The 56,629-nt window shown below is 62.2% G+C and carries 53 protein-coding genes and 6 pseudogenes (1 of these 59 cut by a window edge); 28 read left to right on the forward strand and 31 right to left on the reverse strand.

What is annotated here, in order from left to right:
• Window positions 1–132 precede the first annotated feature (132 nt).
• Window positions 133–1,038 carry a DUF3991 and toprim domain-containing protein gene (locus AC1Q67_RS24250; protein WP_492237696.1) on the reverse strand — a complete coding sequence of 302 codons (906 nt, stop codon included), beginning with the start codon at window positions 1,036–1,038 and terminating at the stop codon, window positions 133–135.
• A 215-nt stretch (window positions 1,039–1,253) separates the two neighbouring features.
• Window positions 1,254–1,430, reverse strand: a complete 177-nt coding sequence (locus AC1Q67_RS24255) for a hypothetical protein (protein ID WP_492237698.1) — start codon at window positions 1,428–1,430, stop codon at window positions 1,254–1,256.
• A 429-nt stretch (window positions 1,431–1,859) separates the two neighbouring features.
• Here AC1Q67_RS24255 and AC1Q67_RS24260 point away from each other — a divergent pair, with 429 nt between their 5' ends.
• Together AC1Q67_RS24260 and AC1Q67_RS24265 are read left to right on the forward strand one after the other, a co-directional pair.
• Window positions 1,860–2,186, forward strand: coding sequence for a DUF736 domain-containing protein (locus tag AC1Q67_RS24260; RefSeq protein WP_492237699.1), 327 nt, complete (start codon window positions 1,860–1,862; stop codon window positions 2,184–2,186).
• A 168-nt stretch (window positions 2,187–2,354) separates the two neighbouring features.
• The gene (locus tag AC1Q67_RS24265; RefSeq protein WP_492237701.1) at window positions 2,355–2,945 is read left to right on the forward strand and encodes an SOS response-associated peptidase; all 591 of its coding nucleotides are present in this window, start codon (window positions 2,355–2,357) and stop codon (window positions 2,943–2,945) included.
• Between the two features lie 97 nt (window positions 2,946–3,042).
• Here AC1Q67_RS24265 and AC1Q67_RS24270 read toward each other — a convergent pair whose 3' ends face one another.
• From AC1Q67_RS24270 to AC1Q67_RS24280, 3 genes are all read right to left on the reverse strand, one after another.
• Window positions 3,043–3,453, reverse strand: coding sequence for a VanZ family protein (locus tag AC1Q67_RS24270; protein ID WP_492237703.1), 411 nt, complete (start codon window positions 3,451–3,453; stop codon window positions 3,043–3,045).
• Between the two features lie 162 nt (window positions 3,454–3,615).
• The gene (locus AC1Q67_RS24275; RefSeq protein ID WP_492237705.1) at window positions 3,616–3,990 is read right to left on the reverse strand and encodes a DUF5131 family protein; all 375 of its coding nucleotides are present in this window, start codon (window positions 3,988–3,990) and stop codon (window positions 3,616–3,618) included.
• Window positions 3,991–4,075: 85 nt separating this feature from the next.
• Complete coding sequence (locus AC1Q67_RS24280; protein ID WP_492237707.1) at window positions 4,076–4,651, reverse strand: hypothetical protein; 576 nt, start codon at window positions 4,649–4,651, stop codon at window positions 4,076–4,078.
• A gap of 304 nt (window positions 4,652–4,955) precedes the next feature.
• Here AC1Q67_RS24280 and AC1Q67_RS24285 point away from each other — a divergent pair.
• Both AC1Q67_RS24285 and AC1Q67_RS24290 read left to right on the forward strand, forming a co-directional pair.
• Window positions 4,956–6,274, forward strand: a pseudogene (locus AC1Q67_RS24285) (ATP-dependent helicase); the annotation flags it as partial.
• Window positions 6,275–6,445: 171 nt separating this feature from the next.
• A pseudogene (locus AC1Q67_RS24290) lies at window positions 6,446–6,935 on the forward strand (3'-5' exonuclease); the annotation flags it as partial.
• Window positions 6,936–7,072: 137 nt separating this feature from the next.
• On the opposite strand, the gene AC1Q67_RS24295 reads toward AC1Q67_RS24290, so the two are convergent.
• The 5 genes from AC1Q67_RS24295 to AC1Q67_RS24315 all read right to left on the reverse strand — a co-directional run bounded on the left by AC1Q67_RS24295 (window position 7,073) and on the right by AC1Q67_RS24315 (window position 14,057).
• On the reverse strand, window positions 7,073–7,660 hold the full coding sequence (locus AC1Q67_RS24295) for a cupin domain-containing protein (protein ID WP_492237708.1): 588 nt from the start codon (window positions 7,658–7,660) through the stop codon (window positions 7,073–7,075).
• 120 nt (window positions 7,661–7,780) lie between these two features.
• Window positions 7,781–8,527, reverse strand: a complete 747-nt coding sequence (locus AC1Q67_RS24300; protein ID WP_492237710.1) for a sulfite exporter TauE/SafE family protein — start codon at window positions 8,525–8,527, stop codon at window positions 7,781–7,783.
• A 64-nt stretch (window positions 8,528–8,591) separates the two neighbouring features.
• Window positions 8,592–11,861, reverse strand: coding sequence for an error-prone DNA polymerase (locus AC1Q67_RS24305; RefSeq protein WP_492237712.1), 3,270 nt, complete (start codon window positions 11,859–11,861; stop codon window positions 8,592–8,594).
• A complete protein-coding gene (locus AC1Q67_RS24310; protein WP_492237714.1) occupies window positions 11,858–13,381 on the reverse strand; it encodes a Y-family DNA polymerase in 1,524 nt (507 codons plus the stop codon). The genes AC1Q67_RS24305 and AC1Q67_RS24310 overlap by 4 nt, the downstream gene beginning before the upstream one ends.
• Window positions 13,296–14,057: an ImuA family protein gene (locus tag AC1Q67_RS24315; protein WP_492237716.1), complete on the reverse strand. Its 762-nt coding sequence runs from the start codon at window positions 14,055–14,057 to the stop codon at window positions 13,296–13,298. Before AC1Q67_RS24315 ends, AC1Q67_RS24310 begins: the two co-directional genes overlap by 86 nt.
• A 285-nt stretch (window positions 14,058–14,342) precedes the next feature.
• Between AC1Q67_RS24315 and ku (AC1Q67_RS24320) the strand changes: the two genes are divergently transcribed.
• The 3 genes and pseudogenes from ku (AC1Q67_RS24320) (at window position 14,343) to AC1Q67_RS24330 (ending at window position 18,158) form a co-directional block, all read left to right on the forward strand.
• The gene (gene ku, locus AC1Q67_RS24320) at window positions 14,343–15,203 is read left to right on the forward strand and encodes a non-homologous end joining protein Ku (RefSeq protein WP_492237718.1); all 861 of its coding nucleotides are present in this window, start codon (window positions 14,343–14,345) and stop codon (window positions 15,201–15,203) included.
• A 2-nt stretch (window positions 15,204–15,205) separates the two neighbouring features.
• On the forward strand, window positions 15,206–17,758 hold the full coding sequence (gene ligD, locus AC1Q67_RS24325) for a DNA ligase D (RefSeq protein ID WP_492237720.1): 2,553 nt from the start codon (window positions 15,206–15,208) through the stop codon (window positions 17,756–17,758).
• A pseudogene (locus tag AC1Q67_RS24330) lies at window positions 17,759–18,158 on the forward strand (anthrone oxygenase family protein).
• Window positions 18,159–18,189: 31 nt separating this feature from the next.
• On the opposite strand, the gene ku (AC1Q67_RS24335) reads toward AC1Q67_RS24330, so the two are convergent.
• Window positions 18,190–18,996: a non-homologous end joining protein Ku gene (ku, locus tag AC1Q67_RS24335; RefSeq protein ID WP_492237722.1), complete on the reverse strand. Its 807-nt coding sequence runs from the start codon at window positions 18,994–18,996 to the stop codon at window positions 18,190–18,192.
• Between the two features lie 143 nt (window positions 18,997–19,139).
• Between ku (AC1Q67_RS24335) and AC1Q67_RS24340 the strand changes: the two genes are divergently transcribed.
• From AC1Q67_RS24340 to AC1Q67_RS24405, 14 genes and pseudogenes are all read left to right on the forward strand, one after another.
• Window positions 19,140–20,267, forward strand: coding sequence for a sensor histidine kinase (locus tag AC1Q67_RS24340; protein ID WP_492237724.1), 1,128 nt, complete (start codon window positions 19,140–19,142; stop codon window positions 20,265–20,267).
• A gap of 171 nt (window positions 20,268–20,438) precedes the next feature.
• A pseudogene (locus AC1Q67_RS24345) lies at window positions 20,439–20,615 on the forward strand (isochorismatase family protein); the annotation flags it as partial.
• Between the two features lie 210 nt (window positions 20,616–20,825).
• Window positions 20,826–21,389 (forward strand): diguanylate cyclase, encoded by a 564-nt coding sequence (locus AC1Q67_RS24350; protein ID WP_492237726.1) that lies wholly within the window; start codon window positions 20,826–20,828, stop codon window positions 21,387–21,389.
• Between the two features lie 5 nt (window positions 21,390–21,394).
• The gene (locus AC1Q67_RS24355; RefSeq protein ID WP_492237728.1) at window positions 21,395–22,672 is read left to right on the forward strand and encodes an SDR family oxidoreductase; all 1,278 of its coding nucleotides are present in this window, start codon (window positions 21,395–21,397) and stop codon (window positions 22,670–22,672) included.
• The gene (locus AC1Q67_RS24360; protein ID WP_492237729.1) at window positions 22,672–23,151 is read left to right on the forward strand and encodes a DUF2269 family protein; all 480 of its coding nucleotides are present in this window, start codon (window positions 22,672–22,674) and stop codon (window positions 23,149–23,151) included. Before AC1Q67_RS24355 ends, AC1Q67_RS24360 begins: the two co-directional genes overlap by 1 nt.
• A gap of 139 nt (window positions 23,152–23,290) precedes the next feature.
• Window positions 23,291–23,797 carry a YciE/YciF ferroxidase family protein gene (locus tag AC1Q67_RS24365; protein WP_492237731.1) on the forward strand — a complete coding sequence of 169 codons (507 nt, stop codon included), beginning with the start codon at window positions 23,291–23,293 and terminating at the stop codon, window positions 23,795–23,797.
• Window positions 23,798–23,799: 2 nt separating this feature from the next.
• Window positions 23,800–25,356: an FAD-dependent oxidoreductase gene (locus tag AC1Q67_RS24370; protein WP_492237733.1), complete on the forward strand. Its 1,557-nt coding sequence runs from the start codon at window positions 23,800–23,802 to the stop codon at window positions 25,354–25,356.
• Between the two features lie 623 nt (window positions 25,357–25,979).
• Window positions 25,980–26,906 (forward strand): NAD(P)/FAD-dependent oxidoreductase, encoded by a 927-nt coding sequence (locus AC1Q67_RS24375; RefSeq protein ID WP_492237735.1) that lies wholly within the window; start codon window positions 25,980–25,982, stop codon window positions 26,904–26,906.
• A gap of 236 nt (window positions 26,907–27,142) precedes the next feature.
• The gene (locus AC1Q67_RS24380) at window positions 27,143–27,640 is read left to right on the forward strand and encodes a YciE/YciF ferroxidase family protein (RefSeq protein WP_492237737.1); all 498 of its coding nucleotides are present in this window, start codon (window positions 27,143–27,145) and stop codon (window positions 27,638–27,640) included.
• Window positions 27,618–27,788, forward strand: a complete 171-nt coding sequence (locus tag AC1Q67_RS24385) for a hypothetical protein (RefSeq protein WP_492237739.1) — start codon at window positions 27,618–27,620, stop codon at window positions 27,786–27,788. The genes AC1Q67_RS24380 and AC1Q67_RS24385 overlap by 23 nt, the downstream gene beginning before the upstream one ends.
• 9 nt (window positions 27,789–27,797) lie before the next feature.
• Window positions 27,798–28,718, forward strand: a complete 921-nt coding sequence (locus AC1Q67_RS24390) for a hypothetical protein (RefSeq protein ID WP_492237741.1) — start codon at window positions 27,798–27,800, stop codon at window positions 28,716–28,718.
• Window positions 28,719–28,857: 139 nt separating this feature from the next.
• Window positions 28,858–30,027 (forward strand): extracellular catalytic domain type 1 short-chain-length polyhydroxyalkanoate depolymerase, encoded by a 1,170-nt coding sequence (locus tag AC1Q67_RS24395; protein WP_492237743.1) that lies wholly within the window; start codon window positions 28,858–28,860, stop codon window positions 30,025–30,027.
• A gap of 66 nt (window positions 30,028–30,093) precedes the next feature.
• Window positions 30,094–30,399: a hypothetical protein gene (locus AC1Q67_RS24400; RefSeq protein WP_492237745.1), complete on the forward strand. Its 306-nt coding sequence runs from the start codon at window positions 30,094–30,096 to the stop codon at window positions 30,397–30,399.
• 11 nt (window positions 30,400–30,410) lie between these two features.
• The gene (locus tag AC1Q67_RS24405) at window positions 30,411–30,638 is read left to right on the forward strand and encodes a KTSC domain-containing protein (RefSeq protein WP_492237747.1); all 228 of its coding nucleotides are present in this window, start codon (window positions 30,411–30,413) and stop codon (window positions 30,636–30,638) included.
• A gap of 14 nt (window positions 30,639–30,652) precedes the next feature.
• Here AC1Q67_RS24405 and AC1Q67_RS24410 read toward each other — a convergent pair whose 3' ends face one another.
• The 6 genes and pseudogenes from AC1Q67_RS24410 to AC1Q67_RS24435 all read right to left on the reverse strand — a co-directional run bounded on the left by AC1Q67_RS24410 (window position 30,653) and on the right by AC1Q67_RS24435 (window position 37,716).
• Window positions 30,653–31,291: a DUF6766 family protein gene (locus AC1Q67_RS24410; RefSeq protein ID WP_492237748.1), complete on the reverse strand. Its 639-nt coding sequence runs from the start codon at window positions 31,289–31,291 to the stop codon at window positions 30,653–30,655.
• A gap of 26 nt (window positions 31,292–31,317) precedes the next feature.
• On the reverse strand, window positions 31,318–31,926 hold the full coding sequence (locus tag AC1Q67_RS24415; protein ID WP_492237750.1) for a cysteine hydrolase family protein: 609 nt from the start codon (window positions 31,924–31,926) through the stop codon (window positions 31,318–31,320).
• A gap of 48 nt (window positions 31,927–31,974) precedes the next feature.
• On the reverse strand, window positions 31,975–34,086 hold the full coding sequence (katE, locus tag AC1Q67_RS24420; protein WP_492237752.1) for a catalase: 2,112 nt from the start codon (window positions 34,084–34,086) through the stop codon (window positions 31,975–31,977).
• A 333-nt stretch (window positions 34,087–34,419) separates the two neighbouring features.
• Window positions 34,420–35,394: pseudogene (locus AC1Q67_RS24425) on the reverse strand (ATP-dependent DNA ligase).
• A gap of 148 nt (window positions 35,395–35,542) precedes the next feature.
• A complete protein-coding gene (locus AC1Q67_RS24430; RefSeq protein ID WP_492237754.1) occupies window positions 35,543–36,862 on the reverse strand; it encodes an Nramp family divalent metal transporter in 1,320 nt (439 codons plus the stop codon).
• Entirely contained in the window at window positions 36,859–37,716 is an 858-nt protein-coding gene (locus AC1Q67_RS24435; protein ID WP_492237756.1) for an SDR family oxidoreductase, read from the reverse strand. The genes AC1Q67_RS24430 and AC1Q67_RS24435 overlap by 4 nt, the downstream gene beginning before the upstream one ends.
• Window positions 37,717–38,294: 578 nt before the next feature.
• On the opposite strand from AC1Q67_RS24435, the gene AC1Q67_RS24440 reads away from it, so the two are divergent.
• Both AC1Q67_RS24440 and AC1Q67_RS24445 read left to right on the forward strand, forming a co-directional pair.
• Window positions 38,295–39,464: a zinc-dependent alcohol dehydrogenase gene (locus tag AC1Q67_RS24440; RefSeq protein ID WP_492237758.1), complete on the forward strand. Its 1,170-nt coding sequence runs from the start codon at window positions 38,295–38,297 to the stop codon at window positions 39,462–39,464.
• Between the two features lie 17 nt (window positions 39,465–39,481).
• On the forward strand, window positions 39,482–40,273 hold the full coding sequence (locus AC1Q67_RS24445) for an SDR family NAD(P)-dependent oxidoreductase (protein WP_492237760.1): 792 nt from the start codon (window positions 39,482–39,484) through the stop codon (window positions 40,271–40,273).
• 227 nt (window positions 40,274–40,500) lie between these two features.
• Here AC1Q67_RS24445 and AC1Q67_RS24450 read toward each other — a convergent pair.
• The 4 genes and pseudogenes from AC1Q67_RS24450 to AC1Q67_RS24465 form a co-directional block, all read right to left on the reverse strand.
• Window positions 40,501–40,611: pseudogene (locus AC1Q67_RS24450) on the reverse strand (non-homologous end joining protein Ku); the annotation flags it as partial.
• Between the two features lie 65 nt (window positions 40,612–40,676).
• The gene (locus AC1Q67_RS24455) at window positions 40,677–41,114 is read right to left on the reverse strand and encodes a DUF1810 domain-containing protein (protein WP_492237762.1); all 438 of its coding nucleotides are present in this window, start codon (window positions 41,112–41,114) and stop codon (window positions 40,677–40,679) included.
• Window positions 41,111–41,926 carry an exodeoxyribonuclease III gene (gene xth, locus AC1Q67_RS24460; RefSeq protein WP_492237764.1) on the reverse strand — a complete coding sequence of 272 codons (816 nt, stop codon included), beginning with the start codon at window positions 41,924–41,926 and terminating at the stop codon, window positions 41,111–41,113. Before xth ends, AC1Q67_RS24455 begins: the two co-directional genes overlap by 4 nt.
• Window positions 41,927–41,929: 3 nt before the next feature.
• Window positions 41,930–42,106: a hypothetical protein gene (locus AC1Q67_RS24465; protein ID WP_492237766.1), complete on the reverse strand. Its 177-nt coding sequence runs from the start codon at window positions 42,104–42,106 to the stop codon at window positions 41,930–41,932.
• Between the two features lie 244 nt (window positions 42,107–42,350).
• Here AC1Q67_RS24465 and AC1Q67_RS24470 point away from each other — a divergent pair, with 244 nt between their 5' ends.
• From AC1Q67_RS24470 to AC1Q67_RS24490, 5 genes are read left to right on the forward strand one after another with little or no spacing between them, the layout of a single operon-like run.
• Complete coding sequence (locus AC1Q67_RS24470; RefSeq protein ID WP_492237768.1) at window positions 42,351–43,091, forward strand: DUF6088 family protein; 741 nt, start codon at window positions 42,351–42,353, stop codon at window positions 43,089–43,091.
• On the forward strand, window positions 43,072–44,184 hold the full coding sequence (locus AC1Q67_RS24475) for a nucleotidyl transferase AbiEii/AbiGii toxin family protein (RefSeq protein ID WP_492237770.1): 1,113 nt from the start codon (window positions 43,072–43,074) through the stop codon (window positions 44,182–44,184). Before AC1Q67_RS24470 ends, AC1Q67_RS24475 begins: the two co-directional genes overlap by 20 nt.
• Window positions 44,181–45,500 carry an NAD(P)/FAD-dependent oxidoreductase gene (locus tag AC1Q67_RS24480; RefSeq protein ID WP_492237772.1) on the forward strand — a complete coding sequence of 440 codons (1,320 nt, stop codon included), beginning with the start codon at window positions 44,181–44,183 and terminating at the stop codon, window positions 45,498–45,500. Before AC1Q67_RS24475 ends, AC1Q67_RS24480 begins: the two co-directional genes overlap by 4 nt.
• Window positions 45,501–45,512: 12 nt before the next feature.
• Window positions 45,513–46,598 (forward strand): hypothetical protein, encoded by a 1,086-nt coding sequence (locus AC1Q67_RS24485; RefSeq protein WP_492237774.1) that lies wholly within the window; start codon window positions 45,513–45,515, stop codon window positions 46,596–46,598.
• 18 nt (window positions 46,599–46,616) lie between these two features.
• A complete protein-coding gene (locus AC1Q67_RS24490) occupies window positions 46,617–46,904 on the forward strand; it encodes a TehB family protein (RefSeq protein ID WP_492237775.1) in 288 nt (95 codons plus the stop codon).
• A 21-nt stretch (window positions 46,905–46,925) separates the two neighbouring features.
• On the opposite strand, the gene AC1Q67_RS24495 is transcribed toward AC1Q67_RS24490, so the two are convergent.
• From AC1Q67_RS24495 to AC1Q67_RS24540, 10 genes are all read right to left on the reverse strand, one after another.
• Window positions 46,926–47,186: a hypothetical protein gene (locus tag AC1Q67_RS24495; RefSeq protein WP_492238174.1), complete on the reverse strand. Its 261-nt coding sequence runs from the start codon at window positions 47,184–47,186 to the stop codon at window positions 46,926–46,928.
• Window positions 47,149–47,922: a PNPOx family protein gene (locus AC1Q67_RS24500; protein ID WP_492238175.1), complete on the reverse strand. Its 774-nt coding sequence runs from the start codon at window positions 47,920–47,922 to the stop codon at window positions 47,149–47,151. The genes AC1Q67_RS24495 and AC1Q67_RS24500 overlap by 38 nt, the downstream gene beginning before the upstream one ends.
• Before the next feature lie 113 nt (window positions 47,923–48,035).
• Window positions 48,036–48,413, reverse strand: coding sequence for a DUF3016 domain-containing protein (locus AC1Q67_RS24505; RefSeq protein WP_492237781.1), 378 nt, complete (start codon window positions 48,411–48,413; stop codon window positions 48,036–48,038).
• 76 nt (window positions 48,414–48,489) lie between these two features.
• Complete coding sequence (locus AC1Q67_RS24510; protein WP_492237783.1) at window positions 48,490–49,293, reverse strand: energy transducer TonB family protein; 804 nt, start codon at window positions 49,291–49,293, stop codon at window positions 48,490–48,492.
• Window positions 49,293–49,598, reverse strand: a complete 306-nt coding sequence (locus AC1Q67_RS24515) for a hypothetical protein (protein WP_492237785.1) — start codon at window positions 49,596–49,598, stop codon at window positions 49,293–49,295. The genes AC1Q67_RS24510 and AC1Q67_RS24515 overlap by 1 nt, the downstream gene beginning before the upstream one ends.
• A gap of 213 nt (window positions 49,599–49,811) precedes the next feature.
• Window positions 49,812–50,267 (reverse strand): DUF4149 domain-containing protein, encoded by a 456-nt coding sequence (locus AC1Q67_RS24520; RefSeq protein WP_492237786.1) that lies wholly within the window; start codon window positions 50,265–50,267, stop codon window positions 49,812–49,814.
• Window position 50,268: 1 nt separating this feature from the next.
• The gene (locus AC1Q67_RS24525; protein ID WP_492237788.1) at window positions 50,269–50,595 is read right to left on the reverse strand and encodes a DUF6522 family protein; all 327 of its coding nucleotides are present in this window, start codon (window positions 50,593–50,595) and stop codon (window positions 50,269–50,271) included.
• Between the two features lie 155 nt (window positions 50,596–50,750).
• Window positions 50,751–52,490, reverse strand: coding sequence for a hypothetical protein (locus AC1Q67_RS24530; RefSeq protein ID WP_492237790.1), 1,740 nt, complete (start codon window positions 52,488–52,490; stop codon window positions 50,751–50,753).
• Window positions 52,487–55,777, reverse strand: coding sequence for a DEAD/DEAH box helicase (locus tag AC1Q67_RS24535; RefSeq protein WP_492237872.1), 3,291 nt, complete (start codon window positions 55,775–55,777; stop codon window positions 52,487–52,489). The genes AC1Q67_RS24530 and AC1Q67_RS24535 overlap by 4 nt, the downstream gene beginning before the upstream one ends.
• A gap of 219 nt (window positions 55,778–55,996) precedes the next feature.
• Window positions 55,997–56,629: the 3' portion of a hypothetical protein gene (locus tag AC1Q67_RS24540; RefSeq protein ID WP_492237792.1), read on the reverse strand. Its footprint extends 288 nt past the window's final position; only the last 633 of its 921 coding nucleotides appear in the window; its start codon lies off the right edge, out of view; its stop codon occupies window positions 55,997–55,999.

Consider the following 56,629-nt stretch of genomic DNA (forward strand, 5'->3'; position numbering starts at 1 on the left):
GCCTCTCCGGTCCGGCGGGTCAAGGGCCGCGGCACGCGGGCGAAGCCTCCCTTGACGCGCCGGCCGGGCATGCGGCAGCGAGCACTCTTTCCCTCTCCATCCTTCTTGGGATTTCGCTCGCCGCCCGGGCGGTCAGCGACGCGGGCGCAAGGCCGCCTGCAGGTCCTCGTTCCAGTCGTCGCGCGACGGCCGCAGCCGGTCGTAGCCGCAGCCGGCTTCCCCGGCGATGGCGCGGATGCGATCGCCGAACACATCGCCCTGCAGGTTGCTGTCGGTCGCGGCGACGAGCAGCATGTCCGGCCGTGCGGCGAGCGCGCGGATGGCTGTCTCCGTCGCCGGCGACCAGCCGCCGCCGGTGCTGACATAGAGCGAGCCGTGGCGCAGGCCCTCGATCGCGGCGAGGCTGGTGGCGTCGATCGCCGCCTCGGTGATGCAGACGCGCTTCGGAGCGGCGGCGCCGAGCCGGAACAGCACCTTCGACCCGTCCGTCGCGAAGCCGCGCCATTCCGGGCCGCGCTCCTCCCAGCCGGCGACGGCGCCGGACTCGTCGGTATGCGCCGCCCACATGCTGCCGTGCGGTCCCTCGCGCAGCACGTCCTGATCGACCGCCTCCTGGATGAGGTGATCGGGAATGGCCCGCGTCTCGGCGAGATAGCGCCAGGCCGGCGAGCCGGGCCGCGGCTTCAGCCGCCCGGCCCAGCGGCGGGCCAGCGGCGCGGTCGGCTTCTGGCGGACCGGACGCTTCCAGGCCGGCTCGGTCGGCGTGAAGCCGACGAGATCGGCGACCTGCTTCAGCGCATCCGGAAAACCGTCCGCGCCGAGATGCTCGGCGAGCGAGAAGATGTCGCCCTTGGCCTCCGACATGGGGTCGAACCAGCCGCGGCCGTCATGGATGACGATGACGATCTCGCCGTCGCCGCGGCGGTACTTCACCGCCTTGCGGGTGCTCTCCTTCAGATCGACCTTGAATCCGGCCTTCTCCAGAATGGCCGCGCAGGGCACCTTCCCGCGCAGCTCGTCGATGTTCTTCTTCTCCATGACCCTATGCCGAACCCGCCATGCCGGCGATGTCCAGCCCTTTCCTCGGTTGGCTTCGCTTTTCCCGCCATGCGCGGGACCCCGCCGACCGGCCGCGAAGCCTGCCGGGTGCAAGGGCGCGATGACAAGCCGTCGGAATTGCCGGGGCATCGGCGCGGCGCAGCCTCCCTTGCGCCCGTCAAGGCGCAAGCGGCAGCAGGGCGCGGACGCCCGGCTCAATGAGCCGGGCCCCACGGATCGTATTCGTGGACGATGCTGTCCTCGTCGCCGTCATATTCGCTGGCGACCATGACGCCGAAGGCGTCGTCGGACTGGAAGAGGATAACCGGCACCATCAGGGTGCGGGCGAGATCCCAGGCGTGGTTCTGGGCGAGATCGAGATTGTGCGACATGCGAGGCTCCTGTCTTCGGGAGCGGGACCGTCCCGCTCGACAGGCGTCCGAAGTGTCCGTGAGCGGCCGCGATCACCTCGAAGGCGCAGCCGGAGACGGTCGCACGCTTGCGTAGCGAACCCCTCGTGGGTTGATCGTGGAAGGCCGGTCCCGGACCAAGGGAAAGCCCATTTGAGAGCGGGCATGTCCCCTCGCCGGATGACATTTCAGCCACGCACAGACGATCCCCTCGGCTGCCACGGCCTGCCCCACCCGGCCGGCCGCCTCTCCCGGTCGACCAGCTCCGAGACCATCGCCAGCGGGGTGGCGTCATGACCATCCCGGACCCGGCAAATCCGCCGGGGTGCGATCCGCGCGCTCCGACCTCATGCTGGCCGACGCTCGGCGCAAACGACCGGCGATGCTTTCGCCGCAGAGAGGAGAACGCCCATGCCCGCAATCGGCTACGTCAACAAGCTCGACGACGGCTCCTATCGCGGCACGCTGCGGACGCTCTCGATCTCGGCGGCGCTGAAGATCATGCCGAACAAGGAGAAGAAGCCGGACAGCGACCAGCCGGATTTTCGGGTCTATGCCAATGGCGCGGAAATCGGCGGCGCGTGGATTCGCCAGGGCAAGGAAACCGGGGCCGACTATGTGTCGATCTCGATCTCGGCGCCCGAGTTCGGCCCGCGCAAGCTGTTCGCCAATCTCGGCCGCGCTGCTGGATCGGAGAGCGATGACGAGTTCGCGGTGATCTGGAATCCGACCGAATAGCGCATACGTCCCGATCGTCTCACGCTCGTTGCCCTTATAGCCGCGTCAGCGACGAAAGCCCGAAGGGTGAAGACCCGCGCGAGAGGGGCTTCAGCGCAAGCCGCCGGCGCGGTCCTGCAGGGAGACGCCATCTCGTCTGAGCGCCGATAAGCCCCTACATTGGGGCCTATGTGCAACAATTACGAACAGCACGTCCGCTGGCAGGAATACTGCAAGATGATGCAGGACCAGGAGCTGGGCGTCCCGACGCAACAGACCGAGCTCGATCTGCCGGACGCCAACGACATCAAGATCAACGATCGCGGCCCGGTGATGCGCGCCGCGGGCAATCACGTCGAGCTCGCCTCGATGAATTTCAGCTTCCCGCCGTCAGGCCGCGGCGGTCCCGTGTTCAATTTCCGATCGGAGGGCCGGCGCTTCGACAACAGCAACCGCTGCATCATCCCCAGCAGCGCCTTCTTCGAGTTCGTCGGCAAGAAATATCCGAAGGCGAAATATCGCTTCGCCCTGAAGGGCTCGCCGATCACGGCGATCGCCGGGCTCTGGCGCGAAGGCCAGGGCAACCATCCGCCGAGTTTCACCATGCTCACGACGTCGCCCGGCGAGGACATCGCGCCCTATCACAATCGGCAGGTCGTCATCCTGAAGCCGGAGGACTGGTCCGCCTGGCTGCATCTGAGCAAGCCCGAGGCGGAGCTGCTTCAGCCATTGCCGGCGGGATCGCTCGACGTGGCGATGGTGCGTGCTGGATCGGACTAGGCGATGCGGGATGCCGTCTTCGACTTGGCCGAGACTATGAGACCCAACCGCAGGGCGGCAGCTTGCCGATTTCTCAGAGCAGGTTTTGTTGCAACAGTCAGGAGTTCTGCGCCAAGCGCGAACGGCCTGAGCTCCAGAGGAAAACCGACACGGATACGATGATCCAACCGACGGCAATGCCAACGAGGTTGGGGAAGATGTCAACAACACGGGGATTGTGGCCGATTACCGTGGTCTGAACGAGCTCCCAGCTTACGCCGACAAGAAAAGTCAGCACGACAGCAAGCCAAATGCGCGAGTAGCCGGTTGCGAGTACGGCGAGAACGAACAGCATGGCCATAGAGGCTATATGCGGCACCTTGGTCAGGGCATTGGCGATTGCCTCAAGCGTAACCGTGAAGTCCATCTGTGGGGGACGGCGACCATCGGGAGCCCGATTGGCAGCCCAAATGCTGGCCAGAGCGAGGGCCGTAAAAGGCAGGACGCGAAGAACGCTTAGAACTTTCATTGGGAATGCCGCTCCGATAGGAAATATTGACGCCGCCTTTGAGAAACGACAGGCGCGACTGTGATATGGAAATGGTACGAAAATCAGGAGTTGCGCGACGCTTTTAATGCGCGGCGGACCTTCTGCTGACGGTCGCTTGCCTCGGCCTCGGCGCGACCGTCGTCAATTGAGAGATCGCCTGAAATCCGCCAGCGCGACGTTCTTCAGCGGCCAGACCGGCCCGTGCCCCGTCGCCTCATGTTCGCGACCGAGATCGCGCAGCACGAAGGACGCCTCGACCCGCCAGGTCAGCCACTCGCTGCGATCGTTGGTGATGGTGTCGACATAGGCATGGAATTTCTCGGGGAAGTCGGTGACGAGGCGGAACCGATGCTGGGGACACAGCGCCATGACGGCGAAGAGTTTGTCCTGGAATCCCTGATAGACGTCTGGAGCAAAGATGTCGGTCGGCACCAGGACGTCACGACTCGCCCGCCATGCGAATGGCGCGAGAAGCGGGTCGCCCGACCACTCAATCGTTGCTGCGGACTCCGTCATCACGGCTTCTCCCTGCGTGACGATTGCCGCGCAATCTGGCCCGATTCGCTGTTCGTGGACACTATTGGGGAGCAGGCCGAAGCGGTCAGCCTCCGTCTAGTTCCAGAAAACGCACCTTCTGGTCGGCGATGTAGCTTCCGATCTCATAGTCCCGGAACGTCTCGGCGTCGGGAAAGACCAGGACCAGGCCGCGCTTTGCGGCGGTCTCGTAGCTGATGACGTGCAGCACGTCGCCGCGATCATGTGCAGCGGTCTCGTCTATGATGAGCGGGCCGAGCGCGAGATCGGCGCGTGTGACAGGCGCATTCTTCACGGCGCCCACGCGAGAGTGATCGACGATCCTGAGCGGGAATTGCTGAAGCAGCCGAGCTCTCCCGAAGCTCCGACGTCCGACGACGACGAGAATGCCGCCGGCATTCAGAAAGCGGCATAGAAAATAGACGCGCCACATCCATCTGAACTGGCCGAGCTTCGTTCCGGGAGCCGGTATCGAGCGCCACGACCAACGGCCGAACGGCGCGGGTCTGCCTCCCAATTCCGCATGCACCGATTTCGCGACGTGAGCTCCGCTCGCAGTCACATATGAATCGAGCGGCGTCGGTTTGCTCGGCGGGCGCGCGTCCGGTTGTGAGTCAGCCTGTGCCTGCGATGTAGTCATCATGCTCGGCATATCCGGGTAGACGTGGGCATAGCGGAAAATGCGCGCCGCCGAAATGGGGCATCCTCTGATCGACTGCTAATCCGCGAACCGGCTCGCAGAGTAGACCGCCGAATCGCGGATTTCCGAACATCTTCATCGGCCAGCGCGCAGCGCCCTTACCGGGCCGCAGCAGAGTCATCGAGATCGCGAAGAATTCGCAGACCGACCGATGGCGGTGAGGTTGATCGGACGGGCCGCAAATTCGGTCGACTTAAACGGCTGTTCATGATTTGTACTATAGGCTCAAGATTCGGGGCAAGCGGGAATGCTGCAGCAGGTCAGGACGGCACGCCAATCAGACGCAGATAGCACCGGCTATCTCGCCGGGCTGAACGCGGCGCAGCGGCGCGCGGTCGAGCACGGCTGCGACGTACTGGCTGACGCCCCGCCTCTGCTGATCATCGCCGGCGCCGGCTCCGGCAAGACCAACACGCTGGCGCATCGTGTCGCGCACCTTGTCGTCTCCGGCGCTGACCCGCGCCGGATCATGCTGCTGACCTTCTCGCGGCGCGCCGCGGTCGAGATGCAGCGTCGTGTCGATCGGATCATGGCGAAGGCGCTCGGACCGAATGCGGGCGCGATGGCCGATGCGCTGACCTGGTCGGGAACATTCCATGCGATCGGCGCGCGGCTCTTGCGCGAATACGCGGCGGACATTGGCCTCGACGTGGCCTTCACGATCCATGATCGCGAAGACTCGGCCGACCTGATGAATCTCGTGCGGCACGATCTCGGCTTCTCGAAAATGGAGAAGCGCTTCCCGATGAAGGATACCTGCCTGGCGATTTATTCGCGCGCGGTGAACGCAGAAACGCCGCTCGGGGACGTGCTCGGCGGCGTCTTCCCGTGGAGCGCCGAATGGGAAGTCGAATTGCAGCGGCTTTTCGGCGCCTATGTCGAGGCCAAGCAGCAGCAGAACGTGCTCGATTACGACGATCTCCTGCTCTACTGGGCGCAGATGATGATGGCGCCGGCGCTCGCCGACGATCTCGCCGACCGCTTCGACATGTCCTGATCGACGAGTATCAGGACACAAACAGGCTTCAGGCCTCGATCCTGCTCAACTTCAAGCCGACCGGCCGCGGCCTCACCGTCGTCGGCGACGACGCTCAGTCGATCTATTCGTTTCGGGCGGCGACCGTGCGCAACATTCTCGACTTCCCCGGCCACTTCACGCCGAAGGCTGAGCTAATCACGCTCGAGCAGAACTATCGCTCGACGCAGCCGGTCCTCGCCGCGGCCAACGCGGTCATCGACCTCGCCTCGGAACGCTTCACCAAGAACCTCTGGTCCGATCGCGCGTCGTCCGATCTCCCCGCGCTGGTCAACGTCGCTGACGACATGGCGCAGGCTGGCTACATCGTCGAAAGCATCCTTGGCAATCGCGAAGCCGGCCAGCGCCTGAAATCCCAAGCGGTGCTGTTCCGCACATCAAGCCACAGCGCAACGCTCGAAGTCGAGCTGACCCGCCGCAACATCCCGTTCGTCAAGTTCGGCGGCCTCAAATTCCTCGAGGCGGCGCACATCAAGGATGTGCTCGCGGTGCTGCGCTGGGCGCACAATCTGCGCGATCGCGTCGCCGGCTTCCGTGTCGCTCAGCTCCTGCCGGGCATCGGTCCGGGCACGGCTGCGAAGCTACTCGACAGTATCGCCGAGAGCGGGAGCGCGGCGGCTGGATTGCACGGCTTCCGCCCTCCGGTTGCAGCGGCCGCACATTGGCAGGAGTTCGTCGAGACCATGAGCACGCTGCATCTGGGCGCAGCCGGATGGCCGTCCGAGCTCGATCTCGCCTGCCGCTGGTATCTGCCGTTCATGGAGCAACGCTACGAGGACGCGATGCAACGGCAGGCCGATCTGACCCAGCTCGCGCAGATCGCGGCAAGCTATCCGACACGCGAACGCTTCCTGACCGAACTGACGCTCGACCCTCCGGACGCGACCAGCGACCAGGCCGGTCCGCCGCTGCTCGACGAGGACTATCTGATCCTGTCGACCATTCATTCCGCCAAGGGCCAGGAATGGTCGTCGGTGTTCGTCCTCAACGTGGTCGATGGGTGCATTCCGTCCGACCTCGGCGTCGGCTCGACGCCGGAGATCGAGGAAGAGCGCCGGCTTCTCTACGTCGCCATGACGCGGGCCAAGGATCAGCTTCATCTGATGGTCCCGCAGCGGTTCTTCACGCATGGCCAGCGCAGCCTCGGTGATCGCCACGTCTATGCGCAGCGCACGCGCTTCATCCCGAACGCCATCACGAAACACTTCCAGAGCCGATACTGGCCGCGTGCTCAAGCGGCGAGTGCTGCTGCGCGGTCGACGCGGACGCCGATCGACATGAAGGCGCGCATGCGTGGCATGTGGGGAAACACCTAGAAGCGACACCGCCTACCAGAGCGGCGCTTGGCTTCCGTAAAGCGGATGCTGCTTCGGCACGCCGACGCGGCGGATGGCCTTCATCGCCTGATCGCGCTCCTGAAAGCTGCCGCGGCACTCGTTGTAGGTGCCGGTCGGCGGATAGGCGCCAACGACAAGGAACGTCGCGCTCGCCTTGAGGCATTCGTGGCCGACGCCGGCCGGAACGACGATAACGTCGCCCGTGCCAACCTTAACCGTCTTGCCCTTGTTGCCGCCAAGCCGGAGGGTGGCAGAGCCACGAGCGATCCCCAGCGCCTCATGGATCATCGAGTGATAGTGGACGTAGTCGTAAATTCCGTTGCGCCAGGCCTCGCCCCAGCCGTTCACGTTGAACACCTTCTCCAGGACAGCGGCAGGATCGTGTTTGCGCCGGAAGCGCAGGACCTTGGCATAGTGAAGGAGCGGAAATTTCGGATTGTTCGGGATATAGCCATCGTCGGGAAAAATCATTCGCGCGGGACGGGCGTCCCGGACGCAGGCGAGCGCGTCCTCCCGGCTCGGGATGCCGATGCCAGTCGCCTTTTCGGCCATGCGCTTGAGGGGTTCGATGACGTCCATGCTAGACCTGAACGCCCAGCGTTGCTTGGGGTTTCACCTGGTCCGCCCCTTGCGACCTGACATCACCATTGAAGTTGGCTCAACGCGGTCGGCGCCTGGAAGCCGGAGAACGCAATGGAGTCAGACGGCCGCCGCGATCATGCGCGCTGCAGCGGCCAACAGCAAAACTGCCAGCACCAGCCTCAGCGCACCCGGCTTGAGATACTGCGTGCCCAGCCACGATCCGACAAGCCCGCCGAGGCCGACACAGGCCAGCCAGATCGGCAATTGCGTCGGCAGAGATGGCATCGTCGCCCATGCGCCGAGCAGAGCAGCCGCCGAGTTCAGAAGGTTAAAGACTGCCGATATGGCGGCGGCGGTCCTTGTTTCGGTCCAGCGCATCGCAAGCACGACAGGCGCGAGGAAGATTCCGCCGCCGACACCCGTCACGCCGGACACCAATCCGATGGCGCCTCCGACCAGAAGCGACGGGAGGAATGGCGGGACGACAGGCGCTTGCTGGTCGAGCGTCGAGGCGGCTCTCACGGAGCGAAGCATCTGCACCCCGGCGATGAGCAACAACATGCCCACGACAGGCATATAGACGGACGCGGGCAGATGGAGCGCGCCGCCCAACAGCGAGAAGGGAGCGCCAAGCACGGCGAACGGATAGACGGTGCGCCAGGTCAGCATGCCGGCGCGATAGAAGCGAAAGCATCCGATCGCTGACACCAGCACATTCAGCGCGAGAGCGGTCGGCTTGATCGTCGCAGGATCGAAGCCGGTCAAGCCCATCACGGCGACATAGCCGGTGCCGCCGGCCTGTCCCACCGCTGAATAGAAGAGCGCCACGACCGCCAGGGCAATGGCAAACAGAGTATCTGTCATATTGTGGCTGTAGCACCCGTTGCTGCGGGCTTGAAAGCAAACCCCTCGCTTTCCAGATCCTTCGTCACCGGAAATCCCGCGTCTTCACGCGGATCTGGTCGATATGGCCGTATGTATTGCCGAGGTTGCGCGGCTGCGGGCCCTTCGGCAGGCCGCGCCGATCGGGAGTCGGACTGCCGTGATGCAGTTCATCGCCGCGGCCATGCGGGAGAGGGAAGGCGTCGTCGCGCTCGCCGACGCTGGCGAGCTCGCCCGAAAGATCGGACAGGTGGCGCGCCACGAGATGCACCACCTCCCCTTCCCGCTGAATCCGCCCGCGGACCGAGAGCATGCCGGCCGACAGCACGACGCGCCGGTATTGCTCGAAGACCTGCGGCCAGATGACGAGATTGGCGATGCCGCTCTCGTCTTCCAGCGTGACGAACATCACGCCTTTGGCGCTGCCGGGCATCTGTCGCACCAGGACGAGGCCGGCGGCCTCGAGCCAGCGGCCGTCGCGCGACGTCATCGCCTCGGTGCAGGTGACGACGCGCCGGCGCGAGAGGTCCGCGCGCAGGAAGGAGAGCGGATGGGCGCGCAGCGTCAGGCCGACATGGCCGTAATCCTCGACCACCTCGCCGCCGGCTTTCATGGGGCGCAGCGCGACGGCCGGCTCGTCGATCTCCGCAATGGTCCTCGCCTCGCGCGCCGCGGCTGCGGCGAACAGCGGCAGAGGCTCGTCGCGCAGCGCCTTGATCGCCCACATCGCATCGCGCCGCGGAAGGCCGAAAGCCGGACGAAAGGCGTCGGCGTCGGCGAGGTGAACGAGCGCCGCGGCCGGTACGGCGGCGCGGCGCCACAGATCATCGACCGATGAGAACGGCCGATCGCCGCGCGCGGCGATGATCTGCGCTGCGTCGCCATTGGCAAGGCTGCGCACCATGCGCATGCCGAGGCGGACCGCGAAGCGGTCCTCATGCTCGGTCGGCTCCAGGGTGCAATCCCATCGGGATAGATTGACGTCGACGGGGCGCACTTCGACGCCATGATCGCGCGCATCGCGAACAATTTGCGCGGGCGCATAAAACCCCATCGGCTGCGCATTGAGGAGCGCCGCGCAGAAGACATCCGCGTGATGGCATTTCATCCAGGACGAGGCATAGGCCAGCAGCGCGAACGACGCGGCATGGCTTTCAGGAAAACCGTAACTCCCAAAGCCCTCGAGCTGCGAGAACGTCTTCTCGGCGAAATCGCGGGCGTAGCCGTTGTCGATCATGCCGTTGACAAGCTTGTCCTTGAAGGCCGAGACGCCGCCGGTGTGTTTGAAGGTTGCCATGCTCCTGCGGAGCTGGTCGGCTTCGCCGGGCGTGAAGCCGGCCGCCGTGATCGCGATGCGCATCGCCTGTTCCTGAAACAGCGGCACGCCCAAAGTTTTGCCGAGGACGGCCTCGAGCTCCGGCGTCGGATAGACGACGTCCTCCTTGCCCTCGCGCCGGCGCAGATAAGGGTGGACCATGTCGCCCTGGATCGGCCCCGGCCGCACGATTGCGACCTCGATGACGAGATCGTAGAAGGTGCGCGGCTTCAGCCGCGGCAACATGCTCATCTGCGCCCGGCTCTCGATCTGGAACACGCCGAGCGTGTCGGCGCGCCGGATCATGGCGTAAGTACGCGGGTCCTCGGCGGGAATGGTCGCGAGATCGAGCGCGACGCCCTTGTGCTCCGACAGGAGATCGAAGGCGCGCTTCATGCAGGACAGCATGCCGAGCGCCAGACAATCCATCTTCATCATGCGTAGCGCGTCGACGTCGTCCTTGTCCCACTCGACCACTTGTCGTCCCGGCATCGCCGCGGGCTCGATCGGCACGAGGTCGTCGAGCCTGTCGCGCGTCAGGACGAAACCGCCGGGATGCTGGCTGAGATGGCGCGGCGTGCCGATCAGCGCGCGCGCCAGCTCGAGCGCGAGGCGCAGGCGGCGGTCGCCGAGATTCATGTTGAGGTCGGCGGCGTGCTTGTCCTCGATGCCGGTTCGCGACCAGCCCCAGACCTGGCCCGATAGCATCTTGATCGTGTCTTCTGTCAGGCCCAGCGCCTTGCCGACGTCGCGCAGCGCCCCTTTCGATCTGTAGCGGATCACAGTCGAACACAGAGCCGCCCGATCGCGTCCATAGGTTTCATAGACCCACTGAATCACCTCCTCGCGTCGTTCGTGTTCGAAATCCACGTCGATGTCGGGCGGCTCCTTGCGTTCGACGCTGACGAAGCGCTCGAACAGCAGGTCGTTGCGGTCCGGGTCGATGGAGGTGATGCCGAGCACGTAGCACACGGCGGAATTGGCGGCCGAGCCGCGGCCCTGGCAGAGAATGCCTTTCGATCGCGCGAAACGCACGATCGCGTTGACGGTGAGAAAATACGGGGCGTAATCGAGCGTGCGGATCAGCGCGAGCTCGTGCGCGAGGATCTTGCGTACCCTGTCGGGAACGCCCTCGGGATAACGCTCCGCGGCGCTCTCCCATGTGAACTTCTCCAGCGCCTCCTGCGGCGTGAGGTCCGGCATCGTACGCTCTTCCGGATATTGATATTCGAGTTCCGAGAGCGAGAAGGTGCAGCGTTTCGCGATCGCGACCGTGCGGGCGAGCGCTTCCGGGTAGCGCGCAAACAGGCGGTGCATCTCTTCGGGAGGTTTGAGAAAGCGATCGGCATGCCGCTCCCGCCTGAAGCCGAGCGCGTCGATCGTCATGTTGTGACGGATCGCGGTGACGACATCCTGCACGATGCGCCGCTTCGGTTCGTGAAACAGAACGTCATTGGTGACGACGGTCTCGACATGCAGCGACGCTGCGAGATTCGCCAGCTCGTGCAGCCTGAGCTGGTCGTTCGGTCTGCGTCGCAGCGTCAATGCGAGGTAGCCGCGATCGCCGAAGGCTTCCCGCAAGCGGCGCAGCCGCTCGGCGCAGAGTTCATCGGCGTTATCCGGAAGAAGGATGGCGATCAGGCCTTCGCCATAGGCGACGACATCGCGCAATTCGAGGTGGCACTTCGCCTTGCCGGCGCGGCGCTTGCCTTCCGACAGCAGGCGGCAAAGGCGCGCATAGGCGGCGCGGTCGGTCGGATAGACCAGCAGCGAGAAGCCGTCGACGAGGTCGAGGCGGCAGCCGACGATTAGGCGCACGCCTGTCACTTTGGCGGCCTCGTGCGCGCGCACAATGCCGGCCAAGGAATTGCGATCGACGATGCCGAGCGCCTCGATGCCGAACATGGCCGCCTGCGCGAACAGCTCTTCGCAAGAGCTCGCGCCCCGCAGGAACGAGAAGTGCGAGGTCGCCTGCAGCTCGACATAGCGCGGCCCGCTCATCCGAAGATTCCGTGCAGATACCAGCGCTGCGAGCCGGTCTCACCGTGCTCGCCGTCGCCGGCGCGATAGATCCAGAACCGCTCGCCCTGTTCGTCTTCGACGCGGAAGTAGTCGCGCACGGCGTCGAGCTCGGCCTCGCTGCGCCACCATTCCTCGAAGATCCGCTCCGGACCATCGGCGCGCTTCACGCGCCGGCGCACGCCGCGCCAGGTGAATGTCACGGGCGGATGATCGGGCAGAAGCGCCACGGTCTCGATCGGCTCGGGCGAGGCGAGGAGCCGCACCGGCCGCGGCCACGATCCCGACCAGGACGCGCCGGCGTCGGGCGAAGCGGGCGAAGCGCGGGCGACCGATCGTTCCGGCACGTCGCTCTGGACCGGGAGGATGCGATAGAGCCGCTCGCTCCCGATGCGATTGGACAGCGTGTCGATCAGATCGCTGATGTCGGCGTCCGGCGGCGCGGCGAGATCGGAGATGGTCTGCTTCGCGTCCAGGGGCTCGGCGTTCGTCGCGGCGAGCCGCATAAGCTCGATGCCGAAGCCGGGATCAATGGTCTCGATCTTGTCGGTGAGGAGCCGCGTCAGCCGCCTGGCGTCGCGCACCGGCAAGGCGGTGCCGACGCGGACCCCCACCATCCGCGCGTCGACGCGGTGATAGAGAAGGTCGAGGCGCCGGGCGCCCTGCCCGCGCGCCTCGAGCAGGATGCAAAGTTCGCTCACCAGCTTGGCGATGTATCGGGCGATCGTCTCGGCCGCCGAGATCGGCTCGGGGAATTGCCGCCGCACCTCGGCGATCTCGGCCGGCCGGATCGGGTCGATCGGCTCGCTGAGACGACGCATCCCTTGGTCGAGGCGGCGGCCGATGTCGGAGCCGAAGCGCAGCGCGAGCGGCGCGCGCGGGGTGCGCTCGAGGTCGCCGATCTGGTCGAGGCCGAGCCGGCGCAGGCTGTCGACGGTCGAAGTCGGCAGCCGCAATGCCGCGATCGGCAGCGACATGATCGCCGCGGCACTCTCGCCAGCGGGAACGACCATCGTCGGCCGCGCGGCGAAGCGCGCGAGCGCATGCGCGGCGCCCCAGGTGTCGGCCATCGCCGCGCGCGCCGACAGGCCGGCGGCTTTCAGGCGCGCCACCATATCGGCGAGCATGGCGGCCTCGCCGCCGTGAAGATGGGTGGCGCCGGTCGCCTCGATGACGAGGCCGTCGGGCGGGTCTGCCGCGACGATCGGCGAATAGCGGCGCAGCGCCCAGAGCGCGAGCCGGTCGAGCGCCGCGAGGTCTGCGTCCGGCTCGGCGTCGCGCATGACGAGATCCCGCACCAGCGCCTGCGCCTTGCTGGCGGCCATGCCGACGCGCAGGCCGGCGCGCTGCGCGGCCGCATCGGCGGCTACGATCTCGCGACGTCGACCCTCTCGGCCGACAAGAACGAGCGGCGTCTCAGGCGGAGGCGCGGCGTCGCCCAACATCCTTCTGAGCCGGTCCGTGGACCAGATCGGAAGGAAGAGCGAGACGACCCTGGTCATCACACGCCTCCACAACAAAGTCGGCGCATTCTCCGGCGCGCGATCGGATGAGCTCGAGCAGCCAGCGCGGCCGCCCGACGCCGGGGACCGGCAGCGGCGCCGACGGCACGGCCGACACGCGCCATCGCGTCGTCGCCGCCGTCGGCATGCCGAAATCCGCCGCCTCGGTCTGCCGCCGCCAGCGCCGGACCGCGATGCCGAGCGTGCCGGAGGCCTCGGCCGCGAGCTGGAGCCGGCGCGAGGCGGTCATGGAAAGCCGCGACACCTCGGCGACGACGGCGCCCAATCCGGGATGCCGCAACCCTTCCTCGAAACAGGCGAGCAGGGCTTTTTCGTCGCCGCACTCGACATAGACGACGCGACCAGACGCGAGGCCGGCCTGGGCCAGCGCCGGCGCGAACAGATCGGGCCGCGTCACGCACCACAGCACCTTGCCGCCGCTGCGCGCCGCGACGCCGGCGGCGAACAGCGCGGCGGCCGCGCCGTCCACGGCGCCGTTGCCGCCGCCGGCGACCTCATGCAGCGCCCCGCGCAGCAACCCTCCTTCCGGAAGAATCCGGTCGATCGCCGCCACGCCAAAGGGCAGGACCGCGCGCTGCTGCGCGGTCCTGCCCTCGAGCCGGGCGATGCGTGCCCGGAGCTCGGACACGACTGATCGGGGGGCGGACGTACTCATGTCCTTGCAACGCTCTCCGCATTTGATATGTTCTATGTTTGTTCTTCTCTGGCTTCAGAGTCAATCCGAGTCGTGAGCGCCTCAAGCGGGAACTAGGAAGGCCTCGGGAACCGGAGCGCCGAGCGTGGCTTCGCCGCGCCGTTGCCGGTCAGAGGCCCTTGCGACGGAACGAATCCCTTGTTTTCCGCGTTGCTGCTTCTGCCGATTTATCCGCCGAAATTCTCTTCGTCGCGTTCGCATGGGCCGCGATTTGTGCCGGGCGGCTGTAATGAGTGAGGGCATCGCGTGGCGCCAAGGGCGAACTGGAAGGGGTTTTTGAAGGTCGCGGAAGTCGCCTGCCCGGTCGCTCTCTATACGGCCGCCTCAACCTCCGAACGGATTGCTTTCCACACGATCAACCGCGCGACCGGCCATCGCGTGCGCCGCCAGTTCGTGGATAGCGATACCAGCAAGCCGGTCGAGAAGGATGAACAGGTCAAGGGCTACGAGGTTAGCAAGGGCGAGTATGTCGTGCTCGATCCTGAGGAAGTGGCCTCGGCCGTGCCCGATAGCGACAAGACGCTCTCAGTATCCGCCTTCATCGGCTGTGGCGATATCGACGATGTCTATTTCGACAAGCCTTACTATCTCGCGCCGGCCGACAAGATGGCGGAGGAAGCCTTCGCGCTTATTCGCGAGGGCATGCGCAAGAAGAAGGTCGCCGCCATCGCGCAAACCGTGTTGTTCCGGCGCGTCCGCACACTCCTGATCCGAGCGCACGGCGACGGGCTGATCGCGACCACGCTCAATTTCGACTACGAAGTCCGCTCGGCCAAGGAGGCCTTCAGCGACATTCCTGCGATGAAGATCAAAGGGGAGATGCTCGAGCTCGCGGAACACATCATCAAGACCAAGAAGGGCAAGTTCGACGCCTCGAAATTCGACGACCGCTATGAGAGCGCCCTTGCCGATCTCGTGAAGGCAAAACTCGAGGGCAAGAAGATCGAAGTCCGCAAGGAGCCGAAGAGCGAGAAGGTCGTCGATCTGATGGCGGCGCTCCGCGAAAGCGCTGGCCTCGGCAAGAAGAAGGCCGCGGCGAAATCGACCGCCAAGAGAAAGGCGACATCGACGTCGCGCGCCGCCGCGCCGCGCCGGAAGGCGAGCTGACGATGGCGCTCGAGACCTACCGGAAGAAGCGCAATTTCTCGACGACGCCGGAGCCGAAGGGTGGACGAGCCCGCAAGAGCGGCAGCAGCTTCGTCATTCAGAAGCACGACGCCACACGGCTTCACTATGATTTCCGCTTGGAGATGGATGGCGTCCTGAAGAGCTGGGCCGTCACCAAGGGGCCGAGTCTGATTCCCGGCGAGAAGCGTCTGGCGGTCCATGGCGAGGATCACCCGCTGGAATACGGGGACTTCGAAGGGACCATCCCCAAAGGTGAATATGGCGGCGGTACCGTGATCGTGTGGGACCGCGGAACCTGGTCGCCGATCGGCGATGCCCGCAAAGGGTACGCGAAGGGACATCTCGATTTCGAGCTGCAGGGCGAGAAGCTCGGCGGTCGCTGGCATCTCGTGCGTATGCACGGCAAGCCCGGTGAGAAGCGCGAGAACTGGCTGCTGATCAAGGGCGACGACGCCTTCGCGCGTCCAGACGGGCAAGACGATATTCTGGACGAACGGCCGGAATCCGTGAAGACAGGCCGGCAGGTCTCGGATGTGGCCGGCGAGGCGCCCGGCTGGTCGTCGAAGACGGGGCGGATCAGAAAAGCCACGAAGCCCCCGCCCAGCGCCAAGGTGGACCTGCCATCCCAGCCCGAACGGGCTGTCAGTCCCGATCCGTCGAAACTCAAGGGCGCCAAGAAGACCTCCATGCCGGGTTTCGTCGAGCCGATGCTGGCGACGCTCGCCGCCGCCCCGCCATCTGGCGATCGCTGGCTTCACGAGATCAAATTCGACGGCTATCGACTCCAGGCGCGGATCGAGGCTGGCCGCGTGAAACTGCTGACGCGCAGCGGGCTCGATTGGACGAAGAAGTTCGGCAAGGCGGTCGTCGCAGCTCTGCAGGACCTGCCGGTCGGCACCGCGATCGTCGATGGCGAACTCGTCGTCGAAACCGATGCCGGCGCCTCCGATTTTTCCGCGTTACAGGCCGACCTCAGCGAAGGTCGCAGCGATCGCTTCGCATTCTATGTCTTCGATCTGCTCTATCTCGACGGCTATGACTTACGCGCGCTGCCGCTGATCGAGCGGAAGGTTTTGCTCGAGCAGGTGGTCTCCACCTCGGACGGCATCGTCCGTTACAGTGGTCATTTCGACGAGAATGGCGCGTTGGTGCTGCGTCATGCCTGTCGCCTTAGCCTCGAAGGCGTCATCTCGAAACTGCGCGATGCGCCTTATCGAACCGGACGCGCCAAGAGCTGGATCAAATCGAAATGCTCGGCCCGCCAGGAATTCGTCATTGCCGGCTTCGTGCCGTCAACGGTTTCGCGCAAGGCGATCGGCTCGCTCGTGCTCGGAGTATATGACGGCGGCGTGCTTCACCATGTCGGACGGGTGGGCACCGGATTTACCGGCGCGGTCGCGGAAGACCTGTTTCGGAAGCTCGACCGGCTTCGTGTCACGTCCAGCCCGTTCGGCGAGCGGTTGACATCGGAGGAGGCGCGCCAGGTCAAATATGTCCGGCCCGAGATGGTGGCTGAGGTCGAGTTCAGGGCCTGGACGGCGGACGGCCATCTGCGCCACGCCTCGTTCCGAGGTCTGCGCGAGGACAAGGCCGCGCAAGAGATCATTCGGGAGATACCAAAGTCTGGTGCGAAGGCGCCGCCGCCGCAACGGCGCACCGTCAAGCTCACGCATCCGGACCGGCTTTACTGGCCGGACGAAGGCGTCACCAAGGAAGGGCTGGCCGACTACTATACAGAAATCTGGCGCCACATCGCGCCGTTCGTCGTCGGTCGCCCACTTGCCCTTCTCCGCTGCCCGAGCGGCATCACTGGCGAGAAGTTTTTCCAGAAGCACGCCTGGAAGGGGCTCAATCCGAACATCGTGTTGGTGAAGGACCCAAGAGAGCCTGCGGAAGAACCGTTGATCAGCGTCAACGATCTCGATGGCCTGCTCGGGCTTGTTCAGTCGGCGGTGTTGGAAATTCACCCGTGGGGCTCGACGGTCGCCAACTGGGAGCGTCCCGACATGATCGTCATGGATCTCGATCCCGGCGAGGACGTCACCTGGCAGGCGGTGATCGACGCCGCGCAGGAGGTTAAGCAACGGCTCGCAGATGCGGGACTGGCGGCCTTCGTGAAGACATCGGGCGGCAAGGGTCTGCACGTCGTCGCGCCTTTGAAGCCGAAAGCCGATTGGCCCGCGGTCAAGGCCTTCACCAAGGGTCTGGCCGATGCGATGGCCGCAGACGATCCCGACCGCTTTGTATCGACGATCACCAAGGCGAAGCGCCGGGGCAAGATCCTCGTCGACTATCTGCGCAATCAGCGAGGCGCGACAGCGGTCGCCGCGTATTCGACCCGGGCGCGGCCAGGTGCGGCCGTCTCTGCGCCTCTGAGCTGGGACGAACTCGGCCCGGGCATCGGGCCGGCCTATTTCACAGTTGAAAACATGCCGACACGCCTCGCCGCGCTTACGGGTGATCCGTGGGACGGCTTCCGCGCCGCCGCCGTGCCGTTGGCAACCGGGACCGCGCGGCGCAGGCGGGCTGCATAGATGGTCGGCCTTCTCGCTCTCACGCTCGCCGCTATTTTCTTTGGCGCAGCGATCTATATCAGCCTTGCCGAGCCCAGCCCCCGCGCTCGCCCAATGGGGTCCAGCCTATGAACGGGATATGCGATGCAGGCCAGCCTTGCCGCGGCCGCGGGCGCTCTCGGCCTGGTCGCGTGGTGGCAAAGTGGCCACCTCCTCTGGGGTGCTTGGCGCGCCGCTCATCCTCGCCAACTGGCCCTATACCTTGCTCCTTATCATGCCGGTGAATAGGGAACTGGTATCCAAGGCCGCGTCCGAGGAGACGCAGGCTTTGCTCCGGCGATGGGGAACGCTGCACGCTGGCCGCGGCGCGCTCGGAGGCCTCGCGACGGTTGCCTATCTCGTGGCCAGTTCGGCAGAATGACCGCGTCTGCTTTCTTGAGATCGCGCTGAGCCTACCGACTCTTGGCCTTGCTCTCGGATGAGATGCTCTTCTTCAGCGCGTCCATGATGTTAATGACATTGCTGGGCGGAGCTTCGGACTCCGCCTTTGCTTTGGCGGGCCGCTTTCGGCCTTTCTTCTTAGCGGCAATGATATCAAGTAGCTTCGCCTGGACCGGGTCTCCGACCATATCGGGATTCCACGGCGCACTTCGCTCCTCGATCAAACGCGTCACCAACTTCATCAAGCCGGCATCGAGCTTCCCGTCACCGATCTTCCCAAAATACTCATTGGGGTCTCGCACCTCATCACCGTAGCGTAAGGTCCAGAGCACGATCCCCTTGTCGCGCGGCTCGAGCATCACGGCGCGCTCGCGGCGATAGAGGACAAGTCGCGAGACGCCGACCATCCCGGTCGATTCCATCGCATCGCGAATGACAGAAAACGCCTCTTCGCCGACGGCATCGTTCGGGACGAGGTAGTGAGGCTTATCGTACCAGATCCACTCGATGCTGTCGGCGGGCACGAACATGTCGATGTCGATCGTGCGCGTGCTCTCGAGCGCGACAGCCTCAAGCTCGTCATCCTCCAAGAGCACGAAATCGTTTTCGCCGCGCGGATAGCCCTTCACCTCGTCGTCTTCGTCGACCGGCTTGCCGGTCACGGCATCAACGTACTGACTGACGACGCGATTTCCGGTCTTCTCGTTCAGCGTGTGAAAGCGGACCTTCTCGTTCTCGCTGGTAGCCGGCATCATCGCCACTGGACACGTCACGAGTGACAGCTTGAGATAACCTTTCCAGAACGAGCGCGGCGCCACGGCAAGATTTCCTGGGATCTGGGATTAGTGTCGGAAACGCCTTCCCACCCCGATCGTTCCCTGATCTTCGCGGCAAATGCTTGGTGATTCATCGGTTTCGTGCGAAAAAGCTTCGCCCCCATGGGCATGCAACGGCAGGGGCGATGGCAAACGAACGATCCGTTCACTTTCTGGACGGCGGCGGCGAGATGGCGGAAGCCATTAGGACGATCGATTGGTCATGCCACGAATTGGGCGCGCCTGATACGTGGCCGCCGACGCTTAAGACCTGCGTAAGCATGGCGCTCAATTCGCGATTCCCGAAATGTGTCGTCTGGGGCCCCAATCTGATCTCGATTCCCAATGACGCATTTCAGCCGATCCTCGGGGATAAGCCGCTAGCGCTTGGCCGTTCCTTTCGCGACATCTGGAGTGAGGCTTGGGCTGAAATTGGACCGATCGCCGAACGCGCCTTTGCTGGCGAAGCGATCTTCATTCGGGATTTTCCGCTTGAGATCGAGCGGTACGGATATCCTGAGGAGGCGTTTTTTACCTTCTGCTACAGTCCAATTCGAGACGATCAGGGCATTGTACGCGGAATCATCGATACCGTCATCGAGACGACAAGCACCGTCGAAGCGCAGCGTCAGGCGCGCCTTCTCAACCGGGAGCTCGAACATCGGATAAAGAATACGCTCGCTGTCGTTTCGGCGATTGTCAATCAGACCCTGCGTTCGAGCATGTCGGATGAAGCAGCGCGCGAAGCGCTTATGCTCCGCATTGGAGCGTTGTCACAAGCTCAATCCATTCTTACCCGTTCCACCTTCGCCGAAGCATCAGTGAAGGATGTCGTCGAGGAAGCTCTGACGCCTTTCCGTACCGGAAACGGACGATTTCAGATCGAAGGCCCGCGGGTGATGCTTTCGGCGCGCCAAGCGCTGACCCTGGCGTTGTCGATCAACGAGCTCGCGACGAATGCCTTGAAATACGGCGCCCTCTCCACCGACGCGGGAGCGGTGCGGCTCGGGTGGGCGGCCGGCCGCCGTGGAACGGACGATCGTTTTCAGCTTTGTTGGCTTGAAACGGGCGGGCCGAGCGTTGGTGGTTCGCCGCGAAAAGGATTTGGATCGCGCATCATCGAGAATGTCCTGGCCCAAGACTTCGCGGGTGACGTCGCATTGATATATGCCCCGGACGGTGTCCAGTGTGTCCTCACGACACAAATGCGTCACCTGGGCGACGACCGCGAGGTCTCGGGTTCAGTGGTGCCGCGGCACGACAAACCCCAATAGCGAAGCGATCCGTGTTTTGCGAATGGTGCCTCTTACGCCCAGCGGAGTTAGAGGACACTGGCGACGCGAGCGCGGCTCGATACGAGCTTGCTAGAGCCAATGCCGAGCTTGAAGGCCCTCGCTCCGCCCGCCATAGTCGTTGACAAGACACGGTAGCCGGCGTTCGCAGACTCTTCTTTGCTGGGACATTTGACCGAGCGCAGCGTGGACGCGCTGATCGTCCCCGGCTCGGAACCCGATGTCTGCGTACTGTCCACCGTGCTCGACGCAGTCGATCTCGGATATCGCTTAATTCTGGTCCGACATGACATCTCATTCTCTGGTAGGTTCGACGAGGCACCGGACTGATCTGGTTCTGGTGGGACACGCCCCGGACCCGAACAGCCCAGCAGGCGGCAAAATTCGCACCTTTGGCTTTGTCGCGCCGTTACACCACTAAGATGCTATTTCGACGTTGGCGCTCGGGAACTCTCAGCCAACTGGATCGCTTTTACTTAAGCGGAATTTTGTTCGAACTCCGAGCAAACTGCCCGTCATAACCCTTTGACCGAGGTGGCCGTGGAGACAGACGTCACTCTGCGCGGCATGCTGATGTATTTCGTGCTTCCCCTTTGGCTGGCCGCGGGCTTCGCCGACTATTTGTGCCACCGAGCTGCCCGCATTGAACAGACAAGCGGCTGGAAGGAATCGGCATTGCATATCTTACAGTTCACCGAAATGGCGGTGCCAGTCTTGGCCGCGTTGTTCTTTGAAATCACCTCCGGCGTCATTCTTCTGATGATCATCTGCTTGATTTTGCATGAGGCGACCGCGATTTGGGACGTTCATTATGCTGCTGCGACACGGGAAGTGACGCCGACCGAACAGCATGTTCACAGCTTTCTTGAAATGCTGCCCTTGATGGGACTTCTGCTCGTCATCGCACTCTATTGGACCGCCTTCGCCGCCCTGTTTGGAGCCGGGACGCCCGACTTCTCCTTCCGGTGGAAGGAGGCCCCGCTGCCGGTTGTCTACATCGCGACCATGTTGGCGCTGACCGCCTTACTTGAGGTGCTGCCCTATCTCGAAGAGCTCCTGCGCACACTGCGATATCGCCGTGCAGCAACAAGGACCAGGGAGTAGCGGCCATGCGCATCCTCGTCCTCGGTGGCACCGGTTTCATCGGTTCAGCGCTCGTGGCACGTCTCAGCTCCGACGGTCATGAATGCGTGACGGTTTCGCGTGGAAGGAATGCTGGCGCAAAACACATCCGCCTGGACATCGCCAAAGCTGTGCGGCCAGTGGACTGGTTTTCGGCCTTGGGAGGAATCGATGCAGTGATCAACGCTGCAGGCGCGTTGCAGGATAGCGCCGGCCAATCCCCCGAGGGCGTGCATGTCGTTGGCATCGATGCGTTGTATGCCGCCTGCGAGGCACAAGGGGTGCGGCGAGTGATTCATGTCTCGGCCGTCGGTGTCGACTGCGCCACCCCAAGTGCCTTCTCCCGCACCAAGCGGGACGGCGAATCTGCGCTCATGGCGCGCGACCTCGACTGGATCGTGCTGCGGCCATCCGTGGTGATCGGCCGCGCCGCCTATGGTGGCAGCGCGCTGCTTCGCGGACTGGCGGCGCTTCCCTTCCTGCCGAAGCTGCCCGACACAGCCCCTATCCAGCCTGTGCATCTCGACGACGTGGTCGAGACGGTCGTGTTTTTCCTGCAGCCCAACGCGCCCACGCGTCAGGCGCTGGATCTCGCCGGCCCGAGGCAAATGAGCTTCGACGCCGCGGTCGGAATGTTCCGGCGCTGGTTACGATGGCGGCCGGCCTGGTCCTTTTCGGTCCCGGCCCCGGTCGCCGGCGCACTCTTTCGCCTCGGCGACGTGGCATGGGCCTTCGGATGGCGACCTCCGGTCAACAGCACCGCGCAGGCTGAGATGCGACGCGGAGCCACAGGGGATCCGGCATCCTGGCAGCAGGTGATGGGGTTGGTCCCGCGCGATGTGGAGGAGACGCTGAGGCGCGAACCGGCCTCCGTCCAGGAGCGTTGGTTCGCGCAACTCTACGCCATCAAGCCGCTTCTGTTTGGTGTATTCGGGTTGTTCTGGATCGCGACGGGGGTGATCTCGCTCGGCCCGGGATATGAATACGGTATGTCGTTGCTGCGCGAGGGAGGGCTTCCGGAGCGGTTCGGCACAGTTACGCTCGTGGCCGGCGCTCTCGCGGATATCGCCATCGGCTGCTGCATTCTCTACCGGCCTCTCAGCCGCGTCGGCCTATGGGCGGCACTGATCATCTCGCTGGTCTATGTCGTCGTTGGGACTTTGCTGGTGCCACGTCTTTGGAGCGATCCGCTCGGGCCGATGCTGAAAATCTGGCCGGTCCTGATGCTGAACCTTGTCGCCATGGCGATCCGGGAGGACCGCTGATGGTCTACTTTTTGGTCAAGTATCTTCACATCATCGGTGCGGCGGTTTTGCTAGGAACCGGTGCCGGCATCGCCTTCTTCATGCTGGTGGCGCATCTACGGGGCGACCCGCGCGAGATCGCAGGCGTCGCCCGTACCGTGGTGCTTGCGGATTTTCTGTTCACTGCGAGCGCCGTAGTCCTTCAACCCGTCACGGGCATTTGGCTCGCGTGGTCGAGCGGCTACTCGCTGTGGGACGGCTGGATCGCGCTCTCGATCGCCCTTTACATCGTGACGGGCGCTTTCTGGCTGCCCGTCGTTTGGATGCAGATGCGTATGCGTACGCTCGCCATGGAGGCGATCGGGAAAGCCACTGCGTTGCCGGCGGAGTATCACAAGCTGTTCTGGCGATGGTTCGCCTTTGGCTTCCCGGCCTTTGCTGCCGTCCTTGGCATTTTTTGGCTGATGATTGCGCGGCCGGCCATCCCCTACTGGGACTGAGGCACGACGCCAGGCGCGCTTTTGGCTTTCACGAGGCGCGCCTAGGGCCGGTTGCGGAGATTCCCGACGCCTTCGTGGAACGCGCGCGCCGCTCCGGCATTGTTTGAAATAGGTATAGATCGCACCTGCAGAGAACCCGATGGGCCTTTTTAGCAAAGACATTCATTCGATGGACGATCTGTTCCTGCATGTGCTCCAGGACATCTATTATGCCGAAAAGCAGATTGTGAAAGCTCTGCCCGACATGATTGGGAAGGCGACCAACCGGGAGTTGACGGCTGCATTCAAAAGTCATCTTGCGGAAACGGAGGCACAAGTGTCCCGGCTTGAGCAGGCTTTCGAATTGCTCGGTGAAACGCCCAAAGGGACAAGCTGCCCTGCGATCGATGGCATCATCAACGAGGCCAACGAGGTTGCCGGAGAGGTCGACGATAAAGCCGTCCTCGATGCCGCGCTGCTCGCCGCTGCGCAAGCTGTGGAACACTACGAAATCACGCGCTACGGCACGCTGATCGCGTGGGCCGAAGAATTGGATAAGAAAGCGGTCGCTCGACTCCTTGCCACGACACTCAACGAAGAAAAGGCGGCGGACGAAAAGTTGACCGGAATCGCGCGAAAGAAAGTGAACGCAAAGGCCGCGAGTTGACCATGAATGCGGAGTTCGAAGCCACGCGGTCCCTCTGGATGGCGCAGGAAGAGGAGCTGGAGCGGCCACGCCTCGAGGAGCACCTTCGCTGTGACACCGTCGTTGTCGGAGCAGGCATCGCTGGACTTTCGACGGCATACGAACTCGCCGCATCGGGACAAAAGGTCATTGTGCTGGATCGCGGGCCGATCGCACGCGGAATGACCTCGCGAACGACGGCCCATCTTGCGCCGATTTGTGATGATGGCGTCGCCTCGCTGACAAAACTGCGCGGCGAGGAAATGGCGCGGCTTTTTCAGGAGAGCCAAGCTGCCGCGGTAGACCGTATCGAAGCAATCGTGGGTGAGAACGGCATCCGTTGCAACTTCCGCAGGCTCGACGCCCTCCTCTTCCCGGCTCCGGGCATGGACTTCAAGGAGGCACGCGAACAACTCGATGAGGAGTTCGACGCGGTCCGCAAAGCCGGCGCTAAAGTCGAGCGCGCGACCGGCGTACCGCTTCGGGGATTTGAAAAAGCGCCTGCGCTTCGTTATCCGGACCAAGCCACGTTTCATCCCCTCAAATATATCCGTGGCCTTGTCGCCGCCATCGAGGAGAGAGGCGGCCTTCTATTTGCCGGAAGCCCAGTCGAGACGGTCGAAGAGTTGGAAGCAAGCGTCTCTGTCTCGACCGACCGAGGACGGGTGATCGCGGCACAGGCTGTTATTGCGACGAACTCACCGATCAATGATCGGGTCGCACTTCATTCGAAAATGGCGCCCTACCGGACCTATGCCATGGCCTTCACGCTGCCGAAAGGCACCTTGCCCGACGCGCTCTATTGGGATCTGGCTGATCCCTATCACTATGTACGCCTCAATCCCGGTCCCGGGTCAGTCGATTATCTGATTGCAGGAGGCGCCGACCACAAGTCAGGCGAAGCCGACGATGGCGCAATACGTTTCGAAGCAATCGAAGCCTGGATACGGGCGCTCGTCCCGGAGCTCGGCAACGAAGTCCATCGATGGTCAGGTCAGGTTCTTGATACCATCGACTATTCCGCGTTCATCGGTTTCAATCCGGGCAATGAAAAAGTCTATGTCGCGACCGGGGACTCGGGCCAAGGGATGACGCACGGCGCGCTGGCCGGCATGCTGCTCCGCGATCTCATCCTCGGCAAGGAGAGCCCATGGCGGGAGGTTTATGAGCCCTCGCGCAAGCCCGTTGCAGGGGTGATGAACTACATCAATGAGAATGTGACTGCGATCAAGAATTTCGCCGAATATCTAATGCCGGCGGAGTTGGATAGCGTCGATGGCCTCAAACCGGGCGAAGGTGGGATCGTGCGCGATGGACTGCGGAAGGTTGCCGCCTGCCGTGATCGTGACGGCAAGCTGCATTTGCACTCGGCGGTCTGCACGCATCTTGGTTGCCACGTTCACTGGAATTCGATCGAGCAATGTTGGGATTGTCCTTGCCATGGCTCCCATTTTGCCCCCAACGGCAGCGTCTTGAGCGGACCGGCGATTGGTCCGCTTGAGTCCGTCAGTCTCGGTGCAAACACGTCCGCCAAGGTTTGATTGCCCCTGTCAATCGAGGCGCATTTGTCCGCAAACGCCTGGGACGGCGTGAATTAGAGAGAAAGCGCCCGCTGACGGGAGTTTCAATCTGGTCGAAGAGGATGAAAGTCTTGGTACGGCTTGGCGTTGGAGGCTACCTTCCGCCATCCTAGAAACAGGCCCGATGATCCGGCTGATTTCATTTACATGCCAGACACCATAGATGGAATGAAACTCTCGGCGGCCGTACGAGAGACCGGTAGCTACCGATCTATATCATTGTGACGTTTGGTCCATCCCGTCGCTCGCCCAAAATAAGATCAAACGGCGCCGATCGATCGAGGTAAGAGTGCGTTAGTCGTCAATTGGGGCGAGCTAACGCTTATCATTCTTACTTCGAGCCGACGAAGCTGCCTCGGACTCTCTGAATCGAATGCGTCAGCGATCCTGCCGGCGGCGTTAAAGCTTGTCATCGAACAAATTGTCGCCAGATAGCCCTCGAGGCTCTCAGTTTCCATGGAAGACGCACTACCAGTCCATCTTTGTAACCAAACTGCTGACGCGGCGTTTCGTTCATGCCGTAATCGCGGATCCTCTTACTAGGCAAGCATCCAATGTCAGCTCCGACAGTGATCGACCGGAACATGGCTCTGGATGACGGTGTCTTCGATTGTCTGATCATTGGTGGCGGGCCGGCTGGCCTGATGGCCGCGACCTATCTCGGTCGATTTCGGCGGCGTGTGATTGTGATCGATGCCGACAATAGCCGCGCGAGGTGGATTCCGGTGACGCACAACTGCCCTGGGTTTCCCGACGGCATCACGGGAGGCGATCTGCTTGATCGCATGAGAGCGCAAGCCGTTCGGTACGGGGCCAAGCTTGTGAACGATACGGTCCACGACATCCAACTCGCCGGAGTCGAATTCGTTGCCGCTGCGTCGGACTCCGTTCGCGCGCGGTCGGTGTTTATCGCGACGGGCGTCGTCGATACGCTTCCTGAAAGTCCGGACGTGTCCCGGATGATCGAAGCCGGCACCCTGCGCTTGTGCCCGATCTGCGATGCGTATGAGGTCATCAACAAGCGGGTGGCAGTTATCGGCCCGGTGGAACATGCGTTGAAAAAAGCGCTGTTCCTGCGGACTTTCAGCGATCACATCACGGTGCTGGCGACTGACGGGGCAACGACGGTCGATTCCAATGGGCGGAAGGAACTTACCAAGGCGGGGATTGACGTTGAAGAATGCGTATCCAGTTCAATCCGGGCTGCTGGCGATCAAGCAAGTGTTGGGCTCGCCGACGGCAGAAAGCTTGCATTCGATACCATCTACCCTGCAATGGGCTGCACCATGCGCTCGGTGCTGGCAATCAAGCTGGGCGCCGAATGCGATGACTTAGGCAATCTCATCGTGGATTCTCAGCAGCGCACTGCCATCTCCGGGCTCTATGCCATTGGCGATATCGTCAATGAAATCAACCAGCTCGCCGTGGCCTTCGGTCATGCAGCGATTGCCGCAAGCGACGTGCATAATTACCTCGCAGAATGGGACGGAGAGCGCCGGGTGCCCGACTGAATTGCCCTGCGACGTTTGCCAAGGATCAGGTGGTTGTCAGGCGCTGCGCTATGGCGCTGACAAGTTCATCCCCGCACTCTTCGCACCGCACAAACGTCTTGAGAATAGGCCTGCTCACTGGACCAGGGGCGTTCCCTCACGGGTCAGGAACCTTTCTGCAGCCGCAGCGCTTACTAGATGAGCATTTCACGACCCCGTGAATCGCCGCGCAAAAGATGCGCCCGAAGGAACATCCCATGACGAAAGAAAAGACGCTGGAAGACCTCTTCCACGACACGCTCAAGGACATCTATTACGCCGAACGGAAGATCCTGAAGGCTCTTCCCAAGATGGCCCGCGCCGCTTCTTCGCCGGAACTGAAGGCGGCGTTCGAAAAACACAAGGACGAGACCGAAGGCCAGATCGAACGCCTGCAACAGGTTTTCGAGCTGCTGGGCAAGCGAGCCCAAGGCAAGACCTGCGACGCGATCGAAGGCATCATCGCCGAGGGGGAGGAGATCATCGAGAGCTTCAAGGGGACGCAAGCGATCGACGCGGGTCTGATTTCTGCGGCACAGGCGGTCGAGCACTACGAGATCACCCGCTACGGCACGCTCAAGCGCTGGGCCGAGGTTCTCGGTTTGAAAGACGCCGCCAAGCTGCTCGATGAAACACTGGAAGAAGAGTCGAACACCGACGAGGCGCTGACAGAGCTGGCGGACGCGTCCGCCAATGAAATGGCAAAGGCGGCCTGATTTCGACAACCACCCGGCTCTGCCGGGTGGTTTTTTTTCTTCAGCGAACGATCTTCGAGAGGAGACCATCATGGGTCGCGGCATTCTGCTCTGGCTGCTGGGCGTTCCGATTCCGATCATCATCCTGCTCGCGCTGTTCATGCGATAAGAGGACGCCATGGCAACAACCCTGTCTGCAACAGACGCTCCCGCTTCTATCGAATCCTCGTCATCGGCAGTTAGCTGGGGACCGATTGTTGCCGGCGCCTTCGCTGCGTCGACGCTCACGCTGATTCTGATGCTCCTCGGCTCTGGCCTTGGGCTGACAATGGTGTCGCCGTGGTCGAGCGAGGGTGCCACCGTTACGACCTTTGCTGTTTCAACTGCAATCTGGCTGATCGTCGTTCAATGGTTGTCGTCGGCCGCCGGTGGCTATCTGACCGGGCGCCTGCGCACCAAATGGGTCGGCATCCACACGGATGAGACCTTCTTCCGTGACACCGCGCATGGCTTCATGGCCTGGGCGTTGGCAACGCTGCTGGTCGTATTGGTTTTGAGCTCGGCGCTGTCGGCCGTGGTCGGCAGAGGCGTCCAGGCCGCCTCGACCGTCGCTTCGGGTGCGGCCATGGGTGCTTCGGCTGGCGCGACGGCCAACGCGGGCTCGGGAGGAGCCACAAATGCGACGTCGTATTTCGTCGACGCGCTGTTCCGGCCGTCCGATCCCGCCCGTCTTTCAGCGCCGGGTGCTGAAGGCGATGCCGCTGCGGCCGCGCAAGCCTCCCGTATCCTGATCGCAAGCGCCGCCGCTGGTGAAGTCTCGGCCGACGACAAGGCCTATCTTGGCCAGCTCGTGGCCGCGCGCACCGGGTTGGCGCAACCTGAAGCGACTGCCCGTGTCGATGCCGTGCTGGGGCAGGTCCAAGCCGCCAAGGTCAAAGCGCAGGAAGCCGCTGATGCCGCGCGAAAGGCCAGCGCGACCTTCGCGCTGCTCGGAGCTCTGTCTCTGATCATCGGAGCGTTCATCGCCAGTGTAGCCGCCGCCTTGGGAGGCAGACAGCGTGACGACGATGAAGCGCTCTATCTCACGACGCGCCGTTAAGAGAGGTCGTTCTGGCCGGCCCCGCGAAGGCCGGCCGATCTCTATCGCCGATCATTTTTGCACTGCAGCAACCAAAGTTCTCTACCGGCGTTGTTGATCCGTCGTCCAAACCTGGGCGTCACAACAATGGACGCCCTCCTTGCGAAAAATATCAGATACCATTGTGCGTCTGGCGTCATGGCGCGCACAGCAGTCTTCGCACCCCTCCGACTTCATGGGCCCGGATCGTCTCTCGACGTTCGGCGCGTTCGGATCCAACCCGGGTGCTTTGCGCGCGCGATTTTATCTTCCAGAAGATCTCTCTGGCGGCGCACCGCTGGTCATCGTGCTGCATGGTTGCACGCAAAGTGCCGCCGGATATGATCATCGTGCGGGCTGGTCGCAGTTGGCTGATGAGGCCGGCTTCGCTCTGCTGTATCCGGAGCAACAGCGAGCAAACAATCCCAACCTTTGCTTCAACTGGTTTCTTCCCGGCGACACCCAGCGCGACAGTGGCGAGGCGCTCTCGATCCGGCAGATGATCGAGACATTTGTGGCGGCCCATCACCTCGATCGCCAGCGGATTTTCATTACCGGCTTGTCGGCTGGCGGTGCCATGGCTGGGGCTATGCTTGCCGCTTATCCGGAAGTATTCGCTGCCGGCGCCATTATCGCCGGCCTTCCCTATGGCACCGCGCGCACGGTGCCCGAGGCCTTCGATCGTATGCGCGGTCAGGGGGGCCCCTCGGAGCAGGGCCTGCAGCGACTTCTGCGGGACGCGTCCCTGCACTCCGGGAGTTGGCCTAGAATCTCGATCTGGCATGGCTCGGCCGATCAGACCGTGGTGCCCTCCAACGCGGAGGCGATTGCGTCACAGTGGCGTGGCGTTCACAAACTCCGAAAGCTCCCAACCCATACGGAATCCTCAAACACCCACGCGCGATCGATCTGGTGCAACGCCGCCGGTGAAGTCGTCATCGAACTGAACATGATCACCTCGATGGGTCACGGCACGCCCTTGGGCGATGATGGCCTCGGCGTATCGGGGCCGTACATGCTGGACGTCGGCATTCCTTCGACCCGGCAGATCGCCCACTTCTGGGGCATCGCGGGTAGGCCGCACGCCTCCCCCTTCACAGCGGAGGTCGAACGTCGAAGCAAGCGATCCGATCCGCACGAGCCAGCGGATCACGTGCCCTGGGCCGCCAGAGCGACAGCTTCTGCGAGCGCCGATGCAGCAGTCGCTTTCCCGATACCACCAACACCCCAGGCTTCCGGCGTGGGCAAGATTATTGAGGATGCGCTTCGCGCGGCGGGACTGATGCGGTAGCGGATCGAAGTCATAAGGAACGCGGTGACATCGCACGTGTTAACCGCCTGTCACCGGACTGCCACCATGTACCTCTTCCAGATTCTGCTGCCGCGCACGGACAATTCCGGCAAGCCCTTCTCCCGGGAGGATTTTGACGGCCTCAAGGAGGAACTGCTCCGCCGATTCGCAGGCGTCACGGCCTATTTGCAGGCTCCGGCCGAGGGCCTGTGGCAAGAGAGCGGACAAGCCAGCAATGACGACATCGTCATCTTCGAGGTCATGACGGAGGCCGTCGATCTGGCCGACTGGCGCAGCCGTCGTGCGGAGCTCGAGCGGCGTTTCCGTCAGGATCAGGTTATCATCCGTTATCTCTCGATGGACCGCGTATAGGCCGGTTCGCAATGCCTTCGACCTCGATCCGCAAGACCGATTACGACCCGAAAACGAGAATTCTTTCGGTATGGTTCGTGACCAGCGGCAAGCAATACGACTATGAGGGAGTCCCACCGGAGACTTACGCCGCATTGCGGAGCGCATTCTCAAAAGGAAGATTTTTCAACGAGCATATTCGCGGTCACTTTCCGTACCGTCTGCATAAGGCCCATCCCCGAGCCCGCATCGTCTCGTGACGACGATTTGATGCCTATGCACCGGTTTCGTCATTTCGCGCTCCGGCAGGCTTCGACTCTGGCGACCCTTTGTGTCGGAGGACAATGGACAACACGACCAGCACCGCTGTCGACATGAATTCGGACTGCCAGTTCTGGAATGACTCGAACCATAGTTGAGCATCCCACAGATAGCTTGTGAGCGATTGCACCTCCCCTCCGTGCCGCTGTGCCTCCTCGTTCGCCGCCGTGAGGCTCGCCCACCAATGCAGGCCAAAGCACGCCACAAACAAAAGGGCCAACACAATGCCCAGGGAGTACGAATAGAGCCAGGCCAGGACGGGGTTTCGCTTCCGCATGTGCGACGGCAGTTCGTCATCGGGACGATCGGGATTGTCAGGATCGCGGGATTCGGCCGAGCCGCGTTGAAAGAGCATCGCGGTCAGAATCACATAAGCGGACATCTGCAGAAACTCGCTCTCCCAGTTCTCGAACAATGCGGAAAGAAAGCCTCCGGTTGTCAGATAGGCCAACAATCCAACCGCTTGCGAGCCATGCTCCTGAAGCTGTCGGTTATAGGCAGCCTGTCCGGTGAAGATCATGCCAAACACACTGAACAGAAACATCGTCGTCAAAGCGATTGTCAGTCCGTTGTCTCGAAAGAAGGTTCTCATTCCGCATTCCTTCTTTCAGCGTTCGGCTAGCGCCAGCCGTCCAAGACGTCTTGCAGCTTTACGGTTTCGACCTGTTCGCTGAAGCGAGAGTGATAGAGTTCCATCAGCGCATCGTGCGTCTGGTCGGCGGAGCTGCAGATCGCGTCGGTGACGAGCACGACACGGAAGCCCCGATCGATGGCGCCCAGCACCGTGGCCAGCACACAGACATCGGTCTCTCCACCGGTCATGACCAATGTGTCGACGCCAGACCCGCCGAGCATCGCGTCCAGTTGTCCTTCGGTCCATGGCGAATAGACACGCTTGTCGAGGAGCTTGGCGGGCGGCACAAAACGCGCCAGTTCGGGCATCAGATCGACAAGACTGTTGTCAATCCGAGAGAGAGTGACCTCGGCCCAGCGGCGATAGTACCGCGCCCAACTTCCGGGTCCTCTCCCCGGCTCCGCGGCCGGAATGAAGCGCGTGAAAAGCGTCCGCTCCGCGTGTCGCGATGTCAGCTCTACAATCGCCGGCAGCACTTTTGGCGCCCACGGAACAGCCCACGGACCGCCCGGTGCAAACAACCGCTGCATGTCGACGCAAAGGTGCAGGCAATTTTCGCCTAGCGGGCCGTGAACCAATCCTTGCTCAGCCATGCTCAACCCCTTTCGAGGTCGACCCGGACGGTGCTCTCGCTGACAGGACTAGAGTTTGACACTGGATTCCCGCGCCCACAGCCGCAGCTTCCGGCAGGACTCGATATACCCCGTAACCGACTTGGGTCCATCCAGCGAGATCAGGCCTTCGTCAGCTTCTGGATCGACGCCGGCTTTCAGCAAGAGCGGGGTTGCGTCCGCGGTAAACCCGATGAACTTGCAATGGGCGAAGGCGTCGGCGACGAAGTCGCGCGCGGCGGCTTCGCCCGTTAGGCGCTCCGCGCCCTCCTGCGACAGCAGCAGCACGACGGCATCGAACAGCACCGACGGTCCGCCGTCGATCATGTGCTTGGCCTCGATCCAGCTTCCGTCTGCTGCTTCGACCCCTCCAACCTTCGGCGCGATCACTTCCAATACAGCGCCTTCCTTCTTGGTCGCGGACAGGAGCCTCTTCAGCAGTGCGGCATCTGCACCAGGGCTGACCAGAACGCCAATCTTGCGACCCGCGAAGCTCTCCGGCCCGTTCTCGATAATGCTAAGTGCGGGTGACGGCTCGAGATCATCTCTCGGGACAACTGCAGCGTCTGCCGGCTTCGGCAGCGTCTTCATGCCGAGCTTCCCGGCAACCGTTTCGGCGAGCCCCTCGTCAATGTTCAAAAGATGCGCCACCATTCTTTCGCGAATGACGGGCGTTTCCACCTTGCTGAGCTCGAACGTCAGAGCCATCGCGATGTGGCGCTGCTCCGGCACCGTCTGACTGATGAAAAACTGGCGGGCCTGGCTGTAATGATCGGCAAAGCTTTCGGCCCGCAGGCGGACCTTTGGGCCCTGTACGACATCAGCGAAGGACCGAAAACCACGCTGTGGACTTTCGCGCGGTCCTTCGCCAAATGAATTCGGCTGGTAGTTCACCCGGCCGACGGGATTGCGCATCGCCATGTGGCCGTCCTGCTGGAAATGGTGGAACGGACATTTCGGCGCATTGACCGGTATATGGGTGAAGTTCGGACTGCCCAGGCGCTTCAACTGGGTGTCGAGATAGGAGAAGTTGCGGCCCTGCAATAAAGGATCGTTTGAGAAGTCGACGCCTGGCGGCACGTTCTGGGTCATGAACGCGACCTGCTCGGTCTCGGCGAAGAAATTGTCGGGCATGCGATCGAGAACCAGCCGTCCAACCGGAATGGGCTCAAGCAACTCCTCAGGAATGATCTTGGTCGGGTCGAGTACGTCGAAATCAAAGTTGTCGGCGAACTCCTGATCAAACAATTGCACCCGCAACTCCCACTCCGGGAAGTTTCCGGACTGAATGGCCTGCCACAGATCGCGACGATGGAAATCCGGATCGGCCCCGTTGATCTTCACTGCTTCATTCCAGACGACGGACTGCAGTCCCAGCTTCGGCTTCCAGTGGAACTTGACGAAGGTCGACTCGTCCTTGGCATTGAGGAAACGGAAGGTATGGACGCCGAAGCCCTCCATGAAGCGAAACGAGCGCGGAATCGCCCGATCGGACATGACCCACATGATCATGTGCATCGATTCCGGCGTGAGGCTGATGAAGTCCCAAAAATTATCGTGCGCCGATTGCGCTTGTGGAAAGGCGCGATCCGGCTCGGGCTTCACCGCGTGGATGATGTCGGGAAACTTGATGGCATCCTGGATGAAGAAGACGGGGATATTATTTCCGACGATGTCCCAGTTTCCTTCCTGGGTGTAGAGCTTGACGGCGAAGCCTCTTACGTCACGCGCCAGATCGAAGGATCCCTTGGACCCTGCCACCGTCGAGAAACGCACAAAAGCCGGCGTCTTTTCGCCGGCCCGCTGGAAAATATCGGCACGGGTATATTTGGCGAGGGATCTATAGGTTTCAAAATAGCCGTGGGCACCGTAGCCGCGGGCATGCACCACCCGTTCCGGGATACGCTCGTGATCAAAATGAAAGATCTTCTCGCGGAAATGAAAATCGTCGATCAGGCTGGGGCCCCGTTCGCCGATCCGCAGCGTGTTTTGATCATCCGAAACCGGGCCGCCCTGGGCGGTGGTTAAGACCGGAATATCGCCCTCAGCGACCTGGTGCAGTTCTCCGCCATTGCCGCGCGCCAATTTTTGATCGTGGATCGTCGCGCGCTTATTCGTCGCCCCCCTCGAGGTCTTGGCCATGTTCAGCTTTCCTTTGAGAAGGACATACGGTGCGTCCGTCCTTCACAATGCGGCGGGACGATCTGCGGTTCCGGATGGTGCGGCTTTAGTTCGGGAGGATGATCCAGGCGGCTTTGACGAAGGAATCTCACCGGAATTCGTGAGCAATAATGATGTGCAGTTGCGCAAAGCGCGGCGACGAGCACTGCAACGGACCTGGGGCTTCCTTGGAGACCACATCAAACGCCTAGGACTAATAACCGGCGGCTGAAACGGTAGTGGGTCAGTCAGACTGACCCACTACCGTTCATTCCTGCGTCAGCCGGCGTAGCGAAACCCTGACGTGTCCGCGACTTAGATCGATGCGCCCCGCACCTGGATCTGACCGAACGTGCATTGAGATGGAGCCTTGTCCGGCCGCCATCGAACAAATTTCGTTCCGTGCCTAAACCGATGGCCGGTGACGTGATCGAACCGCACCTCAACGACGAGCTTGGGCGCTAGTGGCTCCCACTCGCCGCTTCGCTCCGTGCTCCACCGACTGGGCCCGCCCGGCGCCTTCCCGGAGAACCCAGGACGCGCGCGTAGGGCCTCAAGCTGTCGCGTCAACGCAGGTCGCTCGGCAACCGGGATCGCCGAGGTGAATCCGACGTGATCGAGTTTCCCTGCTGCGTTATAGAGCCCAAGCAGCAATGATCCGACCTCGTGGCTCCCGCTTCCATACCGAAACCCGCCCACGACGCAGTCGGCTGTACGAAGACGCTTCACCTTGATCATCGCGCGTTCGCCGGGCTCGTATGGGCCGTCAAGACGCTTCGCCACGACACCGTCGGTTGATTGTCGATCCTGGCCCAGCCAATCTTCCGCCACGTCTCGATCCCGGGTGAACGGCGAGACGGCGACACCGGGCGGCCCTGCCCCACGGATAAAATCCTCAAGGTGACGTCTGCGCACCGAGAGCGGCTGATCGATGACGGTGTCGCCAAGCGGTATCCGAAGAATATCGAACAGAATGAAGCGGGCGGGCGTTTCGCGCGAAAGCCTCTGAATTCGGCTTTCCGCCGGATGAAGCCGCATCTGCAGCGCGTCGAACGATAAATCGCCGTCGACCTCGATGACGAGTTCGCCGTCGACGACAAATCGTTCGGCCGAGAGGCCCGCCAGCATAGTGACGACCTCGGGAAAATACCGCGTCAATGGCTTACCGGACTTCGCGCGCAGCTCGACGTCGGGTCCAGCCTTGAACGCAAGACAGCGAAAGCCATCTCATTTCGGTTCATATTGCCATGCGCCGTCGGCGGGGAGACTCTCGAGTAGTTTTGCTTCCATCGGCGGCAGGTCGAGCGGAATGCCGAATTTCCGACTTGCGGGCGACCGACCCACCCGGTCTCCCGCCGCCGCCTTGGCGCTCTGTCTTACTGGCCGATCACTGATCCTTTGAACGTCTTTCCTCTGCGCGCGCACCAGGCCCGTCCTTTTAAGGAGATCCATTGAGCACCAGCATAGCGATTGCCGCCACCGCCATGACGGCGGTTGCCGCCCATCCGAACACCAGCACGGGAAGCGTGACCGTAAACCGGCCCATTTGACTGCGCTGACTTGCAACCCACATCATTGCAGCCATGATCGGCACGGCGACGAAGCCGTTGATGACTGCGCTCCAGAACAGCGCCCGGATCGGATCGATCGGCGAGAATTCGATGCCGAGACCGAGCACAATGGCGGCTGCGATGACGCTGTAAAAGCCCACGGCTTCCCACGGCTTGTTCTCGAGGCCGCATTTCCAGTCCTGTGACTCGCCAAAGGCGTAGGCTGCGGATCCAGCGAGAACGGGCAGCGACAGCAATCCCGTGCCGATGATGCCGAGGCTGAACAGCACGAAGGCAAAATCACCGGCGATCGGTCTCAGCGCCTCCGCTGCTTCCGCGGCCGAACCGACCTCGGTCTTGCCTTGCGCGTGGAGCGTGGCTGCGGCGCTCATCATGATGGCGATCGCGACGACGTTAGAGACGGCCATTCCGAGAAAGGTGTCAAAGCGAATCCGGCGCATTTCATGGTGGGCCTGTTCCGGCGCTTCCGCCAAGGGCTTGGCCTCGGACTTTTGCTCAATCTCCTCGACCTCTTGGCTACTCTGCCAGAACAGTAAGTAAGGACTGATCGTGGTGCCGAGGATCGCCACGATGACGGTGAAGCTGTCTGCCGTCAGGGGAAACGTCGGTGCGACCATCCCCTTCACAGCCGCCACCCAGTCCACTTTCACGATGAAGACGACGGCTACGTAAGAAAGCAGCACGAGCGTCAGCCATTTGAGGTAGCGGGCGTACTGCTCGTAGGGAACGAACATCTGAAGGGCCAACGAGGCGAGCGCAAAGAAGACCGTATAAAGATGCGACGGTCCGCCGATGGCCAACTGGGTGGCAGCTCCCATCGCAGCAAGATTGGCGCCGATGTTGATCGTGTTGGCGATGAACAAAAGCCCGACGAGACTTAGAACAAGCGGCTTTGGAAAGACATCGCCGATGTTCTTCGCGAGACCACATCCCGTGACCCGGCCGATCTGCGCGCTGACGAGTTGGACCGCTGTCATGAGCGGATAGGTCAGCGCCATCGTCCAGAGCATATTGAAGCCGAACTGGGCGCCCGCCTGCGAATAGGTCGCAATGCCGCTCGGGTCATCGTCGGCGGCGCCCGTGATGAGGCCCGGCCCCAGTTGCTTGAACAGCGCGGCTTTGCGCAGTCTGGTTCCGGCCTTTCGCCTCAAGGGCGCGTCGGCGACGCCGATCGGCTCAGACGTCACAGGATGGGCTTCCCGCCGGTCACCGCGATGGTCGCACCCGACACGTAGCTCGACAGCGGATCGGCGAGCATGACGTAGGCGGTTGCGAGTTCGGCCGGCTGCCCAGGACGCTTCATCGGCACTTGCTTGCCGAAATTGACGACCGCATCTTCGGGCAGGGTCGACGGAATGAGCGGGGTCCAGATCGGTCCCGGCGCCACCGCGTTTGCGCGAATGCCCTTATCGGCGAGCAATTGGGCCAAGCCCGCCGTGAAATTCTGGATCGCTCCCTTGGTGGTCGCGTAAGCGAGAAGCGTCGGATTCGGCGTGTCGGAATTGATGGATGCGGTATTGATGATCGCGCTGCCAGGCTTCATGTGCGGGACCGCAGCCTTGGTCAGATAGAACATCGCATGGATATTGACGCGAAAGGTCAGCTCCCATTCCTCGTCCGAGATGTCTCCGATCTCCTTGAAACTGGCTTGATGCGCCGCATTGTTGACCAGGATATCGATGCCGCCGAGTTCGGACACTGCGGTGTCCACGATGGCCCGGCAGTGCGCGGCCTCCTGAATGTCGCCCGACACCAGGACGATCTTTCGGCCCGCCTCCTCGACCAGCTTTTGGGTCTCCTGCGCGTCCTCGTCTTCGCTCAAGTAGGCAACCAGCAGGTCCGCACCCTCCCGCGCGTAGGCCAGTGCGACCGCCCGGCCGATGCCGCTGTCTCCGCCGGTGATGATGGCGCGCTTGCCGGCAAGACGTCCTGACCCCTTGTATGACACCTCGCCGTGGTCCGGAATCGGATCCATCCGGGCGGTCAATCCCGGCATCGGCTGCTGCTGCCTGGGAAATGGCGGCTTCGGCTGGTTGGACATTCCGGCTTCTCGGTGAAGTGCCGCACACGGGAAGAATGGCCGCACCCGTCTTCAAACCTCAAGGGCCAAGCAGAGTTCCAGCCGCTCTTAGCATTCGGTGTAATTGACCGAAGAGACAAGCCGCCGACGACGAGACGCTGGGTTGTGTTCGGTCTGCATAAGATTGAAAATCCGCTTCGTTTTCAGAGCAGGCGACGCGGATATGCCCGTAAGCCATTTAGAGACAGCCATGCTTGGCAGCGTTGGTGCGAACTCACGCAGCAACAGCGCGAAGCTCGTGACGGCACTGCCTCGAAGGTCGATATCAGGACCGGCAATCGCCGCGACCGAACCGTCGCGAGTTTGATAGGGCGCCAAATTAGTCCCAATCAGCGTTTGCAACCTCGTTGTTCAGAGCGCCCGTTGAACCGCTCAAACTGTCCACTTTCGCTCCGGTCGCGGAGTGGCGTCCGAATGCCCATAAAGCGTCCGGCGGTTGCGACTGCCAGACTCGGACTTTCTAGCGGCAGGTGCACCGGGGACGGAACCGGGAGTGAGCCAGACAGCTAATCCAGAACGATCCGACGCAGGAGAGTTGAGTGAAAGCGCTGACTTGGCACGGCAAAAACGACCTGCGCTGCGAAAGCGTGCCGGATCCCCAAATCGAACATCCGCGCGACGCAATCATAAGAGTTACGGCCTGTGCGATTTGCGGTTCCGATCTCCATATCTTCGACGGCGTCATCCCTCAAATGAGCAGTGGAGATATTCTTGGCCACGAGACGATGGGCGAAGTCGTCGAGGTGGGACCAGAGAACAAGGCTCTCAAGGTCGGTGACCGCGTCGTTGTGCCGTTCACGATCTCCTGCGGAGAATGCTTCTTCTGCCAGCGCGGCTATTTTTCCGGGTGCGAACGGACCAATCCCGATCACGAGAAAGCTGCGAAGCTGTGGGGTAATTCACCCGGAGGGCTGTTCGGCTATTCTCATCTCCTTGGAGGCTATGCCGGCGGTCAGGCCGAGTATCTGCGCGTGCCCTATGCTGATGTTGGGCCGATGAAGGTGCCGGCGGGTCTCAGCGACGAGCAGGTCCTGTTCCTTTCCGACATCTTCCCGACCGGCTACATGGGCGCGGATTTCTGCGACATCAAAGGTGGCGAGACGATCGCGATCTGGGGCTGCGGTCCCGTCGGCCAATTTGCCATCAAGAGCGCCTTTCTGCTCGGCGCAGAACGAGTCCTCGCGATCGACACCGTTCCCGAACGTCTCCAGCTCGCGCGCGAGAGCGGTGCCGAGACGCTCGATTTCATGAAGGATGATATTTACGACAGGATCATGGACTTGACGAAGGGCCGTGGCGCCGACGCCTGTATCGATGCGGTCGGCACCGAGCCCGAGACGATGGCGAGCGCCGATTCCTTGCTCGACCGCATCAAGGTCGCGACGTTCATGGGAACAGACCGGCCACACGTCGTGCGGCAAGCGATCCATTGCTGTCGCAACTTTGGCATCGTCTCGATTATCGGGGTCTATGGTGGTTTTCTCGACAAGATCCCGATGGGATCCGCCATCAATCGCGGGCTGACGTTCCGCATGGCTCAAACCCCGGTCCAGCGCTACATGCCCAAGCTTCTCGAGCTCATTGAGAACGGCGCAATTGATCCGTCCTTTGTTATAACGCATCGCGCCACACTCGAAGATGGACCCGAGCTCTACAAGACATTTCGGGCAAAAGATGATGGCTGCATCAAAGTTGTCATGAAACCCTGATCACGAAGGACGGCGCGATGGGCCAGACCATTCCAAAGAAGCTCGCCGTCGTCACGGGAGCGTCCTCCGGCATTGGATATGAGCTCGCGATTCAGTGCGCCAAACGTGGCTTCGATCTCGTGGTTGCTGCCGATGAACCTCAGATCTTCGAAGCCGCCGACGTCTTTCGCAAGGAAGGCGTCGAGGTCGAAGCGCTCGAGGCCAATCTGGCGACGACTGAAGGTTGCGACGAACTTTATGGGCGCTTGAAGGGCCGTCCGGTCGATGCCCTCCTTGCCAACGCAGGACGCGGACTGGGTCGCGCGTTTCTCGAACAGGACTGGAATGATATCCGTTACGTGATTCATACGAACGTCACGGGCACGGTCTATTTGATCCAGAAGATCGCACGCGACATGCGTGAGCGCAACGAGGGAAAAATTCTGATCACCGGCTCGATCGCCGGCTTCATGCCCGGCACCTATCAGGCCGTTTACAATGGCACGAAAGCGTTTCTCGCTTCCTTCTCCTTCGCCATCCGAGCTGAACTAAAAGAGACAAACGTTACCGTCACTTGCCTGATGCCAGGAGCGACAGAAACAGACTTCTTCGAACGCGCCGACATGATGGATACGAAAGTCGGTACGGATAAAAAAGATGATCCGGCCGACGTTGCCAAGACCGGCTTTGAAGCAATGATGGATGGCAAGGGAGACGTGGTCAGCGGGTGGTACAACAAATTGCAATCCGCCATCGCCAATGTAACGCCTGCCAACATGTTAGCCGAGCAACACCGGAAGATGGCCGAACCCGGCACTGCGAAGAACTGACGTTCGTCCGCGCGCCCGACGGAACCGAAAAGATGGTTGGCCGGCCCCCCGTGTGATCGTTCATGGGCTCTCTCTCAAGCTTGCACGGGAGAGCTAGTGATGAGGATCTATCTTTTTTCCACGAACAATATCTGCGGCTTTCGTTGCCTCCCTTTATCATTGGAGCTGCCGAGACGGATTGTAATTCGGCTTTATGCAGCGTTACAGCCGTCAGACTGGCTGCAAGTCGTCTGCAGCCGGCATTGAGAGCTTTTCGCTATCGCTGGTGCCGTCATTGCGACAGGACATGTCACGAGGGATACCTTGAGGTAGCCTTTCGAAATCGAACGCGGCGCCATCTATGTCCTCGGCCGATCAGGTGAAAACGTCGCCTTTGTCAAATGTTTCTGGGGACGCGAACAGGTTAGTGGCCGCGAAGGAGGTCGAGGGTCTTGGAATCGGGCAAGCCTTCGAAATACTTGTCGAGCGCAAGACGAAAGAGCGGTCGTGCCGGGTCCGCTGCTTCCCTGAACAGGGTCATGGAAGAGCGGAATTTCAGGTCGTCTGGCGAGCCGAATATCGCATGCGCCGATCGCCCTTCGAGGCCGAGAACGGCTGAGGTCGCGAGCTCGAGCCGCTCGGAGAGGACCTGATCGGCGAGGTAAGCCCGCGCCTCGTCGATTGACGCGATTCCGTAGCGCTGCGCCATCGCGGAGCTGCCGAGCCCGCGCAATTGCGGGAAAATGAACCACATCCAATGGGTTTGCTTTCGGCCGCCGCGAAGTTCGGCGAGCGCGGTATCGAAAACGCCGCTCTGAGCAGCAATGAACCGCCCGAGATCGAAGGGGTCTGCGGCCTTCATCGGGATTTCCTCGACCGAGCGACGCGAGATCGCCCGCTATTCTCGGTGAGCTCGATCCAGGCCGGCGCATGATCGCTCGCCTTTTCCCAGCCGCGCACGGCCCGATCGACGCCGGCGGCTTTGAGGCGCTTGCTGATCGAGGGGCTCAGAAGAAGGTGGTCGATCCGCAAACCGGCATCGCGGCCCCAAGCGTTCCGAAAATAGTCCCAGAAAGTGTAGATGCGTTCGTCGGGATGAAGTTTGCGGAGCGCGTCGGTCCAACCTTGGCCAGTCAACGTGTGGAAGGCGCTTTTCACCTCGGGCCGGAAGAGCGCGTCGTCGCGCCAACGCTCAGGTTTATAGACGTCGAGATCGGTCGGCATGACATTGTAGTCGCCTGCAAGGATGACCGGGACATCAAGGGCCAGAAGCTCCGAGGCATAGGCGGTCAGGCGCTCGAACCAGCGTAGCTTGTAGTCGAACTTGGGCCCGGGCGCTGGATTGCCATTGGGAAGATAGAGGCATCCGATCAGAATCCCGTCGATCGCTGCTTCGATGTAGCGGCTGTGGGTATCGTCGGGATCGCCGGGAAGTCCACGACGGGTTTCGATCGGCTCGGCGCCGCGCGCGAGGATCGCGACGCCGTTCCAGCTTTTCTGGCCATGCCAGATCGCGCCGTAGCCAGCCTTCTCGATTTCGCGACGGGGAAAGCGTTCGTCCGGTGTCTTCAGTTCCTGCAGGCACACCACGTCAGGCTCCGCCGATGCGAGCCATCGCAACAGGACGGCGAGACGTCCGTTCACGCCATTGACGTTGAACGTGGCGATCTTCACCGATCAGCGCTTCTGGTCGCCCTTGTCGCCCTCGCCGCTCTTCACCTTAGTCTTGGCGGATTTCCGGACGTCCTGCGCGAGCGATTTGCCCACGTCGTCTGATTCCTTGAACTGCCCTTTTTCGTCGCGGCGCACATAGCGTTTATCTGTGCCGGTATCGACAAGCTCGCGCTTCGTCATTTCGCTCTCCTGGCTTGCGTTGCGTGGCAGTAACGCGTGAGGGTCGATTTCGACGCAATGGAAGCGTTGCGGACCCGCGAATGGATTTGGCCCCTGCGCCGGGGCGCGGGAAGCCGCCTCGTCAGCGACCTTCCGGCCCCCAGCCGGCTGTCCAATTTTTCGATACAATATCTGGACAGTAACCGGTTCCAGCTTGATACTGACCAAAGTTTATATATAATCTTCCGCCAGAAATGAGCCGCCAATGCCCGACCCGACGTCCGACACCCTCGACCGCATCCATGACCGGATCGCCCAGGCGGCGCCGGCGGGGGTGTGGTCGCGCGCTGATTTCCTCGACATCGGAACGCCGAACGCCGTCGAGAAGGCGCTGCAACGGCTGACCTTGCGCGGCGACATCCGGCGGCCCTATCGCGGCCTCTACGACAAGCCGGGCGTCAGCAAGCTGACGGGCAAGATGGTGTTTCCGCCGCGCGCCTCCTTCATCGACGCGATCGCCCGGCGCGACAAGCTGCGGGTCCTCGTCGACGGCATGACCGCCGCGAACGATCTCGGCCTGACGACGGCCGTGCCGGCGCGTTCGACGATCTATGCCGACACCTATCCCCGGACGATCGAGATCGAGGCCAGCGCCGGCGATCCCAAGGTGACGAAGCCGGTCATCTACAAGCTCGATTTCAAGCGCATCGCGGCGAAGACGGCGTTCTGGGCCGGCCGGCCGGCCATGCGCGTCGTCCAGGCGCTCGCGTGGTTTCGGGATGAGAAGGCGAGCCTCGATGCGGCTGTGAACGGCATCGTGAGGCATCTCGCCCGCGATCCGCACCGCGACAAGATCGCGGAGGATCTGCGCGAGAATATTCACGCGGTCCCGGCCTGGATGTATCCGCTGATCGAGACGATCACGCGCCGGCTTGTCGAGGATCAAAGTCAAAGCGCGCCCGACATCGGGCACGCGAAGGGCGATCATGCAGAAGACGTTCATTGAAGTCCTGCGCTCGAGCATCGACGATCGCCGCGCCCTCTTCGAAACGGTCGCCGCGCATCTGGAAACGCAGGCGCAAAACATCGAGAAGGACCTTTATGTCTGCTGGGTGCTCGACTTCCTGTTCAATCGGCGCGGAGACGATCCGATCGGGCTGTATTTCAAGGGCGGCACGAGCCTCAGCAAGGCGTATGGACTGATCCGCAGGTTTTCAGAAGATATCGACATCGGCATCTACAAGGCCGATCTGCATGTCCCACTCGAAGCCGACATCGCCGCCCTGCCCTCCGTGAACCAACAGCAGCGCGCGCTCGCCGAGAACGTCGACGAGGCGGCGCGTCAATACATCTCCGGTCCGCTGAAGGAGCGGCTCGCGAAGGAGATCGCGGCCGTTGAGCAAGCGATCGAACAGCCGGGACATTTCACGCTCGGCTTCGGATTTGACAATTATCGCAATCGCGACGCGCTCGACATTCTGGTGGTCGGCTACAAGAGCGTCTTCGATTCCGCGCAGAACTATGTGCAGGCCGCGGTCCGCATCGAGGGCGGCGCGCGCCCCGATCCGGAGCCGGCGGAGCCGCGCGACATCGTCCCCTACATCGCCGGCGAAATGCCGGAAGGCATGGACCTCACCGTTCGCAACGTGACGACGGTGAAGCCGGAGCGGACCTTCTGGGAGAAGGTGCTGATCCTGCATGCGATGACGGAGATGACGGAGAAGCGGCGTGAGGACGCCAATCCCGAACGGCCCGTGCCCGATCTCAATCGGTACTCACGTCACTACTACGACGTCCATCAGATCTGGGCGCATCCGGACTATGGCGTCGCGACCGCCTCGCTGCGCGATCTCGCCGAAGCCTGCCGGAAGCACAAGGATCTGATGTTTCGCGCGCCGGATCATCGTTACGACCGCGCCGTGCCGGGCAGCTATCGCCTCGTCCCGACGCCGGACATGCGAGCAAAGCTCGCGGCCGATTATCAGCGTATGACGGAGATGATCTTCGGCACGCCGCCGGCCTTCGCCGACGTGATCGCCAGCATCGAAGCGCTCGAACGTCATCTCAACGCGGCGGATGCCGGGGCGAGCGAGTCATGACGAACGCGCCGACCGCCGACGATCGTCGTCATCACGTCGTCGTGGTCGGCGCCGGCTTCGGCGGTCTTGAGACCGTGCATCAGCTTGCCGGCGCCCCGGTCCGCATCACGATGATCGACCGGCGCAATCATCATCTGTTTCAGCCGCTGCTCTATCAGGTGGCGACGGCATCGCTCGCGACATCGGAGATCGCCTGGCCGATCCGGCATCTGCTGCGCAAGCGCAAGGAAATCGCGACGCTGCTTTCGACGGTCGAGAATATCGACGTAGCCGGTCGGCGTGTTCTGCTCGATGACGGCTCCGCCGTTACCTACGACACGCTCGTCCTCGCGACCGGCGCGCGCCATGCCTATTTCGGCCATGACGATTGGGAGCCGTTCGCTCCCGGCCTCAAGACGCTCGAAGATGCGACGACGGTGCGCCGGCGCATCCTGCTCGCCTTCGAGCGCGCCGAACGGGAGACGGATCCGCAGCGGCGCGCCGCGCTTTTGACGTTTGTCATCATCGGCGCGGGACCGACCGGCGTCGAGCTCGCCGGCACCATCGCAGAATTGGCGCGCACGACGCTCGTTGGCGATTTTCGCAGCATCGACACCCGGGAATCGCGCGTCGTGCTGATCGAGGCAGGGCCGCGCGTCCTGGCCGCCTTCACCGAGGACCTGTCCGCTTATGCGCAGCGCGCGCTGGAGAAGCTCGGCGTCGAGGTCGAACTCGGCCAGCCCGTCACCGCGTGCTCGGCCGAGGGCGTCGTCTATGGCGGCAAGACGCTGCCGGCCGCAACGATCATCTGGGCGGCGGGTGTGCAGGCCTCGCCGGCGGCGCAATGGATCGGCGCGCCTGCCGACCGGGCCGGGCGGGCGCAGGTCGAGCCCGATCTGACGGCGCCGGGACACAAGGAGATTTTCGTCATCGGCGATGCGGCGGCCGTCGCCGACCCCGAGGGAAAGCCGGTGCCGGGCATCGCGCCGGCGGCCAAGCAGCAGGGCAAGCATGTCGCGGCGACAATTCGCGCCCGCCTCGCGGGCAATCATCACGATGGTCCCTTCCGCTATCGTCATGCCGGCAGCCTTGCGACGATCGGCAAACGCCTCGCCGTCATCGACTTCGGCCGCATCAAGCTGCGCGGCGCGCTCGCATGGTGGATCTGGGGCCTGGCGCACATCTACTTCCTGATCGGCGTGCGCAATCGGCTGAGCGTCGCGCTGAGCTGGCTGTGGATTCACACCCGCGATCAGCGCAGCTCCCGGCTCATCACCCAGGGCAGCGCCGCGGGCCGATCGGCCGAGCCGGGCAAAGACCCGCGGGGGCCAAAATGATAGGGTGGCCACATGGCTGAGATGTCGGAGAACGCACCCACCAGACTGCCTGACCAGGGTTCGGTCGAGGCCGTCCTGGCGCGCCTGCCGGCGGGCGCCGATGAGGCCGCTTTGGCAGCGGCCTTACGCGAGGCTTTCCCAGGGTTTGCTTTCTCGGCGGTGAGCGTCGACGACCAGTATTGGCGGGACACGCGTTCGGTGCTCGCCGCCGACGGAACGCGGATCGCCGAGTACCGGCCGTGGATGAAAGCCGAACTCGCGAAAGATAATGGAGACATCGCGGCCGTCTGGCGACGGTTGCAGGACACCGATCTCCAGATTTCGGAATGGCACGGCAACAGCGTCTATGCTTTCGCGCCGACAGGACCCGGCGCGGCCGACTATGTGCAGATTTCGCTCGGTCGCGAGACCGAATGGTGCGCGGGTCGGATCGTGAACCCATCACGCCGGCCGTGGGGCGAAGAGGAACTGCTCGATCCGTCATGGATCTCGCACGACGAGATGTCAGACGACAAGGTGCTTGCGGGTCCGCTTTACAGGCCAAATCGCGCCAGCAGCGTCGTGTATGTCCGTACTTTTCTCGCGCGCTGTGCGCGTCTCGAGCGCGACAAGCGCGAGGCGCGACGGCCGGAACTAGAGCGGAGCGCGTGGGTCGGCTCCGACGGCACGCGGACGCCGTTTCTCGATCTTCAACCGAACTACTTCGACTTCACGCCGCGCGAGGTTCGCTTCTTTCAGGATTGGGAGGAGTCGAGCGCGCGCACGAGTCGCGTCTATGAGCATTGGGCGCTCGACATCAAGGACTACGAACACAAGGGCGAGCGTGAGCTCGCATTCATCACCCGTCCGCTGCGTCTGCCGGATGAGCGCTTGGAGGCGGGCGATGCTTCCGTCCATATGCTCATGGATCGCGTCGAGCAGATCGACCGGATGATGGGGATTCCGTTCGCCTGGTTTTTCCTGATGACGCACGGCAACAAGGTCTCTCCCGAAGTCGGCGAGACAATCGCGCAAGGGCTACGCGAGTCGCGTGTGCGTCTTCCCGAGCACGACGCGAAGGTGCTGCTTCGCTGGGTCGAGGAAAGATATCTCTTCTAGTGTCGGGAGCATCTGGACATGAACGACCTTCCTTCAGACGTCGAGGCTTATAGTCGTTCGCTTGAATTCAATCAGGACACGCTGCCGGCGGCGCTTCGGAAGCAACACAGCACCAAGGCAGGGACATGGGCGCTGATCCATGTTCTGGAAGGCCGCCTCACCTATCGGATCTACGACCCGCCGAGCGAGGACGTGCTCGAGCCGGGAAAGCCCGGCGTCGTTTCCCCAGAGCAATTGCATGAGGTTGCGCCGGCAAGCACGCCGATGCGCATGTATGTCGAGTTCTACGCCGCGAAAAAGACCTGAGGCGCGGGGGCCTCCCGACCGTCAATATAGGTTGGTCTTGTAGTCGTGCTGCAATCCCTTGCGCATGACGCCGGGGACGGAAACGGCGCTGCGCACAAGGCTCGCCTGAAGCCCGCGTTCCTTGCTGAGCTTGATATGACCGACGAGAATTGCGGCCGGATCGACAGTCTCGTCAGGCGGCTTGGCCGGCCATAGCTTCGCGCGCGCCAAAGCTGGACTATCTACGATATCGATGAGGGCCAGTTCAATTTGCGTGGCGAGCAGCGGAGTCTTCTCCTGCACCGCGAAGCTCGCGCGGACCCGATCGTTCGCTGAGATGCTGGCTTCGCCGTGAAGGCGTGCAACGCGTTGCGCGCCCGGAATCAACGCCACGATCGCCACGCGTGGCTGTGTAGCGCCTATTGCCGGGTCGATCCGCAAACAGCACGGCATTGTCTTCGAGGCGGATGAGCTTGCCGAGAGGATCACCTTTAGGACTGACGTCGGCATGTTGTTGCGCGTCGGCGGTTGCCAAGGCGATGAACCGGCTTGCAGCGAGGAAATCACCAGCGTCGTGTGGTGTGTCGGCGCGAGGCTGCGCCATCCAGAAATCCGATCGGATCAGTGCCTTGGCGCAGTGGACGTAGCACTCCTCGACCGCGATCTCGATTGCCTCGGCATCGATGGCGGCAACGCGGCCGTTCACGCGAAGGGTCTCGCCGATCGTCGGTATCAAGAACAGCGAACCGAAGCCGCCGCCGATTTGAACGGAGGGGAAATCGTCAATCAACGTCGTGGGTATCCGCAAGCGACCTTCGCTAGCGATATCGACGAAGCCAGGCTCGCCACCAGCGAGAGTCACCGACACATCGGAAAGCGACGCAAATGCTGCGAACATCAATGGCGACGCGGCGAGCCACTTCCGCGCACCTGCGTCGAGGTGATCGACCACCTTCAGGTTCATCGGACCTGGTGTCTTGCCGATGCAGGCGTCGAGCGCGGCGGCGTCTGCAATCCGATTATTGCTGGCGCCGCTCAAGATCGGCCTCGGGACGCGCCGCCGCGAACGTCGAAGTTGCGCTTGAACCAGTCATCGAGAAGCGCCTTCTCGTATACGAGCCGGTCGCTGGAGGAGCGCGCGAACGGATTCATCTAATAGTTGATGTCAGTCAGATTATCCTCGCCGCTTCGGCCGCGCTTGCCTCTGTCGGTCAGCACGTAGCGTAGTTTGACTCGCGGCGGTGTGACGTCGCGCAAAATCCGCACGTCGCTGAGATTGCGGCGCCACGGCTCGAAGTGGCCGGCGAGATCGACATCCAAAATGTCGACGGTGAGCGTTTGGCCGGGCGCGAGAAAGCGCTCGCCGAGGCGCTGAAGGTGCGTGCGCAGGGCCGCAAGCGTACCATCGCCCGCGCCTGCATCGGAGTAGCGCTCGGGACTGATGAATCGGACATTGACGCCGGCAAGGCTCGATGCGGGCGCAAGGAGCATGGCTGCGAGAGCGCCTGCGACACTGATCTTCCGGATCATATTTCACCTCCAGGTCTTGAGAAGACGTGAGGACAATCCTCTCCGCCTCTACAGATAGGTCCCGCTTGCGGCGATGCTACATTCGAAAGCGCACAGGGACGACGAGTTGAACGACCTCCGTCCCTAACTCGGGCGGCGCGGGCGGCAGGGGCGATGCGCGTTCGATCATGGCGAGCACCTCGTCATCGAGCTCGGGATATCCCGAGGAGCGCACGAGCCAGTATCCGAGCACATGGCCGTTCCGATCCATGCCGAAGCTTAGCAACGCGGTTCCTTGTGCGCGTTGTGCGCGCGCGGCGTCCGGATACCGCTTGAAGCGCTCGAGATGAGAGAGAAGTCGCGTCTTCCAGATCGAGGGCACGTCCGCGAGCGACACGCTCGTTCCCTCACGTCCTGCCGATCCGCCGGCAGGCCCGTCCGATGCGCCAGTTGCTTCTGCTATCGGCCCCATCACAAGGGACGCGCGTCGCTTCGCCGACGGCGGATTGCGCGCAGCGACCGCCCTCGAGGTAGCTCGCTTCGGGGACGCCGCGGGAACGATATTGGAACTCGCTGTCGTGACGGGCCGTGCGGGCAGCTCTTGCTGTTCGGGCGGAGCATCGACGACATCGTCTCCCGATGGTTCGGCAGGAGCCGGTGGAACAGGCTCGACCGTCGCATCCTGAGCCGACAGGCTGGCTGCCGACCTGCTCGGCGGAGCCATGACGATCTCGACCATGATTGCTGCGGGCAGTTCACTGACGATGACATCGCTCCGTCCGACGAAGGAAAGCGCAAGCAATATCGCGACATGCCCGGTCAGAGCGATAGCCGTCGGACCGCTGCTCGCGACGATGCGGCGTGTCCAGCCGCCCGTTGCTGCGGCGGCCGGATTCCGCATCAGGCACGTCCCACGACTTGAACGATGGCGAGATCGGCGAGCGGACGAACCTCGACCGTGCTGGCGAGTGCGGATTGAAGTGCCTCCACGTCAGCGCTCGTCGAGGGCTGCCAGCCGCAGGGACATACAGTGTCGCGACGATGTTCGTCGGCAATGTCCCTGTAGATCGCTCCGACAGCCGCGGCCGTTAGCGCCATGACGGTCATTGGTGGAAGCAGGCTGGCATGAAGCGTGTTGCAGAATGCCGCCATGACGGCGCGATGCAACTCGGCACGGGCAGTTTCGATGTCAAGTTCGTGCGACATGGCTGGCTGCATCCTCGTACTCATCCGTGCGCAGAATGCGGCTTGGACGGCGTCTACGAGAATGCGCGACCTAGCTTCGACGGGAGCGTCAGCAACAAATAGCCGGCGCGGCAATACTCATCAAGGTATTGCACATACTAAAGAATTTGAATGGTTCGAAACTAAACCCGTTGACCCGGCATTTATGGCTCGCCTGCATAGTCGAAGTGCAATCTACATGTCTTCGAGGACAAGCCGGATAACCATCCTGGCGGTGACGCTCGCAATGGCGACGAGCAACGCGAGCTTCACGCATTCGACGATGATATACAGCGTATGGAGTGAAGACGGCGCAAGTGCGCCGCCCTGCAGGATTGTTTCGACGCGCGTGTCGAGTACCGACAACATCCAGATTGTCTGGGTCAGAACAATAAGCGCGAGGATTGCCGCCAGTCCTATCGACGTTTTCGAACGACGCTCCCAGACCACAAGAAGCAGCATAACAATCGCAAGCGCGATTTCGCAACGGTTGAAGACAGTGAAGGTCTGTCGGCCGACGTCGAGCGCCACGGGGAGCGTGAGGCTTGGCGCCAAGAATTTCACTGGCGTGGCAAGAAACGACACGCCGATCAGAAACCCCGCCCACGCCGACGCAAGCATCAGGATGGCGAGAGGCTTTGTCGCTGTCACTCTAGCGCTCGCCATCTGTCTTGCTCTTCGCGGCTTGCATCACCGAGGCGACGCCGACGGTTTCCTCACGCAATTCTCCATTCTTCATCAAGACGGCACGCCACATGCGGTTGCCGTATCGCATCGACAGACGCCACGTCCCAGCATCCACGCCCTCGCCCTTTTCGACCATGCCACGCATCAACTGCTTATTCATGAGCAAACGCATTGCTTCCGCCGACAATCCGAACCGCTCGGCGAGCGCACTTGCGTCGAGCTGGAAGCCTCCTTGACCGAGTTGAATGTTCAACGGTCGTTGTGGCCGAGTCTGATGGGCATTGCGGATCATGACGCCAGTGCCAGACGCTGAGCGATTCTGACCCGGCTGGCGACGAGATCGGCGAGCGTCAGCCGGTCCAATTCCGCGAAGTGGGTGCATCGCGTTGCGCAACGCGCCGGTCAGCCGGCAGATGCCGGTAACGACGCGGGTGCGATTCTCGTCGGTCACCGGCATTCGGTTTCGAACTTCTCGAGCAAAGACGTCGCGAGGCTCGGCCCTTCCAGATACAAGCCGATTTCATCCAGCGGGTTGTCCTCAAGACCTGATTGCGAACCCCAGTTCAAACTGCTGACGACGACGTGGTCGCTATCCCAGGCTAAAAACTTCGCATGCAACTGCGGTTCGGGCACGCCGATGAGTTCGACTATGCCATGGAGGCGTTCGCGGTGCTTGGTCACGTGGCCGCGTTTCACCGGCCCAGAACGGCGCGAATAGTAGATCCGGACATCACTCAGCCGCCTTCCCGCGATCTCAGCTGGATCGAATAGGGCTGGCACCATGTTTGCCCCGACCTTGTTCGTACAGCAGACGAAGCGTTGCTGCGCATCGTGAGCAGCAACGCGCAGTAGACGCTCGTGGTCGGCGGCATGCAGAATCGTCAGCTTGGCAAATGGTGCCTCGTCTTCTTCGGGGTTCGACAGCTTGTTTCGCTGACGTCGCAGTTCGGACGCCATGAACTGTAGCGTTTCCACGGATCGGCTTGCACTGGCGAGTTTGGAAACAATCTCACGGAGTAAATCTAGCCCCTCTGAGACGGCATTGCCCTCTCTGAGCTCGGCCGAGACTTCAACGGCCGAGAATGGAGAGTGGAGCCAATTGCACGACCCCATCAGAACAACCGCGCCATCGTGACCGTCGTCGGCTGCTAGGAACTTGACATGACTGCCGACAGGATCCCTTTGCACCTGCAGGTAGCCCCTTGTTTGCCTTGCGGCGGACAAGCGAAGATACAATTCCTGCATGGCCGCAGCATGCTTGGCGCGATCGAGCGATGTGCCAAAAAAGAGGTGGCATCTGACGCCGCGTTCGCACGCACCCTCCAATGCCCGCACAATGCGTTCCCGCCGATCCCTGCCCTTTTCATCGGACTGCGCGGCCACGAAAGTCGACAGAACAAATATGTTGGATTTTGCCGCGCCCACAATCTGCTCGAAGCGCTGCAAATGCTGCTCGGCGCCTACGACAAGCTGATCGGGATCAAAGCGCGTCTCGATGGATAGGGGACGCTCCGGTGGCGGAGACGTAGTTCTCGGCAGAATCCCGGTCTTGATTGTCCCCTTAAGGGCTTCAACGAGTTGGTCGCTTGAGCCTTGCGGCAAAACGCCGGCCCCGACTTCGTCGAGGTCGAGCACCAGAAATCTCGGCTCCAAGAACGAGCTGTTGGCCTGAACGCCTCGCAGCCATTCACCAGGCCTGAGCATACCCACCATAAACTCGTTAACACGCTGCATCATCGAGTAGTGCGTCTCTGGCGGCTCGCCTTCGGGAAAGGTGATGATTGCACCTTTGGCGGGGAGTTTGGTGACGGGGATCGTGTTAACGTCCCTCGTTCTGAACACGGATAGTCCGACCTTCTCGTAAACGACGCTGATGCCGATCTCGCGATCGGCGGTACGCTCCGGAAGTGCGCGCCCCGTGCGAATGAAGTCGTGACCGACGCTGCTTGTGGATAGGACCGGTTGCGGCGACAGCCGGACCTCGGCGAGCCCGAATTGCATAAGTCGGGCTACCGTAGAGCCGACGACCTGTCGTGGGATCTTGAGAATCTTGGAAACGTCTTCGGTCGTTCCCGGACTACGATCGAGTGACAGCAGGATCATTTCCTCAACTGGGCTCCAGCCCCAAATCCGCTGGACGATGCCGGGAGCTCGGTAGTGCCACGCCGGGATGTAAATGTTTTTCACTGCGATAGCCTCCCCTGCTCATCGACAGGGATGACGAAGGCGCCTTTGCCGACCGACGGAAAGTCGGCATCGGACAAGCGCTCGATTTCGTCGAGCATGATCCGTAGAAAGCCGAGTTCATCGCTGACCGCGTCGGGGTCAATGCCCTCCACCGCATTACGGATGAACTGGCGGCTAGTTGCGAGAACCAGCTTGTGCTTCGCGCGACTGAGCAACACGTTCAGGCGCTGAGGGTTCTTCATAAAGCCAAGAGCCCTCGATCCGACGAGGACGTTGTTTCGAACAAGGCTGGCAACGACGAGGTCGGCCTCGCCGCCCTGGAAGCTGTCGCTCGTGTAGACGAACTTTCCATCGCCTCGTGGGCTAGCGAAGCCGAACAGAGTGCCAGCGGACACGTCGATCAGAGACTTGACCAGCCGTTCGAGGTGATTGACTTGCGCAAGATAAGGCGACAGCACGACGAGGGTCGGCATGGGCTCACCCTCACGAATGACAGGGCGGAGCTTGGCCACGGCGGCCAGCAGCGCTGTCGCCTCGACCTCGTTGCGATAAGAGCGCTTCACCGTTTGTTCAAAAGCCCGCCTTCTGACCACGCTAAGCGAGGGAACGTCCAGAATGACGACTGGAGAAGCGGGAAATCCGTCGGCGCATTCCACGGCCTGCGTGCGAGTCTTCGCTCGATCCGAAGACACGAGTTGTCGCTTGTAGAAGGTGTTAGAAACCAGCTCGCATATTGCAGGATGCATGCGGCTCTGCTCGTGCAGCGTATTGGCGATCGTGCTGGAGCGCCCGGTCTCGCTAGCCCTGATCTCTTCTCGCGCAGCAATCGATTTGAAGGGCTCTTCAAGTCGAGATGCAATGGCAAGAACGTCGCTGAGCAGAAATTGATCTGCCTTCAGCGCATTGAGGGCAACCTCTACCTCGCCCGGCAGGTCGGAGATCGAGACCAGCTTCTCCTTTGCATCCCGCAGAAGCTCGCTAGCCCGGCTGGCATCGTAGAACTTCTGGCGGTCCCCCGCATCGAAGGGCGATAACTGGTTGTGATCACCGATCATTACCCGGCGGTTTCCCAGGAGCAGAGCACCGATCAGTTCGGCACCGTTAGCCCGCGCCGCCTCCTCGATCAGGACCCAGTCGAACTGTTCGCCATCGGCAATCATCTCCTCAAGAATATGCGACGACGTAGTAGCCAGCGTCACATCCGATGATCGCAGCATCAGATTGTCGGTGTCGCGGAGAGCGCGATCCGCGATCGACTGCTCCGAGGTATCTACAGGTTTGAGTGCCTGGACAATTTGATTGAGCTGGTTCGTCATGATCGCGGCGCTGGCCGGGTCAGGTTTCGACACGGAGCGCAGCAGAGAATGTGAGCTTCGCCTCAGCGTGCTCTCTTTTTCGCTGGAGCGAGATCGCTCGACGCGAACGACGATGGTGGAAGCCGCGGGGAGGAACTTGCGAAGCTCGTCTTCCATGTGAACGAGCGTCTCGTGGTTCTGAGACGACACGAGGATTCTAGCATCGGGGGTTTTGTGCAGAATGCTCTTCACGAGGTGTGAGATCAAAAAGGTCTTGCCCACACCCGGTGGCCCGACAACCACATTGATGGATCTGCCAGCGACGATCGATTCCCAAGCCTCGATCTTAGATCGCTCCATGTCAGCATCCGCTGGTGGAGGGCCGGGGGAGGCGATGTCGCGCAACACCTCATCCATGGCAACCTGGGCTGGATCGTCCAGTGCTCTCAAGAGCTCGACATTGGACCTGGCGGCCACAATGTTCTGTAGCCGTCGCCGGATGGCCCGCTCGGCACCAGTGTCCTTGCGAGGACGGAGGAAAAGCCGTTGCCCGGTTTGGATCGACAGGTTGCTTCCGAAAGCGAACGCGGTCTTCCCCTTGATGAAGCCGCTGCCTTCGTAGCTGAGTTCAGGCACGCGCTCGCGGCCCATCGCGAGGCCCGCTGTTTGTGATAGCGTCCAATTTGCTTTTCCGTCGTCGTACTTCAGTTCGCGCTTGAGCGCCTCAGCTGCTGGGAGCAGCCCCATCGTTTCGCGTTGCGCATCGCGCTCTGCGTCATCACTTGGCGTCAGCCACACGATGTTCGCCTCGGCGTTAGTTGGGGCACGCACATCGACGGGATAGAGGCGAAACTGTTCCCTCAGCAGGGTGAAGGCTTCGAGAAGGATGAGAGCGAACCATACTGGAACATCGGTCGTACTGTCGGCAGAGCGGACTGGAGCCAGGAGGTCGTGCCAACGCTTGGCGCCTGGCCCGAGGTTTCGAACCCGCTCTTCGGCGCTCGCTCGATTTCTCGAGAGGTGCAGTCGATGGACGATGTCGACTGCGCCGTTCATCCATTCGTTTGCGCGACGCTGGTGCGCCCCCTCGATCATGCCGACAAAGTCGCTCATGATCCGTATCTTGTAGATCGCAAGATCCGTCATGAGGCGCGCGGTATCCTGTCCGGCCGGGACAAGGCGAACGCCGGTCGAAAGCAGATCGTCGGCGACAAACTGCATGATCGCGGCACTGTCGGCTGCAGGTATGGTGCCCGAAGAGAGGGACGACAAATCGCTCTGAGCGACACTCCTCGACGGATAGAGAATTAGCTCGCCATCTGAGGTCGAGCCAACCCTGTCGAGTTCGGTAATGACATTTCGCAGCTCATCGAGGACGACCGCTCCATCAAAGAGCTGAAACTGGGGCGGACTGGCAAGCCGTTCAAGCATTCGGCGTTCGACGGACAGAAGCGCGGGAGGAGTGTCGCCGTCGAGGCCAAGGAGTGCGCCGGCAACGGCAGCCAGATCGATCCAGTCCTGCCGGAACGAGATCACGGCAGAGGCGCGCAGCAGGTGCCCGGTCGCTTCGAGATCGCCATCCGAGATGTGGATGCAGGCCTCTACACCGCCGAGACGATAATCGGCACTGTTGTCTCTATGTGAAAATATCGAATGCGGACCGACGCCACCGTGCACGATACCGGCGTCGTGACAAAGCGCGAGTGCTTCTGCGACGCGAATCATGTTTCGCCAGAAGACACCGCGACTTGTGCTCGTCAGATAGCGCCCCTCCCTCGTCCTCCGGTGCTGCGATGGGCCAGAAATCGGACTTCCCGGATCCACCATGACGATGGCGAGCTCATTCTGGTCTTCCGCAATTTCAAGGACATCGACCAGCACGTCGCGAGCGCGACGAGACGAAAGCACGCGTCGAATTCGCCTCAGTCCGCGGGCGGCAATTGCTCTTAGATCGTCGTCGAGCGCTGTTCCCGTCTTCTTGAACAAACGCAATAGATATCTCTCGCCATCGGCAATGCCGACAGCAGTTCGAAGGTGGGAGTCCCATCCTCCCGTCAACCGCGCAAACGAGTCTTCGGCAAACCTGAAACGTGAATCTAGCGGCGGGTTACTCTTCTTTTTCACTGCAACCATGTCGTTCGAGCCCCTGAATACCTCCTTACTTAGCAGATTCGAGGCACTTTTCAGTTTGAGCCGGCGACAGGCCGTGGGTTAGCCCACAATGCGCGCGTTGAGCTGAGCATAATGCGGCAAGGGCCCACTGTCCGGTCGAGCGGCATAGAGGCGTGCGACGCCGTCTTGTAGGGAATTGACCTGGAGCTCGAAGAGGTGGGGCATAATATCGGTCAGCCTCGGCAATTCGGAGATACGATGCTGCTCCAAGTAACCGACAGCCTTCTCCCTAGCGGTGCCCGAGGCCCACGTGGCAGTGCCAGGACTGGCGAAATGCTTCTCCTCGACGATGTCCTTGATCCAAAGCCAAGGCGCAACGCGCTCAGCATGATCGTTCGAAATCCGCCACAACGGCAGATAGTCGCGCGAGAACAGAATCTCCGATTTATCGTTCAGCCTCCATATTCCGTATGGCAACCAGATCCGAGAGGGCACGAAGTCTGGGAGTTGGGAGCGTGGGGTGACAACCTCGAAGTCCGCCCGGTCACCAAATCCCGTGTCAAAAAGCAAACGTGTCGGTCGGCCCGGATAGCGCAGATAGGCCGGCGCATTGGAATTATGGGCTCGGTCTCTCACGACGGTTCCGGGCTTGCCACGGCCGGCGGTGCCGAAGACGCGCTGCCTCCAGATGGAGGTACGCAGGAGCATGTGGTCATCGATGGTCCATGGCGT

Source organism: Afipia sp. GW823-FHT06G09 (assembly GCF_058794875.1).

Coding starts and splice junctions, on each gene's coding strand:
- AC1Q67_RS24250 (WP_492237696.1), bottom strand. CDS start 1,038: ATGGAGAAGAAGAACATCGACGAGCTGCGCGGGAAGGTGCCCTGCGCG.
- AC1Q67_RS24255 (WP_492237698.1), bottom strand. CDS start 1,430: ATGTCGCACAATCTCGATCTCGCCCAGAACCACGCCTGGGATCTCGCC.
- AC1Q67_RS24260 (WP_492237699.1), top strand. CDS start 1,860: ATGCCCGCAATCGGCTACGTCAACAAGCTCGACGACGGCTCCTATCGC.
- AC1Q67_RS24265 (WP_492237701.1), top strand. CDS start 2,355: ATGTGCAACAATTACGAACAGCACGTCCGCTGGCAGGAATACTGCAAG.
- AC1Q67_RS24270 (WP_492237703.1), bottom strand. CDS start 3,453: ATGAAAGTTCTAAGCGTTCTTCGCGTCCTGCCTTTTACGGCCCTCGCT.
- AC1Q67_RS24275 (WP_492237705.1), bottom strand. CDS start 3,990: ATGACGGAGTCCGCAGCAACGATTGAGTGGTCGGGCGACCCGCTTCTC.
- AC1Q67_RS24280 (WP_492237707.1), bottom strand. CDS start 4,651: ATGATGACTACATCGCAGGCACAGGCTGACTCACAACCGGACGCGCGC.
- AC1Q67_RS24295 (WP_492237708.1), bottom strand. CDS start 7,660: ATGGACGTCATCGAACCCCTCAAGCGCATGGCCGAAAAGGCGACTGGC.
- AC1Q67_RS24300 (WP_492237710.1), bottom strand. CDS start 8,527: ATGACAGATACTCTGTTTGCCATTGCCCTGGCGGTCGTGGCGCTCTTC.
- AC1Q67_RS24305 (WP_492237712.1), bottom strand. CDS start 11,861: ATGAGCGGGCCGCGCTATGTCGAGCTGCAGGCGACCTCGCACTTCTCG.
- AC1Q67_RS24310 (WP_492237714.1), bottom strand. CDS start 13,381: ATGACCAGGGTCGTCTCGCTCTTCCTTCCGATCTGGTCCACGGACCGG.
- AC1Q67_RS24315 (WP_492237716.1), bottom strand. CDS start 14,057: ATGAGTACGTCCGCCCCCCGATCAGTCGTGTCCGAGCTCCGGGCACGC.
- ligD (WP_492237720.1), top strand. CDS start 15,206: ATGGCGCTCGAGACCTACCGGAAGAAGCGCAATTTCTCGACGACGCCG.
- AC1Q67_RS24340 (WP_492237724.1), top strand. CDS start 19,140: ATGGCAAACGAACGATCCGTTCACTTTCTGGACGGCGGCGGCGAGATG.
- AC1Q67_RS24355 (WP_492237728.1), top strand. CDS start 21,395: ATGCGCATCCTCGTCCTCGGTGGCACCGGTTTCATCGGTTCAGCGCTC.
- AC1Q67_RS24360 (WP_492237729.1), top strand. CDS start 22,672: ATGGTCTACTTTTTGGTCAAGTATCTTCACATCATCGGTGCGGCGGTT.
- AC1Q67_RS24365 (WP_492237731.1), top strand. CDS start 23,291: ATGGGCCTTTTTAGCAAAGACATTCATTCGATGGACGATCTGTTCCTG.
- AC1Q67_RS24370 (WP_492237733.1), top strand. CDS start 23,800: ATGAATGCGGAGTTCGAAGCCACGCGGTCCCTCTGGATGGCGCAGGAA.
- AC1Q67_RS24375 (WP_492237735.1), top strand. CDS start 25,980: ATGGCTCTGGATGACGGTGTCTTCGATTGTCTGATCATTGGTGGCGGG.
- AC1Q67_RS24380 (WP_492237737.1), top strand. CDS start 27,143: ATGACGAAAGAAAAGACGCTGGAAGACCTCTTCCACGACACGCTCAAG.
- AC1Q67_RS24385 (WP_492237739.1), top strand. CDS start 27,618: ATGAAATGGCAAAGGCGGCCTGATTTCGACAACCACCCGGCTCTGCCG.
- AC1Q67_RS24390 (WP_492237741.1), top strand. CDS start 27,798: ATGGCAACAACCCTGTCTGCAACAGACGCTCCCGCTTCTATCGAATCC.
- AC1Q67_RS24400 (WP_492237745.1), top strand. CDS start 30,094: ATGTACCTCTTCCAGATTCTGCTGCCGCGCACGGACAATTCCGGCAAG.
- AC1Q67_RS24405 (WP_492237747.1), top strand. CDS start 30,411: ATGCCTTCGACCTCGATCCGCAAGACCGATTACGACCCGAAAACGAGA.
- AC1Q67_RS24410 (WP_492237748.1), bottom strand. CDS start 31,291: ATGAGAACCTTCTTTCGAGACAACGGACTGACAATCGCTTTGACGACG.
- AC1Q67_RS24415 (WP_492237750.1), bottom strand. CDS start 31,926: ATGGCTGAGCAAGGATTGGTTCACGGCCCGCTAGGCGAAAATTGCCTG.
- katE (WP_492237752.1), bottom strand. CDS start 34,086: ATGGCCAAGACCTCGAGGGGGGCGACGAATAAGCGCGCGACGATCCAC.
- AC1Q67_RS24435 (WP_492237756.1), bottom strand. CDS start 37,716: ATGTCCAACCAGCCGAAGCCGCCATTTCCCAGGCAGCAGCAGCCGATG.
- AC1Q67_RS24445 (WP_492237760.1), top strand. CDS start 39,482: ATGGGCCAGACCATTCCAAAGAAGCTCGCCGTCGTCACGGGAGCGTCC.
- AC1Q67_RS24455 (WP_492237762.1), bottom strand. CDS start 41,114: ATGAAGGCCGCAGACCCCTTCGATCTCGGGCGGTTCATTGCTGCTCAG.
- AC1Q67_RS24465 (WP_492237766.1), bottom strand. CDS start 42,106: ATGACGAAGCGCGAGCTTGTCGATACCGGCACAGATAAACGCTATGTG.
- AC1Q67_RS24470 (WP_492237768.1), top strand. CDS start 42,351: ATGCCCGACCCGACGTCCGACACCCTCGACCGCATCCATGACCGGATC.
- AC1Q67_RS24475 (WP_492237770.1), top strand. CDS start 43,072: ATGCAGAAGACGTTCATTGAAGTCCTGCGCTCGAGCATCGACGATCGC.
- AC1Q67_RS24480 (WP_492237772.1), top strand. CDS start 44,181: ATGACGAACGCGCCGACCGCCGACGATCGTCGTCATCACGTCGTCGTG.
- AC1Q67_RS24485 (WP_492237774.1), top strand. CDS start 45,513: ATGGCTGAGATGTCGGAGAACGCACCCACCAGACTGCCTGACCAGGGT.
- AC1Q67_RS24490 (WP_492237775.1), top strand. CDS start 46,617: ATGAACGACCTTCCTTCAGACGTCGAGGCTTATAGTCGTTCGCTTGAA.
- AC1Q67_RS24505 (WP_492237781.1), bottom strand. CDS start 48,413: ATGATCCGGAAGATCAGTGTCGCAGGCGCTCTCGCAGCCATGCTCCTT.
- AC1Q67_RS24510 (WP_492237783.1), bottom strand. CDS start 49,293: ATGCGGAATCCGGCCGCCGCAGCAACGGGCGGCTGGACACGCCGCATC.
- AC1Q67_RS24515 (WP_492237785.1), bottom strand. CDS start 49,598: ATGTCGCACGAACTTGACATCGAAACTGCCCGTGCCGAGTTGCATCGC.
- AC1Q67_RS24525 (WP_492237788.1), bottom strand. CDS start 50,595: ATGATCCGCAATGCCCATCAGACTCGGCCACAACGACCGTTGAACATT.